At 55.7% G+C, this 57,671-nt stretch carries 51 protein-coding genes and 1 pseudogene (1 of these 52 only partly in view); 20 read left to right on the top strand and 32 right to left on the bottom strand.

Features of this window, described 5'->3' with window-relative positions:
- Positions 1 to 309 precede the first annotated feature (309 nt).
- The 10 genes from CKO_RS23380 to CKO_RS16370 form a co-directional block, all read right to left on the bottom strand.
- Complete coding sequence (locus tag CKO_RS23380) at positions 310 to 480, bottom strand: hypothetical protein (RefSeq protein WP_155116396.1); 171 nt, start codon at positions 478 to 480, stop codon at positions 310 to 312.
- 228 nt (positions 481 to 708) lie between these two features.
- Complete coding sequence (locus CKO_RS16410; protein WP_373886595.1) at positions 709 to 3,426, bottom strand: cation-transporting P-type ATPase; 2,718 nt, start codon at positions 3,424 to 3,426, stop codon at positions 709 to 711.
- A 455-nt stretch (positions 3,427 to 3,881) separates the two neighbouring features.
- A complete protein-coding gene (fecE, locus tag CKO_RS16405; protein WP_012134609.1) occupies positions 3,882 to 4,649 on the bottom strand; it encodes a Fe(3+) dicitrate ABC transporter ATP-binding protein FecE in 768 nt (255 codons plus the stop codon).
- Complete coding sequence (fecD, locus tag CKO_RS16400; RefSeq protein ID WP_012134608.1) at positions 4,650 to 5,606, bottom strand: Fe(3+) dicitrate ABC transporter permease subunit FecD; 957 nt, start codon at positions 5,604 to 5,606, stop codon at positions 4,650 to 4,652.
- On the bottom strand, positions 5,603 to 6,589 hold the full coding sequence (fecC, locus tag CKO_RS16395; RefSeq protein WP_012134607.1) for an iron-dicitrate ABC transporter permease FecC: 987 nt from the start codon (positions 6,587 to 6,589) through the stop codon (positions 5,603 to 5,605). The genes fecD and fecC overlap by 4 nt, the downstream gene beginning before the upstream one ends.
- Complete coding sequence (locus CKO_RS16390; protein ID WP_012134606.1) at positions 6,586 to 7,488, bottom strand: Fe(3+) dicitrate ABC transporter substrate-binding protein FecB; 903 nt, start codon at positions 7,486 to 7,488, stop codon at positions 6,586 to 6,588. The genes fecC and CKO_RS16390 overlap by 4 nt, the downstream gene beginning before the upstream one ends.
- Positions 7,489 to 7,588: 100 nt before the next feature.
- Positions 7,589 to 9,904: a TonB-dependent Fe(3+) dicitrate receptor FecA gene (fecA, locus tag CKO_RS16385; protein ID WP_012134604.1), complete on the bottom strand. Its 2,316-nt coding sequence runs from the start codon at positions 9,902 to 9,904 to the stop codon at positions 7,589 to 7,591.
- A 97-nt stretch (positions 9,905 to 10,001) separates the two neighbouring features.
- Entirely contained in the window at positions 10,002 to 10,958 is a 957-nt protein-coding gene (gene fecR, locus CKO_RS16380) for a ferric citrate uptake sigma factor regulator FecR (protein ID WP_012134603.1), read from the bottom strand.
- Positions 10,955 to 11,473 (bottom strand): ferric citrate uptake sigma factor FecI, encoded by a 519-nt coding sequence (gene fecI / locus CKO_RS16375; RefSeq protein WP_012134602.1) that lies wholly within the window; start codon positions 11,471 to 11,473, stop codon positions 10,955 to 10,957. The genes fecR and fecI overlap by 4 nt, the downstream gene beginning before the upstream one ends.
- A 156-nt stretch (positions 11,474 to 11,629) precedes the next feature.
- Positions 11,630 to 11,911 (bottom strand): YjcB family protein, encoded by a 282-nt coding sequence (locus CKO_RS16370; protein WP_012134601.1) that lies wholly within the window; start codon positions 11,909 to 11,911, stop codon positions 11,630 to 11,632.
- 576 nt (positions 11,912 to 12,487) lie between these two features.
- Here CKO_RS16370 and CKO_RS16365 point away from each other — a divergent pair.
- Positions 12,488 to 14,074 (top strand): EAL domain-containing protein, encoded by a 1,587-nt coding sequence (locus tag CKO_RS16365; RefSeq protein WP_012134600.1) that lies wholly within the window; start codon positions 12,488 to 12,490, stop codon positions 14,072 to 14,074.
- Between the two features lie 2 nt (positions 14,075 to 14,076).
- Here CKO_RS16365 and soxS read toward each other — a convergent pair whose 3' ends face one another.
- Positions 14,077 to 14,400: a superoxide response transcriptional regulator SoxS gene (gene soxS, locus CKO_RS16360; RefSeq protein ID WP_012134599.1), complete on the bottom strand. Its 324-nt coding sequence runs from the start codon at positions 14,398 to 14,400 to the stop codon at positions 14,077 to 14,079.
- 86 nt (positions 14,401 to 14,486) lie between these two features.
- Between soxS and soxR the strand changes: the two genes are divergently transcribed.
- The 5 genes from soxR (at position 14,487) to CKO_RS16335 (ending at position 20,055) form a co-directional block, all read left to right on the top strand.
- A complete protein-coding gene (soxR, locus tag CKO_RS16355; RefSeq protein WP_012134598.1) occupies positions 14,487 to 14,945 on the top strand; it encodes a redox-sensitive transcriptional activator SoxR in 459 nt (152 codons plus the stop codon).
- A gap of 318 nt (positions 14,946 to 15,263) precedes the next feature.
- Entirely contained in the window at positions 15,264 to 15,932 is a 669-nt protein-coding gene (locus CKO_RS16350; RefSeq protein WP_012134597.1) for a glutathione S-transferase family protein, read from the top strand.
- A 324-nt stretch (positions 15,933 to 16,256) separates the two neighbouring features.
- A complete protein-coding gene (gene ghxP, locus CKO_RS16345; RefSeq protein WP_024130830.1) occupies positions 16,257 to 17,606 on the top strand; it encodes a guanine/hypoxanthine transporter GhxP in 1,350 nt (449 codons plus the stop codon).
- Positions 17,607 to 17,758: 152 nt separating this feature from the next.
- Positions 17,759 to 19,405 (top strand): Na+/H+ antiporter, encoded by a 1,647-nt coding sequence (locus CKO_RS16340; protein WP_012134595.1) that lies wholly within the window; start codon positions 17,759 to 17,761, stop codon positions 19,403 to 19,405.
- 155 nt (positions 19,406 to 19,560) lie between these two features.
- Complete coding sequence (locus tag CKO_RS16335) at positions 19,561 to 20,055, top strand: REP-associated tyrosine transposase (protein WP_024130829.1); 495 nt, start codon at positions 19,561 to 19,563, stop codon at positions 20,053 to 20,055.
- 91 nt (positions 20,056 to 20,146) lie between these two features.
- Here the strand turns inward: CKO_RS16335 and CKO_RS16330 are convergent, their stop codons facing one another.
- On the bottom strand, positions 20,147 to 21,034 hold the full coding sequence (locus CKO_RS16330) for a LysR family transcriptional regulator (protein WP_012134592.1): 888 nt from the start codon (positions 21,032 to 21,034) through the stop codon (positions 20,147 to 20,149).
- Positions 21,035 to 21,137: 103 nt separating this feature from the next.
- Here CKO_RS16330 and CKO_RS16325 point away from each other — a divergent pair, with 103 nt between their 5' ends.
- Complete coding sequence (locus CKO_RS16325) at positions 21,138 to 21,548, top strand: CidA/LrgA family protein (protein ID WP_012134591.1); 411 nt, start codon at positions 21,138 to 21,140, stop codon at positions 21,546 to 21,548.
- Positions 21,541 to 22,230, top strand: a complete 690-nt coding sequence (locus tag CKO_RS16320; RefSeq protein WP_012134590.1) for an LrgB family protein — start codon at positions 21,541 to 21,543, stop codon at positions 22,228 to 22,230. Before CKO_RS16325 ends, CKO_RS16320 begins: the two co-directional genes overlap by 8 nt.
- A gap of 39 nt (positions 22,231 to 22,269) precedes the next feature.
- On the opposite strand, the gene actP is transcribed toward CKO_RS16320, so the two are convergent.
- The 3 genes from actP to acs all read right to left on the bottom strand — a co-directional run bounded on the left by actP (position 22,270) and on the right by acs (position 26,325).
- Entirely contained in the window at positions 22,270 to 23,919 is a 1,650-nt protein-coding gene (gene actP, locus CKO_RS16315) for a cation/acetate symporter ActP (protein ID WP_012134589.1), read from the bottom strand.
- The gene (locus tag CKO_RS16310) at positions 23,916 to 24,230 is read right to left on the bottom strand and encodes a DUF485 domain-containing protein (protein WP_024130828.1); all 315 of its coding nucleotides are present in this window, start codon (positions 24,228 to 24,230) and stop codon (positions 23,916 to 23,918) included. Before CKO_RS16310 ends, actP begins: the two co-directional genes overlap by 4 nt.
- A 136-nt stretch (positions 24,231 to 24,366) precedes the next feature.
- Positions 24,367 to 26,325, bottom strand: a complete 1,959-nt coding sequence (acs, locus tag CKO_RS16305; RefSeq protein ID WP_012134587.1) for an acetate--CoA ligase — start codon at positions 26,323 to 26,325, stop codon at positions 24,367 to 24,369.
- 435 nt (positions 26,326 to 26,760) lie between these two features.
- Here acs and nrfA point away from each other — a divergent pair, with 435 nt between their 5' ends.
- The 7 genes and pseudogenes from nrfA (at position 26,761) to gltP (ending at position 35,023) form a co-directional block, all read left to right on the top strand.
- Positions 26,761 to 28,197: an ammonia-forming nitrite reductase cytochrome c552 subunit gene (gene nrfA, locus CKO_RS16295; protein WP_012134584.1), complete on the top strand. Its 1,437-nt coding sequence runs from the start codon at positions 26,761 to 26,763 to the stop codon at positions 28,195 to 28,197.
- A 46-nt stretch (positions 28,198 to 28,243) separates the two neighbouring features.
- Positions 28,244 to 28,810 carry a cytochrome c nitrite reductase pentaheme subunit gene (gene nrfB / locus CKO_RS16290; RefSeq protein WP_024130827.1) on the top strand — a complete coding sequence of 189 codons (567 nt, stop codon included), beginning with the start codon at positions 28,244 to 28,246 and terminating at the stop codon, positions 28,808 to 28,810.
- On the top strand, positions 28,807 to 29,478 hold the full coding sequence (nrfC, locus tag CKO_RS16285; RefSeq protein ID WP_012134582.1) for a cytochrome c nitrite reductase Fe-S protein: 672 nt from the start codon (positions 28,807 to 28,809) through the stop codon (positions 29,476 to 29,478). Before nrfB ends, nrfC begins: the two co-directional genes overlap by 4 nt.
- A complete protein-coding gene (gene nrfD / locus CKO_RS16280) occupies positions 29,475 to 30,431 on the top strand; it encodes a cytochrome c nitrite reductase subunit NrfD (protein WP_012134581.1) in 957 nt (318 codons plus the stop codon). Before nrfC ends, nrfD begins: the two co-directional genes overlap by 4 nt.
- An 18-nt stretch (positions 30,432 to 30,449) precedes the next feature.
- A pseudogene (gene nrfF, locus CKO_RS16275) lies at positions 30,450 to 32,661 on the top strand (heme lyase NrfEFG subunit NrfF).
- Positions 32,662 to 33,363, top strand: a complete 702-nt coding sequence (gene nrfG / locus CKO_RS16265) for a heme lyase NrfEFG subunit NrfG (protein ID WP_012134578.1) — start codon at positions 32,662 to 32,664, stop codon at positions 33,361 to 33,363. It begins immediately after the preceding pseudogene.
- Positions 33,364 to 33,709: 346 nt separating this feature from the next.
- Positions 33,710 to 35,023: a glutamate/aspartate:proton symporter GltP gene (gene gltP / locus CKO_RS16260; protein ID WP_024130825.1), complete on the top strand. Its 1,314-nt coding sequence runs from the start codon at positions 33,710 to 33,712 to the stop codon at positions 35,021 to 35,023.
- A 103-nt stretch (positions 35,024 to 35,126) separates the two neighbouring features.
- Here gltP and yjcO read toward each other — a convergent pair whose 3' ends face one another.
- Positions 35,127 to 35,816: a Sel1 family TPR-like repeat protein YjcO gene (gene yjcO / locus CKO_RS16255; RefSeq protein WP_012134575.1), complete on the bottom strand. Its 690-nt coding sequence runs from the start codon at positions 35,814 to 35,816 to the stop codon at positions 35,127 to 35,129.
- 182 nt (positions 35,817 to 35,998) lie between these two features.
- Positions 35,999 to 38,146: a formate dehydrogenase subunit alpha gene (gene fdhF / locus CKO_RS16250; RefSeq protein ID WP_077956844.1), complete on the bottom strand. Its 2,148-nt coding sequence runs from the start codon at positions 38,144 to 38,146 to the stop codon at positions 35,999 to 36,001.
- Between the two features lie 289 nt (positions 38,147 to 38,435).
- On the opposite strand from fdhF, the gene CKO_RS16240 reads away from it, so the two are divergent.
- Positions 38,436 to 39,167, top strand: a complete 732-nt coding sequence (locus CKO_RS16240; RefSeq protein WP_012134571.1) for a response regulator transcription factor — start codon at positions 38,436 to 38,438, stop codon at positions 39,165 to 39,167.
- An 87-nt stretch (positions 39,168 to 39,254) separates the two neighbouring features.
- Here the strand turns inward: CKO_RS16240 and CKO_RS16235 are convergent, their stop codons facing one another.
- The 6 genes from CKO_RS16235 to CKO_RS16210 form a co-directional block, all read right to left on the bottom strand.
- On the bottom strand, positions 39,255 to 40,250 hold the full coding sequence (locus CKO_RS16235) for a carbohydrate kinase family protein (protein WP_096753815.1): 996 nt from the start codon (positions 40,248 to 40,250) through the stop codon (positions 39,255 to 39,257).
- Positions 40,247 to 41,107, bottom strand: coding sequence for a ketose 1,6-bisphosphate aldolase (locus CKO_RS16230; RefSeq protein WP_012134569.1), 861 nt, complete (start codon positions 41,105 to 41,107; stop codon positions 40,247 to 40,249). Before CKO_RS16230 ends, CKO_RS16235 begins: the two co-directional genes overlap by 4 nt.
- Before the next feature lie 14 nt (positions 41,108 to 41,121).
- On the bottom strand, positions 41,122 to 41,802 hold the full coding sequence (locus CKO_RS16225) for a D-lyxose/D-mannose isomerase (protein ID WP_024130824.1): 681 nt from the start codon (positions 41,800 to 41,802) through the stop codon (positions 41,122 to 41,124).
- Between the two features lie 125 nt (positions 41,803 to 41,927).
- Positions 41,928 to 42,869 carry an ABC transporter substrate-binding protein gene (locus CKO_RS16220; protein ID WP_012134567.1) on the bottom strand — a complete coding sequence of 314 codons (942 nt, stop codon included), beginning with the start codon at positions 42,867 to 42,869 and terminating at the stop codon, positions 41,928 to 41,930.
- Positions 42,870 to 42,970: 101 nt separating this feature from the next.
- Positions 42,971 to 43,966 (bottom strand): ABC transporter permease subunit, encoded by a 996-nt coding sequence (locus CKO_RS16215; protein WP_012134565.1) that lies wholly within the window; start codon positions 43,964 to 43,966, stop codon positions 42,971 to 42,973.
- Positions 43,963 to 45,483 carry a sugar ABC transporter ATP-binding protein gene (locus tag CKO_RS16210; RefSeq protein WP_012134564.1) on the bottom strand — a complete coding sequence of 507 codons (1,521 nt, stop codon included), beginning with the start codon at positions 45,481 to 45,483 and terminating at the stop codon, positions 43,963 to 43,965. The genes CKO_RS16215 and CKO_RS16210 overlap by 4 nt, the downstream gene beginning before the upstream one ends.
- 114 nt (positions 45,484 to 45,597) lie before the next feature.
- Between CKO_RS16210 and CKO_RS16205 the strand changes: the two genes are divergently transcribed.
- Complete coding sequence (locus tag CKO_RS16205; protein ID WP_024130823.1) at positions 45,598 to 47,868, top strand: hybrid sensor histidine kinase/response regulator; 2,271 nt, start codon at positions 45,598 to 45,600, stop codon at positions 47,866 to 47,868.
- 14 nt (positions 47,869 to 47,882) lie between these two features.
- Here CKO_RS16205 and alsK read toward each other — a convergent pair whose 3' ends face one another.
- From alsK to CKO_RS16175, 6 genes are all read right to left on the bottom strand, one after another.
- Entirely contained in the window at positions 47,883 to 48,797 is a 915-nt protein-coding gene (gene alsK / locus CKO_RS16200; protein ID WP_012134561.1) for an allose kinase, read from the bottom strand.
- The gene (gene alsE, locus CKO_RS16195; RefSeq protein WP_024130822.1) at positions 48,781 to 49,476 is read right to left on the bottom strand and encodes a D-allulose-6-phosphate 3-epimerase; all 696 of its coding nucleotides are present in this window, start codon (positions 49,474 to 49,476) and stop codon (positions 48,781 to 48,783) included. Before alsE ends, alsK begins: the two co-directional genes overlap by 17 nt.
- Before the next feature lie 10 nt (positions 49,477 to 49,486).
- Positions 49,487 to 50,467: a D-allose ABC transporter permease gene (alsC, locus tag CKO_RS16190; protein ID WP_012134559.1), complete on the bottom strand. Its 981-nt coding sequence runs from the start codon at positions 50,465 to 50,467 to the stop codon at positions 49,487 to 49,489.
- Positions 50,446 to 51,978: a D-allose ABC transporter ATP-binding protein AlsA gene (gene alsA / locus CKO_RS16185; RefSeq protein ID WP_012134558.1), complete on the bottom strand. Its 1,533-nt coding sequence runs from the start codon at positions 51,976 to 51,978 to the stop codon at positions 50,446 to 50,448. The genes alsC and alsA overlap by 22 nt, the downstream gene beginning before the upstream one ends.
- Before the next feature lie 250 nt (positions 51,979 to 52,228).
- Entirely contained in the window at positions 52,229 to 53,164 is a 936-nt protein-coding gene (alsB, locus tag CKO_RS16180; protein WP_012134557.1) for a D-allose transporter substrate-binding protein, read from the bottom strand.
- Positions 53,165 to 53,217: 53 nt separating this feature from the next.
- Positions 53,218 to 54,108 (bottom strand): MurR/RpiR family transcriptional regulator, encoded by an 891-nt coding sequence (locus CKO_RS16175; protein WP_012134556.1) that lies wholly within the window; start codon positions 54,106 to 54,108, stop codon positions 53,218 to 53,220.
- 359 nt (positions 54,109 to 54,467) lie between these two features.
- On the opposite strand from CKO_RS16175, the gene rpiB reads away from it, so the two are divergent.
- The 3 genes from rpiB (at position 54,468) to yjdP (ending at position 56,127) form a co-directional block, all read left to right on the top strand.
- Positions 54,468 to 54,917, top strand: a complete 450-nt coding sequence (gene rpiB / locus CKO_RS16170) for a bifunctional allose-6-phosphate isomerase/ribose-5-phosphate isomerase RpiB (protein WP_024130821.1) — start codon at positions 54,468 to 54,470, stop codon at positions 54,915 to 54,917.
- Between the two features lie 175 nt (positions 54,918 to 55,092).
- Positions 55,093 to 55,725: an N-acetyltransferase gene (locus tag CKO_RS16165; protein ID WP_048902409.1), complete on the top strand. Its 633-nt coding sequence runs from the start codon at positions 55,093 to 55,095 to the stop codon at positions 55,723 to 55,725.
- 69 nt (positions 55,726 to 55,794) lie between these two features.
- Entirely contained in the window at positions 55,795 to 56,127 is a 333-nt protein-coding gene (gene yjdP / locus CKO_RS16160; protein ID WP_012134552.1) for a DDRRRQL repeat protein YjdP, read from the top strand.
- Positions 56,128 to 56,182: 55 nt separating this feature from the next.
- Here the strand turns inward: yjdP and phnP are convergent, their stop codons facing one another.
- The 3 genes in view from phnP to phnN are tightly spaced (at most 8 nt apart) and all read right to left on the bottom strand, a layout consistent with a single transcriptional unit that may run on beyond the window.
- Complete coding sequence (gene phnP / locus CKO_RS16155) at positions 56,183 to 56,941, bottom strand: phosphonate metabolism protein PhnP (RefSeq protein WP_024130819.1); 759 nt, start codon at positions 56,939 to 56,941, stop codon at positions 56,183 to 56,185.
- Positions 56,942 to 56,949: 8 nt separating this feature from the next.
- Positions 56,950 to 57,384: an aminoalkylphosphonate N-acetyltransferase gene (phnO, locus tag CKO_RS16150; protein WP_012134549.1), complete on the bottom strand. Its 435-nt coding sequence runs from the start codon at positions 57,382 to 57,384 to the stop codon at positions 56,950 to 56,952.
- Positions 57,371 to 57,671, bottom strand: partial view of a ribose 1,5-bisphosphokinase gene (gene phnN / locus CKO_RS16145; RefSeq protein WP_012134548.1) — the 3' portion only. 254 nt of this gene lie beyond the right edge of the window; only the last 301 of its 555 coding nucleotides appear in the window; its start codon lies off the right edge, out of view — the gene reads right to left on this strand; its stop codon occupies positions 57,371 to 57,373. The genes phnO and phnN overlap by 14 nt, the downstream gene beginning before the upstream one ends.

The raw sequence follows: 57,671 nt of genomic DNA, 5'->3' as shown, positions 1-57,671 counted from the left end.
GCGCTTGCGCCGCCATCCGGCGTTATGCCGGTGGCGCTTCGCTTACCGGGCCTACAAAATTCACTCCCGTAGGCTGGATAAGGCACTTGCGCCGCCATCCGGCGTCATGCCCGGTGGCGCTTCGCTTACCGGGCCTACAAAATTCACTCCCGTAGGCCGGATAAGGCGCTTGCGCCGCCATCCGGCGTCATGCCTGGTGGCGCTTCGCTTACCGGGCCGACAAAACCTCTCTCCCGTAGGCCGGATAAGGCGCTTGCGCCGCCATCCGGCGCCATGCCGGTGGCGCTTCGCTTACCGGGCCTACAAGATTCACTCCCGTAGGCCGGATAAGGCGCTTGCGCCGCCATCCGGCGCCATGCCCGGTGGTGCTTCGCTTACCGGGCCGACAAAACCTCTCTCCCGTAGGCCGGATAAGGCACTTACGCCGCCATCCGTCGCCATGCCCGGTGGCGCTTCGCTTACCGGGCCGACAAAATTCACTCCCGTAGGCCGGATAAGGTGTTTGTGCCGCCATCCGGCGCTATGCCCGGTGGCGCTTCACTTACCGGGCCGACAAAATTCACTCCCGTAGGCCGGATAAGGCGCTTGCGCCGCCATCCGGCGCTATGCCCGGTGGCGCTTTGCTTACCGGGCCGACAAAATGCCTCCCCCATCGGCAAAAAAAAGCCTCCGCTACGGGAGGCTTTTTGCTTCGCGGTGAACCGCTGGCTATTTCCGGCGGAATTTACGGGTGAGCGGTTTCTCTATCTCCACAATGCAGAACAGCACTGCGCCGATAGCGAAGGTTATGCCCCAGTAACGCAGCGGCAGCGCTTCCGTGCCAAACAGCATCTGCATGAAAGGCATATAGATAATCGCCATTTGTAACAGCAACAGAATGCCGCTGACCATCCAGATGCCTTTATTCATCAGCAGCCCGCGTTCCAGCGAGAAACCATCCGAAACCCGGCAGTTGAGCATATATACCCACTGTGCGGTGACCAGCGTCTGCAACAGCACGGTACGGATAAACTCCGGGCTGTGGCCGCGAGGCTGCAACCAGGCTTCCAGCGCAAAGGCGCAGGCCGCAATTAATGTTCCGACAAAACCGACGCGCCAGATAGCAAAGGCATCCATGACGTTCTCATTACTCTGGCGTGGCGGGCGTCGCATGATGTTGCGCTCACCGGCTTCAAATGCCAGCCCGAACGACAGCGTGGCGGAGGTCGCCATGTTCATCCACAGAATCAGTACCGGCGTGAGCGGGATCAGGTTCCCAGCCAACAGGGCAATGATGATCAGCAGACCCTGTGCCAGGTTGGTGGGCATGATGAACAGAATCGTTTTCTTCAGGTTGTCGTAAACGCGACGCCCCTCCTGTACGGCGCTGGCGATGGTGGCGAAGTTGTCGTCCGTCAGTACCATGTCAGCGGCTTCTTTTGTCACTTCCGTGCCTTTGATGCCCATCGCGATACCGACGTCCGCCTGCTTCAGCGCGGGGGCGTCGTTGACTCCGTCGCCGGTCATACCGACAATCTCGCCTTTGTTTTGCAGCGCCTTCACCAGACGCAGTTTATGTTCGGGGCTGGTGCGGGCAAAGATGTCGTAGGTGACAGCGGCTTCAGCTAATGCCGCATCGTCCATCTGCTCCAGTTCGTAGCCCGTTACCGCGTGGGTGCTGTTATGAATCCCCAGCATGCCGCCGATACTCATGGCCGTTTGCGGGTGATCGCCGGTGATCATCTTCACGCGAATCCCCGCCTGCTGGCAGGCTTGGATTGCGTCAATGGCCTCTGGACGCGGCGGGTCCATCATGCCTGCGATGCCCAGGAAGATCAGGCCGTCATTCAGGCACTCATGGGTGAGAGAGGCGGCTTCTGCACGCCCTGGCTTCCAGGCTGCCGCAACCATGCGCAGACCTTCTTTCGCATAGCGCGCGATCTCCGCTTCCCAGTGATTTTGCGTAAAGGCTTCAGTACCGGTAGCGGTTTGCTGTAGCTGGCACAGTTTAAACAACACATCTGGCGCGCCGGTCACCAGTACGCGCTCTTCATTTCCAATGCGATGGTGCGTCGCCATGTATTTGTACTGCGAATCGAACGGGATTTTGCTGCGCAGTTCAGTTTCAATGGCGGGAAGGCGCGCTTTTGCCGCCAGCACTTTTAAGGCCCCTTCCGTTGGCCCGCCGGTGATGCCCCAGTGACCGTTTTCGTCCTGAATCAATTGGCTGTCATTACACAGGTCGATAGTGCGAAGGTAGTTCTCCAGCAGGCTGCCGGGCAGGATCTCTACCGCAGCGTCGCTCTCCTCAGTATGGATCTCGCCCATTGGCTCATAGCTGTTGCCCTGAACGCGATAATTTTTGTCCGCCGTAATAATGGCTTTTACCGTCATCTCATTCATGGTCAGGGTGCCCGTTTTATCGGAACAGATCACGGACATCGCACCCAGCGTTTCGACCGTCGGCAGCTTGCGGATAATGGCGCGTTTGCGGGCCATCGTCTGTACGCCGAGCGACAGAATAATCGAGATGATCGCGGGTAGCCCTTCCGGTACGGCCGCGACGGCAAGGCTAATCAGAGAAAGCAGCAGTTCGCCCATCGGCATATCGCGCAGCAGCAGGCTGAACACAAATAGTCCTGCCATCATGGCGACGATAATGGCGAAAATGGCTTTGCCGAGTTTATCCATCTGAACCAGCAGCGGGGTACGGTGCTTCTCAATGCCCGTCATCATCTGGTTGATGTGGCCGAGTTCAGTCTCTTCACCGGTGGCGATAACCACGCCCAGCCCGGCGCCTGCGCTGATGGTGGTGCCGGAGAACAGCTGATTTTTACGATCGCCTAACGGCAGTTCGCCGGTAAGGGTGTCGGCTGTTTTATCGACAACGGTGGACTCGCCCGTCAGGATGGCCTCTTCAACCCGCAGGTTATGGGCTTCCATAACGCGAAGATCTGCCGGGATGCGATCGCCTGCGCGCAGCACGACGATATCGCCCACCACCAGTTCGGTTGTGGGGACGGTTTCATGTTGACCGTTGCGGATAGCGACCGCTGAGTTCGACAGCATATTGCGGATGCTTTTCAGCGACTTTTCCGCGTTATTTTCCTGAATGTGGCCAATCAGCGCGTTGATAATGGCAACACCCAAAATGACGGCCGTATCCACCCAATGACCCATGACCGCAGTCAGCACCGCCGCAGCGATCAGGACATAAATCAGAACATCGTGGAAATGCGCCAGGAAACGTAGCCATGCCGGTTTGCCTGTTTTTTCTGGCAGCGCGTTAGGCCCATGCTGCGCGAGGCGCGCGCTGGCTTCATTTTGCGTCAGCCCGGAAGGCTGACTCTGCTTTTTTTCAAGTACCTCGTTAACAGATTGCTGGTACGGTTTTTTTTCAACGCATGGCGCAGAATGGAGACGATTTTTATTCGGCATTCTGGTCAATTTAAAATTCCTCGAAGTATAAAATGCATAATGTTTTGAATCGCGCTTATACTATTAAAATAAAGAGTCTGAATTATTGACATTAATCAATGGCGTTTCGTTAAAGATTATTTTATCTTGATGGTTAGATAACGCTTGTAGCGTATATTTTCAGTGTTTTGATGGAAGTGTAAATTTAGTAAAGGAGGTAATTATGTTAGGAATATATAGCGGTAGGCGATTGATGTTACTGGTTATTTTTGCAATCATCATCGCGGTAATTAGCGGGATTTCAACCTACGCCTTCGTTAAATACCTGGGTTGAAAAACACTAAATATAGTGTTCCTTACATAACTTTTAAATATTTAAAGTTAATGACAGAGAATAAAAATAAAGGGCATAAGAATATATTTTTGATGAGCAGTCTGACAGGATGAACAGACTGCTCTGGACAGGTAAAAATATGGCTAGCAGACTAACGAATAATACACATTGGTTTTCCTGTCAGCGGTTCAGGGTGAATTTCCGCATCAACCTGAAATACCTTGCGTAATAATTCTGGTTGCATCACATCAACAGGTTGCCCTTGCGCAATCACATTCCCCTGCGCCAGCACGACAAGATGATCGCAATAGCGACTTGCCTGATTCAGGTCGTGCAGTACCGTCACGACCGTTTTTCCCGCCTGTTTTAGCATCTGCATGAGCGCCATCAACTCCACCTGATGATTAATGTCGAGCCAGGTGGTGGGTTCATCCAGTAATACAATGGGCGTATCCTGCGCTAACACCATCGCCAGAAACACGCGCTGCCGCTGACCGCCGGACAGCTCCGTCAGCCGCCTTTCTGCCAGCGCGTCAGTGTGCGTCTGCGCCATTGCCCGGTTGACATGCTGATGGTCGTCGCGAGAAAGCCGCCCCCACAGCGGCAGCCACGGGCTGCGGCCATAGCTGACCAGTTCCCGCACGGTGATCCCTTCCGGCGTCATGTGCTGTTGCGGCAGTAGCGCCAGGTGACGCGAAAGCGCGCGGGGTGAGAATGCCGACAGCGGCTTACCCGCAATGTGCAAGGTGCCGGATTGCGGTATGAGCAGGCGGGCAAGGCATTTCAGCAGCGTCGATTTGCCGCAGCCATTAGGCCCCAGTAATGCGGTGATCTGCCCGGCGGGTAGCGTAACCGACAGGCCGTCAAGAATGCGTTTATCACCGTATCCGGCAGTCAGGTTTTCACATCTGATATCCATTTAGCGCATCCTCACAAGCAACCAGATAAACCACGGCGCGCCGATAATGGCGGTGAGCATGCCTGCCGGAAGCTCCGTGGGAGGGTTAATGATCCTTGCCAGCAAATCGGCCAGCGTTAAGACAAATGCGCCGATTAGCGCAGCGCCGGGCAGTAGCCAGTGATGGCGCCCTCCCAGCAGGCGTCGGGTCAGGTGGGGCACGACCAGGCTGACGAAAGCTATCGGCCCGCAAACTGCCACGCTGGTGGCTGCCAGCGCGACGGCGAGGAGCAATCCCAGGCGCTGTGCCCGCCTGACCGGGACGCCGAGCGTGCTGGCGCGATCATCGCCCAGCGCCAGCAGATCCAGATCGCGGCAAAACCAGGCGCTGAGTGGAATAAGCGCCAGCATTACCGGCAGCGCCACATACACAAACGACCAGCCGCGTCCCCATAAACTGCCGGTCAGCCACAGCAGCGCGTTGTTAACGTCCTGCGGGCGGGAGAGCATCAGGTAATCCGTCAGGCTGGCCCAGGTTGCCGACAACGCCACGCCGATTAACGCCAGGCGCAGGGGGGAGGAGCGACCCGCAATCGCACGCAGTAAGATCAGCGCACAAAGCCCGCCCACAAATGCCAGCAGCGGCAGCCAGACGACCGACAGCGATGGCAGCAGCATGAGTGCGCTTACCGTCGCCAGACTGGCGGCATGGTTCACCCCTAAAATATCCGGCGAGGCCAGCGGATTACGCACGATGCCCTGCACCAGTACGCCGGAAATCGCCAGGGCGGCGCCGACGAATATCGCCAGCAGCAGTCGCGGCAGGCGATACTGGGTCAGAACATAGTGGTGCTCGTGACCGGTATGCCAGCCATCGATCAGCGCGGACCAGGGCAGGGGAACCACGCCCAGACGCAATGACAGCAGCGCGGTGATACTCAGCAGGAGCAACGTGATGAGCAGAATAAAGGCTTTCATCCACGCCTCCTTGCCAGCCAGACAAAACACGGCGCGCCAATCAGCGCCAGCACTGCGCCTGCCGGAAGCTCGCCCGGCCAGGCCAGCACTCGCGCCAGAATATCCGCCAGCAGCATAAACGTTGCGCCCATCAGCAGGCTCATCGGCAGCAACTTACGCTGGTCGTGACCTGACCACGCCCTGGCCAGATGCGGCATTAACAGGCCGATAAACGCCACCGGCCCCGCCACGCTGACGCAGGCGCCGACCAGCACCAGCACGCCGATATTGACGGTAAGCCGCAGCCGAAACAGGTTTACGCCGAGCGTGTGTGCGGCGACATCGCTGACGTTGAGCAGATTAAGGGCGTTCGCCAGCAGCAGCATGACGGGAATAATCACCAGAACAAAAGGAAAGAGCTGCCAGAACTCGGCCCAGCGCACATGGGCAATACCGCCCGCCAGCCATGAAAAAATGCCGTAAGCGTGGTCTTCCGCCAATAGCAGCGTGATGCGGGTCAGCGCCATACACAGCGCGGAGAGCGCGATTCCGGCGAGAATCAGTTTGTTGCGGTCTGGCTCCTGTCGCCAGCCGCCGCCAGCCAGCATCACCAGAAGCCAGGCGAGGCCTCCGCCTGCGGCGGCGATAAACGCGATGGAATACCCGCTGAGCAGCATGGGGCTGAATGCGCTGGTTAACGCTATCGCCAGTGCCGCACCGCTGTTAATGCCGGTCAGAGAAGGGGAGGCCAGCGGGTTATGGGTCAGGGTTTGCAGCAATGTTCCCGCCAGGGCAAGGCTGGCGCCAATCAGCAATGCCACCAGGCTGCGCGGCAGACGTAAATTACGCACCAACGCCTCCGAAAGCGGAGGCGTTGAAGAAGGAAACAGGGCATGCAGAGCACTGACGGGTGAAATCGGGATCGCCGAGTAGCAGAACAGGCTCAGCCAGAACGCCGCCAGGAGCGCCAGTACGGGCGCTCCCCAAATGATCAATGTCCTCATTGCGTGGTATCAGGCATCTGGTGATGAAAGATTTTCACCGTATCGCCGGCAATGCGTTCCGCAGCGAAAATCCCGCGCATCCGCGCCCAGCTATTGCTATCGACGGCGGCAACCTGGTGGTGTTGCGACGCCTGGAGCATGGACCACAACGTATCCTGCTGCCAGCGTTTAACGATGCTCTCCTGGCGGTAGTGCGCGACAATCAGCCACTGCGGATCGAGCGCCAGTAGCCGCTCCAGATTAATCGTGGTCATTGGCGCAGAGTTGATTGCCTCCGGCACGCGCAGACCCAGCGCGGCGAGCACGCCGCCCGTATACGATTCGCGGCTGTGCAGATTAAACTGCTGTTCGCGTGAGGTGCCGAATACCACGCTGGCCCCTTTCGGCAAGTGGGCGGCAAACGCGCGCATACGTTCCCGATGCAACGTCAGCCGTTTTTGCATTTCAGCATCTTTACCTGATACTTTCCCGATGATCGCGGTGGATTGCAGATTTTCAGCGTACGTTTCATTACGGGATTTGAGCAACAACACGGGGGCGATCTCTTGCAGCGCGGCGTAAATCCCTGCGTGGCGGCTGCTGTCAGCGATAATCAGGTCAGGTTTTAGCGCGCCGATCGCCTCAAGACTCGGCTGAGCGCGGGTGCCGACGGACTGCCATTGCCCAATAATCTGGCGCACTTCCGGCAGCAGACGCGTGGGATCGTTGTCATCGGCGATCCCCACCGGACTGACGTTCACCGCCGCCAGCGCATCGGCAAACGACAGTTCCAGTACGACAATCCGTTGCGGCGTTTTATTCAGGGTAAAGGCGCCGTGTTCATCCTGCACCGTCACAGCAAAAACCGGCGCTGCCAGGACGATCAGGCTGAAAAAATAAACGCGAATAAAAGCAAACATAGTCAACTCCGGCTGCCGGATGGCGCTGCGCTTACCTGGCCTACGTCACTCTGTAGGCCGGGTAAGGCATTTACGCCGCCACCCGGCAACAAATGAACAATCAGAACTTCAGTGACCCTTGCAGGTACAGCGTTCGTGGCTGTCCGGCATAGATGCCTTTGTTGTTGTCGTCATACGAGCGGGTGTAATACTCGTGGTCGAAGATATTCTTCACGCCAAACGCGAGGTTCAGGTTGGCCATCTCGGGGCCGAAGTCATACGCCACGCGCGCGCCCCACAACATGTAACCCGGAATACGCCCGGTGCTGCCGTCCGCGCTCTCTTTCCCGGTATTGGCGTTGTCGGCAAACTGGCTGGACTGGAAATCGCTGTTCAGGTTGAACGTCCAGTTGCCGGGTTTGTAATCCACGCCCAGCGTCCCTTTATGCTTCGGTGAGAACGGCACCTGATTGCCGTAAGTGTCGCCTTTTTCGCGAATTTCGGCGTTAACGTACGCGTAGTTAGCGTAAACGGCGACATTTTCCAGCGTGGGCGTCATATCGCCGAGATCGTAACGTACCTGCGTTTCCAGCCCGGTATGACGGGTTTTGCCACGGGCGGTGACCGTATCGTTAGTCTGGTTGGAGTCGTACTGATTATTAAAGTTAATCAGGAACAGCCCCATTTCCGCCGTCAGCGCGCCGTTGTCGAATCGGGTTCCGACTTCCCAGGTTCGCGCTTTTTCCGGTTCCACATTGCCGCTTTGCACAGCCTTGCCAATTTGACTGTACTGTACGGTGCCGAACGAGCCTTCAGTGTTGGCATAAAGATTCCAGCTGTCAGTGAGGTGGTAGAGGACGTTAAGCGCCGGAAGCGGAGCGTTGTAGCTCACCTCTTCGTGCGTACCTTTAACGTTGTTGTCCTGGTAGGATTCAATGTGCTCAAAACGCATACCTGGCGTAATGGTCCAGTTGCCGATATCAATTTTGTCATCGAGATACCAGGCGTGAGCTTCGGTCCCTGAACGCGTATCACGGTCATAAGGGCTGGATGTTGACGGCAACTGACCGCTGGTGGTTGCGGTGTAGTAACGCATTTCATGCGTGGATTCATTGACATAGCGATAGCCTACGCCGACTTCATGCGCAGACGGGCCAATCATAAAGCTCTGGCTGTAGCGCGGTTCAATGCCGCGAACCCAGTAGTAGCGCGGTGAGAGCGTAATGCGTTTTCCTTGCTCTAAATAACCGCTGCGCAGGGTGCGGGTGTAGAAACCCTGAACATTGAATTTGTGCTGGCTGTCGGGTTGGTATTGATATCCCAGACTGGCAAGCTGGCGGCGGCCCCAGAAGCTGTCATACGGGCGCGTGGACTGCCAGCGATCGGCGTCGTAGTCGGCGCGGGACAGGCCGCCGGGCATATCGGCGTGACCGTCATAGTATTGCAGCAGGCTATTGAAGGTGTGTACCTCGTCAGGCGCATATTTGCTTTTCAGCATCACGTCGTCGATACGGGTGTTGCTGTGTTCGCGCCAGTCGCTGCCGCGCGTGCCGGAGTAGAGCAGGGCCGTGCCGAAACCGTTATCCGCCGTTCCGCCTACCATCAGGTTGTGCGTCTCTTTTGGATTGTTTTGCGACGAGGTGGGGCTGAGTTGCCCTTCAACGCCGGCTTCAATACCGAAATCCTGCGGAATCGCGCGGGTCACGAAGTTCACCACGCCGCCCACGCTTTGCGGCCCATAGCGCACCGCGCCGCCGCCGCGCACCACGTCAACGGCATCCATATTGCCCAGAGAGACCGGCGCGAGCGACAGCTGCGGCTGACCGTATGGCGCAAAAGGTACGGGGATGCCGTCCATCAATACCGTCGAGCGGCTGGCCAGGCGTGGATTAAGACCGCGAATACCGAAGTTCATTGCCAGGTCATGGCTGCCGGTGCCGTTGTTTTCCGGGGCGTTGACGCCGGGGATACGGTTCAGCGCTTCGCGCATGGTCGTCGCGCCGGTTTTGGTGAAATCATCCCGACGGATAACGTCACGCGCGCCGGCATGTTCGAACACGTCGTTTTCCCGGGCTTCACCCAGCCAGTCGCCGACTACGGTCAACGAGTCCTCGCTGGCAACCGGGGCGGCTTCCAGCGTCCAGGTGTTATCGCCTAACGATTTTTCCTGTAGGCCGCTCCCCTTTAGCAGCGTGCGCAGGCCATCTTCAAGCGCGTAGTCGCCGTGCAGTCCGTCGCTGTGTTTGCCCCGCGTGAGCGAAGCATCCACTGACATAATAATGCCGCTGCGGGCAGCGTATTGATTAAGTGCTTTGTCTAAGTCTCCGGCGGCAATATCGAACTGCGTGGCAAATGCAGGCAGTGAAGCCAGTCCGGCAAGCGGAAGCAGGCTTAAACGAATCGCCATCACCAGAGGTGCTGTGTTATGAAAGGCCATCACGTCTCCATCATCATTTCTTTATTTGTATTCAGTTATGAAGTCGAACGAGCGGGGCAAAAGGGACAATAAAAATGATAATTTTTTTCGTTATCGTTTAAATGGCGGGAGACAGCGTGACCCAGTAGCGCGTAACAAACTGAATTTTCACAGGAAGCGTTTTCGCGATCGCATTCAGTACGGCATCGGTGTTGCCGAGTGGGAACGTCCCTGTCAGGCGTAATCCGGCAACGGCCGGGTCGCAACGCAGTATGCCGTGTCGGTAGCGCGAGAGCGTGGCGATGACGTCGCCCAGAGGTTTGTCGCTGAAACTTAACACGCCTTGCGTCCAGCTTGCAGACTCGTCATTTAATGATGCGACGTCGCCAAACTGCGAGGCGCTGAAGCGCACCGTTTCACCTTGCTGAATAACCCGTTTTTGTTGCGGATCTCCGGCGAGAATCGCTTCGACGGCATGTTGTCGGACGCTAAGGACGGTTTCATCGCCGTCCTGGCGCACGGTAAATTCCGTACCCAATGCGGTGAGCTGGCCCTGGCGCGTCTGTACACGAAACGGGCGTTGCAGCGCGTCTTTTCCGGTGGTAATGGCGATCTCGCCGTACCAGAGCTGGATCTGGCGCTGGCTACCGTCAAATCGCACGTTAACCGCGCTGTCGGTATTCAGCGAAAGCAACGTGCCATCCTCCAGCGTCTGCTGGCGAGTCTGCCCCCGGGCGGTACGATAATCAGCACGCAGACCTTCGCCCAACTCCGATCGCCAGAGCTGCCAGCTGCCGCCCGCGCAGACCAGCAACAGCAACCCTTTCAGTACGTGGCGGCGCGTCAGGCGGCTGTCTTTCAGCGTGTGGCTGGCGAGTTTGCCGGGGACGCTGCTCATCTGGCAGCGCAGGTTTTCGACCTGCTGCCAGGCCCATTGATTATCCTGATCTTGTTCATACCACTGCTGCCAGCGCGCTTCCTGCTGGGGGCTTACGCGCTCCCCGCTTAAAACGGCATACCAGTGTGAGGCTGAACGTAGCGCCTGGCGGCGGGCATCGGTGAGGGAGGTTTTCACAGATCATGCTCCAGGCGGAACAGCAGGCAGTGTTCCGTGGCTTTCGCGACGTACTTTTTCACCGAACTGACGGAAACATTCAGACGTTGCGCGATGTCGCTGTAGGTCAGCCCGTCAAGCTGAGAAAGCAGGAAGGCCGTTCTCGCTTTGGCGCTCAACCCGTCCAGCATCCTGTCGACAAGTTGCAGCGTTTCGAGATGCGACTGCTTTTCTTCAGCGGAAGGTGCCAGCGTTTCGGGTAACTGCGCAAGCATCTCCAGATACGCTTTTTCCAGCGCATTGCGGCGGAAAAGGTCGATCATCACCCGTTTGGCGACGGTGCAGAGAAACGACTTTGGGTCGCGAATCGCCGTCAGAGATTCACCGTTAATAATACGCAGGAAGGTGTCCTGGGCGACGTCGTCGGCGTCGAACGCCGACTGTAACTTTCGCGCCAGCCAGTGCGTCAGCCAGCCGTGATGCGCGCGATACAGCGATTCAAACGTTAAAGGAGCGCACTGAACTGGAGTCGGCATAGAGGAAAAGTATCAAAAGTTAATCATCACGGCGGGGATGTTAATATGAGAATAGTTCTCATTACAATAAATGATACGGCGATTTTGGCGGGAGAAAGGTTAACTGGCTGTTTTTGAGAGAATAAAAAAGCCTCCGGGCGGAGGCTTATATCAGCATCAGGTCAACACCATCGGCCACTCTGGCGGGGTATGGCTCATGGCTTCCACCATCACGGCTTCTATATTGTTCCAGATTGCGGAGACATCCATCAGAGTGATGCCGAGTAACCCGGTTGCAAACCAGCAGGCCGATACGACGCCAAGGCCGCTACTGATCACCGCGAGTCCGATATAGTCGGATTTACGAAAGCGAATATTGAGCGTGCTGGCTAAAAACATGAGCACAGCGCTCAGCAGTTGCCAGCGGAGAAGAACCACGCCAGTGGTTATGGTAGCCATGAAACATTTCCTCTGAGAATAGCAGGTGCCCTGGACAGCGCGGCGTTGCTCACGGAAGGCGTGGTACACTCTGGCTATCGACGGGCATGACATCGACACTGAATGAAACAACGTTTCTGTTTCATCATTTTTGTGAACTATATCACAATAAATTGTTTGTTAGCCAGTGCAGGGCACCCTTTTTTGTGCGCTTTATAACCACAAATTAAATATGGGTATCTGAAGGGGGCTATACCGGAAGATTATGGGACTGGTTATTGAAGATGTATTTTTATTACCATTTTATTAGCGCCGGAAAATTAACCAGCCTGGAAATTTAACTTAATTTTTCTGCATTAATCGGAAAAAACCCTGGAAAATTCTTACTCCTTTTGGATTAGAATATTCCCTAATAAAAATAAGCATAACTTTAAGTTTGCCTTACGGGAAAATATTATCGTCATCCGTCAATATCAGACTTTTACCAGGAAAAGTCTGTTGCTAATGTCGCTTAATTCATGCAACGTAATCACCTGTTTGTTATAGCATCCGCCTTGATGATGACAGGCACAGACAATTCAGGGATACAGGGCCGAAATGAATCATAGCGCGCAACGAAAGTTGCTGAGATTCCTTGGAACAATCATGGTGGTATTACTCCCCGTGATGCTGGCGCTATGGTTTGCCCACATGCGGGCGGTGTCTGAAACCCGTAATCAACTGCACTCTTTTGCCGAGCTGGCATTAGAAAAAACGGAACTGGTTGTCCAGCAGGTGGAGCTGGCCCGCGACGCGATACAGCAGTATCAGGGAAAAGCCTGTACTCCTGCGCATCAAAAACGAATGCAGGATATTATTCGTGGTCGTCTGTATATCAGCGAGTTAATTTATGCGCAAGACGATCATTTTTTATGCTCTACGGTAATGGCGCCTGCCAGTCCTTATATTATCCCTGCCGCAGATTATAAACGAGAACCAGACGTTTCTATTTATTACTATCGTGATACGCCATTCTTTGCTGGCTACAAAATGACGTATATGCAAAGAGGGCACTATGTCGCGGTAATAAACCCGTTGTCTTACAGCGAGGTGATGTCAGACGATCCGACTCTGGCCTGGGGCGTATATGACACGGTGACGAACTCCTTTTTCTCCGTGAGCGAACAGGCAAACGTCGAGCAATTATTACCGTTACTGCACCGTGATGAATCTACCTTTCAGCAAAATAATCGCTTCTATACCATTGCCCATTCAGAAAAACGTCCGATCGCGATAATTGTTTCCACTGATAACGCGCGTTTCTATCAGAACCTGTACCATCAGGCGACGTTAACGCTGCCGTTAGGCATTATCTGTAGCATCATTGTGTTATTGATGTGGTCGCGTACGCGCGAGGAATATCATTCACCGCGCCGTTTGTTGCAGCGAGCGATCGATAAACGTCAACTGCGTCTTTATTATCAGCCCATTATTGATATTCAAAATGAAAAATGCGTGGGGGCGGAGGCGCTATTGCGCTGGCCTGGTTTTGAAGGGCAGGTGATGAGCCCGGCAGAGTTTATCCCGCTGGCTGAAAAAGAGGGGATGATTGCGCAGATTACCGATTACGTGGTGGAAGAAGTATTCAACGATCTGGGACATTTTCTCGCCTCGCAACCTCATCTTTATATCTCTATTAATCTCTCTGCTTCTGATTTCCACTCCTCCCGGCTTATCGCATTAATTGCGGAGAAAGCCCGTCAGCATTCCGTTCTTGCGCAACAAATTAAGGTGGAAGTGACGGAGCGCGGCTTTATTGACGTGCCGAAAACCACGCCGGTTATTCAGGCATTTCGTCAGGCGGGTTTTGAAGTGGCGATTGATGATTTTGGAACAGGGTACTCAAACCTGCACAACCTGTATTCATTGAATGTCGATATTCTGAAGATTGATAAATCCTTTATCGACACGCTGACCACCAATAGCACCAGCCATCTGATCGCGGAACATATCATCGAAATGGCGCAAAGTTTACACCTGAAGGCCATTGCCGAAGGCGTGGAAACGGCAGATCAGGTGAACTGGCTGTTCAAACGCGGCGTTCAGTATTGTCAGGGATGGTATTTTGCGAAGGCGATGCCGCCGCAGGCGTTTATTCAGTGGCTGCAACAGTCGCCCGCACTCCTGATGCAGCGCGGGCAGTAAAGTTACAGACGATGACGGTAGTCGCTGGGCGTGCGGTCAAACTCGCGGCGGAAGACGCGCGAAAATGTCTGTTGCGACACATATCCCAGATCCATCGCGATATCAAAAATGGGGCGCTCGGTCGTTCGTAGCTCTACGGCGGCCAGCAGGAGTCGGCGCTGACGAATATAGTCGCCCAGCGTCTGATGCATCACCGTGCGGAACATCCGCTGTAAATACCACTTCGAGTAACCTGATTTTTTTGCGACCACATCAATGTTCAGCGGTTGGTCGATATGTTCATCAATCCATTCAATAAGGGTCTGAATTATCTGCTGATGGGACATATTGCTGCCTCTTTCTCAGTGTTCGATTCGTCGTTTTGTTTGCGGGCGAGTATAATTCCTCAAGTTAACTTGAGGTAAAGCGATTTATGGAAAAGAAATTACCGCGTATAAAGTCCCTGCTTACGCCGGGTGAGGTGGCGAAACGTAGCGGTGTGGCGGTATCGGCGCTGCACTTTTATGAGAGCAAAGGGCTTATCAGCAGTGTCCGTAACAGCGGCAATCAGCGGCGATATAAGCGCGATGTGCTGCGCTATGTGGCGATCATCAAGATTGCTCAACGTATTGGCATTCCGCTGGCGACCATTGGCGAAGCGTTTGGCGTATTGCCTGAGGGGCATACGTTGAGCGCAAAGGAGTGGAAGCAGCTTTCTTCGCAATGGCGCGAGGAGCTGGACAGACGTATTCATACTCTGGTGGCGTTGCGTGATGAGCTGGACGGCTGTATCGGCTGCGGCTGTTTGTCGCGTAGCGATTGCCCGCTGCGCAACCCAGGCGATCAGCTCGGCACGCAGGGAACAGGGGCGCGATTGCTGGAAGATGATTAAATGTCGTTTCGCCGGGACGCGCGTAGGCCGGATAAGCGAGCACCATATCGCCGCGCATAAAACTAAAGCGCCGCAAGGGCGCTTTAGTTTGTTTCCGGTCTTTGTCTTTCGCTCTATCCCGTTGGTTCACGGGAGGGTTTCCCCCGACATCAACACCCCTCAGTCGAGCACGTGGTGGAGGTTCCGGTTTGTGTTGATACTGTAATTGTATGCCATGCCCGCCCGTTTGCCAGTGTATTGTCTGTTTTTTAGCCGAAATTTTTACGCCATCTCTCGCTCTTTTCTATAGTTAATTTGAATGAAAAACAGGAGACAGCCATGCTGACGGTGCATCATTTGAATCAATCTCGTTCCCAGCGCGTGCTCTGGGCGCTGGAGGAGCTGTCGCTGCCCTACCAGATTGTTCGCTACCAGCGTGAAAAAACCATGCTTGCGCCACCGGCGCTGAAAAAAATCCACCCGCTTGGAAAATCGCCCGTTATTGAGGATAACGGTGAGATCCTCGCCGAATCCGGCGCCATCCTGGAGTATTTGCAGGAAACCTATGACCACGCAGGGCAGTTTAAACCTGCCGATGCCCGGCAAAAACGGCAGTATCGGTTCTGGCTGCATTATGCGGAAGGCTCGTTAATGCCAATGCTGTTAATGAAACTGGTGTTTGTCAGCCTGGGTAAACCGCCGGTGCCATTTGGGTTACGCACGCTGGGCGGCATTCTGGGGCAGGGCGTGCAAAAAGCGTATCTCAACCCGCAACTGGAGACGCATGCGCGCTACATTGATGCGCATCTTGCCGCGCAGCCCTGGTTTGCCGGGGAACATATCAGCATGGCGGATATCCAGATGAGTTTTCCTCTGTTTGCGTTACTGAGCCGAGGCGGAATTAACGACCTGACGCACATTAGCGCCTGGAAGAAGCGCGTAGAGATGCGCCCGGCGTGGCAAAGGGCTATCCAGCAAGGCGGTCCTTTTGAGATCCCTGGCGGGTAGACGGATGTGTCAGTCGTCCGCCCGAGAAAAAATGTTATCAGATTGCGCATTGACGATAACGTTTGCGCATCGACTGGCGATTTATTGAGCGTGATGAAAAGAAATAAGCAAAAAGCCGCAAAGTTTAGTTGAAAAGCCCCGTATTATCGCTGGATAATCGTTTGCTTTTTTTACTACCCGTTTTGTATGCGCGGAGTTAAACGTTTGCTTTTTTGCGACACCCCTTATTGTTGCAAACGTAGCACAAGGAGATGACGTTTCGCTGGCAGTGGATTGTCCACCACGCATACTCGACGAAAAATAAACTCTCAGGGGATGTTTTCTATGTCTACGCCTTCAGCGCGTACCGGCGGTTCACTCGACGCCTGGTTTAAAATTTCACACCGTGGAAGCACCGTCCGTCAGGAAGTGGTTGCCGGATTAACGACTTTCCTGGCGATGGTCTACTCCGTTATCGTGGTTCCGGGGATGCTGGGTAAAGCCGGATTCCCGCCTGCCGCCGTATTTGTGGCGACCTGCCTGGTGGCTGGCGTCGGTTCTATTGTTATGGGTCTGTGGGCGAACCTGCCGTTGGCTATCGGTTGCGCCATCTCGCTGACCGCCTTCACCGCGTTTAGCCTGGTGCTGGGTCAGCACATTAGCGTTCCGGTTGCGCTGGGTGCGGTATTCCTGATGGGCGTGCTGTTTACCATCATCTCGGCGACCGGTATCCGTAGCTGGATCCTGCGCAATCTGCCGCATGGCGTGGCGCACGGCACCGGCATCGGTATCGGCCTGTTCCTGTTGCTGATCGCCGCGAATGGTGTGGGTCTGGTGATTAAGAACCCGCTGGACGGTCTGCCGGTCGCGCTGGGTAACTTTGATTCTTTCCCGGTTATCATGTCGCTGATTGGTCTGGCGGTCATTATCGGCCTGGAAAAACTGAAGGTGCCGGGCGGCATTCTGCTGACCATTATTGGTATTTCGGTTGTGGGTTTGATCTTCGATCCATCCGTCCATTTCTCCGGCTTTTTTGCTATGCCGTCTTTAAGTGATGAACACGGCAACTCGCTGATTGGCAGCCTGGATATTATGGGCGCGCTGAACCCGATCGTCCTGCCGAGCGTGCTGGCGCTGGTGATGACCGCTGTTTTCGACGCCACCGGCACGATTCGCGCGGTCGCTGGCCAGGCGAACCTGCTGGATAAAGACGGGCAGATTATCGATGGCGGCAAAGCGCTGACCACCGACTCCCTGAGCAGCGTGTTCTCTGGTCTGGTTGGCGCAGCGCCTGCGGCGGTATACATTGAATCGGCGGCGGGTACGGCGGCAGGCGGTAAAACGGGTCTGACGGCGATCACCGTCGGTGTCCTGTTCCTGCTGATCCTGTTCCTCTCTCCGCTCTCTTATCTGGTTCCGGTCTACGCGACCGCGCCCGCGCTGATGTACGTCGGCCTGCTGATGCTGAGCAACGTGGCGAAAATCGACTTCGCTGACTTTGTGGATGCGATGGCGGGTCTGATCACGGCGGTGTTTATCGTCCTGACCTGCAACATCGTAACCGGCATTATGATTGGTTTTGCTACGCTGGTGATCGGCCGCATTGTGTCGGGCGAATGGCGTAAGCTGAACGTCGGCACCGTGGTGATTGCCGTAGCGCTGGTCGCCTTCTATGCGGGCGGCTGGGCTATCTGATTCCTGGCGTCCTCTAAAAACGGGTGGCTTTTGCCGCCCGTTTTTATTTTCAGGACACATCCCGTTGTCTTTTGCGTTACTCTGAGGAAGATAGAATTGAGGCACGACGCCTCACGTTTTAAAACATAAGAAATATCGCAAACAGGGAACGCATGGAAATCTTCTTCACAATACTCATCATGACCCTTGTGGTCTCGCTGTCGGGGGTATTTACTCGTGTATTGCCCTTCCAGCTTCCTTTACCCCTCATGCAAATCGCCATTGGCGCGCTGCTGGCATGGCCGACGTTTGGTTTGCATGTGGAATTTGACCCTGAACTGTTCCTGGTGCTGTTTATTCCGCCGCTGTTGTTCGCAGACGGCTGGAAAACGCCGACCCGGGAGTTTCTCGAACATGGGCGAGAGATTTTCGGCCTGGCGCTGGCGCTGGTGCTGGTCACGGTGGTCGGAATTGGCTTTATGATTTACTGGCTGGTGCCGGGCATTCCGCTGATACCGGCCTTCGCGCTGGCTGCCGTACTGTCGCCGACCGATGCGGTTGCGCTTTCCGGCATTGTCGGCGAGGGGCGCATTCCGAAGAAAATTATGGGCATCCTGCAAGGCGAGGCGTTGATGAACGACGCGTCCGGCCTGGTGTCGTTGAAATTTGCCGTCGCAGTGGCGATGGGGACGATGGTGTTTACCGTCGGCGGGGCGACGGTGGAGTTCTTTAAAGTCGCAGTGGGCGGTATTCTGGCGGGCTTTGTCGTCAGTTGGTTATACGGTCGCTCCCTGCGTTTCCTGAGCCGTTGGGGCGGGGATGAGCCAGCGACGCAAATCGTCCTGCTGTTCCTGCTGCCGTTCGCCTCCTACCTGATTGCGGAACATATCGGCGTATCCGGCATTCTTGCCGCTGTGGCGGCCGGGATGACCATCACCCGCTCCGGCGTTATGCGTCGCGCGCCGCTGGCGATGCGTCTGCGCGCCAACAGCACCTGGGCGATGCTGGAGTTTGTCTTTAACGGCATGGTCTTTCTGCTGTTGGGTCTGCAACTGCCAGGGATTCTGGAGTCGTCGCTGGTGGCGGCGGAAGCCGATCCCAACGTTGAAACCTGGATGCTGTTCACCGATATCGTGCTGATTTATGCCGCGCTGATGCTGGTGCGCTTTGGCTGGCTGTGGACGATGAAGAACTTCAGTAATCGCTTCCTGAAGAAAAAGCCGATGGAGTTTGGCGCCTGGACGATGCGTGAAGTCCTCATCGCCTCCTTTGCGGGGGTACGCGGGGCGATTACGCTGGCCGGTGTGCTCTCTATCCCGCTATTGTTGCCGGATGGTAACGGCTTCCCGGCGCGCTATGAGCTGGTATTCCTTGCGGCGGGCGTGATTTTGTTCTCGCTGTTTGTGGGGGTCGTGATGCTGCCGATTCTGCTGCAACATCTGGAAGTGGGCGATCACTCACAGCAGCAGAAAGAGGAGCGAATCGCCCGCGCCGCCACGGCGGAAGTGGCGATTGTCGCGATTCAGAAGATGGAAGAACGTCTGGCGGCGGATACCGAAGAGAACATCGATAACCAGTTGCTCACCGAGGTCAGCTCCCGTGTGATTGGTAACCTGCGTCGCCGCGCCGATGGGCGTAACGATGTGGAAAGCTCGATGCAGGAAGAGAACCTCGAACGGCGCTTCCGCCTGGCGGCGCTACGCTCGGAACGTGCAGAATTGTACCACCTGCGCGCGACGCGTGAGATCAGTAACGAAACCCTGCAAAAACTGCTGCATGACCTGGATTTGCTGGAAGCATTGTTGATCGAAAATCAGTAAGCACCCGTATCGCCCGGTGGCGCTTCGCTTACCGGGCCTACAGGGGGCGATATTGCCTGGCGGCGCAACAATTTTGCGAGCCGTTTTCCTGAATTTACCTCTGCTCATTGTTGGCTTTCTCCTTTTCCCTCTACGCTCGGAGAAAAGGAGCCAACATGTCCAACTATCGTTGTTATTACATTAATGGTGGAACGTGGTTTTTCACCGTTAATCTTCAGGATCGTAAAAGCGGTCTTCTTACGTCCCATATCCATGCGCTTCGTCATGCCATCGCCAGCGTTAAACAGCGTAAACCTTTTCATATCAACGCCTGGGTTGTATTACCCGAACATATGCATTGTGTATGGACCCTCCCTGAAAACGAGCACGATTTCTCCTCTCGCTGGCGCGAAATTAAAAAACATTTCTCTAAATCGCTGGGTTTGCGTCAGGTCTGGCAACCTCGATTCTGGGAACACACGATTCGGGATGAATACGATTATCGCCAGCATGTTGATTATAGTTATATCAATCCGGTTAAACATGCCTGGGTTAAACAGGTAAAGGATTGGCCCTTTTCAACATTTCATCGCGATGTTCGCCACGGGATATACCCTGCGGATTGGGCGGGAGAGATTACCGGGCTTAATGTTGGTGAACGCGGTGATTAAATTGCCCGGTGGCGCTTTGCTTACCGGGCCTACAAAATGCACTCCCGTAGGCCGGATAAGGCGCTTGCGCCGCCATCCGGCGAGCGAGGCGTTATTCCTGCGTTAACCAGAACCCTTCGCAACACGTCAACCACGCTCTGGCGCTGTGGGACAAATAAACGCCTTCGCGCCAGATCATGCCCAACTGCCAGCGTAAATCACTCTCCAGCGGGAGCCAGCGCAGGGTTTGTTTATCCAGCCGTTGGCAAATCGGCTCCGGCAAAATCGCAATTCCGACGCCGGCCTGCACCATAGCGGCCAGGAAATCCCACTGACCGCTGCGTACCGCAATACGCGGCTTCACATCATGCTGCTTAAAAAGCCGCATCAACTGGCGATTCAACGCAAAATCTTCGTTGTAGATAAGCAGAGGATGCTCCGCCAGCGCTTCGGGGGAAATCGACTCGCACGCCATCCACTTACCGGAACGCGGCACCAGCACGCATAGCGGGTGGCTGAACAGCGGCAAGGTCGTCAGTCCGCTCTCTTCCTCCACCGGCAGCGCGGTCATCGCCACATCCAGCTCGCCGTTCATTACCGCCTGCTGTACCGTCAAACCGCCAAATTCTGCAATCTTCAGTTCCACACCCGGATAACGTTGGCGAAACAGGCTAATCGGCCCGGCCATCAGCATGCCGACCATCGGCGGGATGCCGAGCCGCAGCAGCCCTTTATTGAGATGGTTAATATCGCCCAGCTCTGCTTCCAGCTGGCGAAATTCAGCGAGGATCGCCAGGCCGCGCTCGAACACCACGCGCCCGGTATCCGTCAGCAGCAGACGTCGCCCATCGCGGATCAGTAGCGTGCAATTAAGCTCATCTTCCAGATTCTTCAGCATCTTGCTGATGGTGGGCTGAGTGACAAATAACTTCTCCGCTGCGCGGGTGAAACTCTGCTGGCGCACCACCTCGACAAAATAACGCAGCGTTCTGATATCCATGATTATTCCTTAAGACTATGCCTGCAATGAGTTTAATTCATTTCAGTAGCGGACGGGCGCTCTCTATACTGGCGTTCCGTTTTATTTTTCAGGACATTCCCTCATGGCTGTGGCGATAAGCCGCGTTACGCCTGCTGTTATGCAACGACTCCAGATACCGGTTCAGGTACTGCTGTATGCAGGTTTATTTGTTTTTGCTCAATATCTTGTTTCATGGCTGCATCTGCCGCTTCCCGCCAATCTGGTTGGGATGGCGCTGATGCTGGCGCTGATTGTCTGTCGGGTGATCCCGCTTAACTGGGTTCGTGCGGGCGCACGCTGGCTGTTGGCGGAGATGCTGCTGTTCTTTGTCCCCGCCGTAGTAGCGGTCGTTAATTATGCGCAACTGCTGTTGATGGACGGCTGGCGCATCTTCGCCGTGATTGCGATCAGCACGCTGATGGTGCTTGGCGCAACCGCATGGGTGGTGGATAACGTATACCGCTATGAGATGAGCAGGGTAAACCGTGAGTAATTTTCAGCTAAGCGTACTGTGCCTGGTCATCACGCTGGGGATCTATTTCGTCAATAAGCGGCTGTATCGTCGCTTTCGTAAGCTGCCGTTGATGCCGCTGGTGCTCACGCCCGCGCTGTTGGTATTGATACTGGTGTTTGGCCATATCTCCTGGCAGAACTACATTGGTGAATCGCACTGGTTGCTGTGGTTGTTAGGCCCGGCGACCATCGCGTTTGCCGTTCCGGTTTACGATAATCTCGCCATCATTAAACGCCACTGGATGTCGCTGACGGCGGGCGTGGTAACGGCAACCGTGGTGGCGGTCACCAGTTCCGTCTGGCTGGCGCGCCTGTTTACGCTGCCGGATGAGATTCAGCGCAGCCTGGCCGTGCGTTCCGTCACCACGCCATTTGCGCTGGCGGCGGCAGAGCCGCTGGGTGGTCAGCCGGATTTAGTGGCGCTCTTTGTGGTGGTGACCGGCGTGTTCGGGATGGCGGTTGGCGATGCGCTGTTTTTGCGCCTGTCTATTCGTGAAGGGATGGCGAAAGGCGCCGGGTTTGGCGCGGCATCACATGGGGCAGGTACGGCGCGTTCGTATGAACTGGGTCAGCAGGAGGGCGTCGTCGCCAGTCTGGTGATGATGCTGTCCGGTGTGATGATGGTGCTGGCGGCGCCGCTGGTCGCAAAAGTGATGTTCTGATGTTGTCCTCCGACCCGTAGGCCGGAGGAGTGCGCTGAATTAATGCGCGCGGCCTTGCTCAACGCCGTACCCGGTCTGGGAACGGATGAACTGGGCGCGGAACTGCTCACGCTCGCGATTACCTTCCGCAGAATTATCGGTAGCGGAGAAGAACCAGATCCCAATAAAGGCAACGCTGATGGAGAACAGCGCCGGATACTCATACGGGAAGATGGCTTTTTCGTGGCCGAGGATTTGCACCCAAATCGTTGGGCCGAGAACCATCAGCACGACAGCCGTCACCAGGCCTAACCAGCCGCCCATCATCGCGCCGCGCGTGGTCAGCTTCGACCAGTACATGGAGAGCAGGATGATTGGGAAGTTGCAGCTCGCCGCGATAGCAAACGCCAGGCCGACCATGAAGGCGATATTCTGGTTTTCAAACAGCACGCCCAGAATGATGGCAATCACGCCCAGCACCAGTACGGTAATTTTCGACACCCGCAATTCTTCACGTTCGGTCGCGCCTTTACGAAACACGTTCGCGTACAGGTCGTGAGATACCGCCGATGCGCCTGCCAGCGTCAGACCGGCCACGACCGCCAGGATCGTTGCGAAGGCTACCGCAGAGATAAAGCCGAGGAACAGGTTGCCGCCTACCGCGTTCGCCAGATGAACCGCCGCCATGTTGTTGCCGCCGATTAACGCGCCTGCGGCATCTTTATACTCCGGGTTAGCGCCGACCAGCATGATTGCGCCGAAGCCGATAATAAAGGTCAGGATGTAGAAATAGCCCATAAAGCCAGTGGCGTAGAACACGCTCTTACGCGCTTCGCGGGCATCGCTGACGGTAAAGAAACGCATCAGAATGTGCGGTAAGCCTGCCGTACCGAACATCAGGCCCAGGCCTAATGACAGCGCGGAGATCGGGTCGTTGACCAGACCGCCCGGGCTCATAATGGCTGAACCTTTCGGGTGTACCGCCATCGCTTCGGTGAACAGGTTGTTGAAGCTGAAGCCGACGTGCTTCATGACCATAAAGGCCATAAAGCTGGCGCCGAACAGCAGCAGTACGGCTTTGATAATCTGTACCCATGTCGTTGCCAGCATGCCGCCGAACAGGACGTACATCATCATCAGAACGCCCACCAGCACCACCGCAATGTGGTAGTTCAGACCGAACAACAGCTCGATCAGTTTACCTGCCCCCACCATCTGGGCGATGAGGTAAAGCGCCACCACCACCAGCGAACCACAGGCAGACAGAATGCGGATCGGCCCCTGTTTCAGTCGGTAAGAGGCGACGTCGGCAAAGGTATAGCGACCCAGGTTACGCAAGCGCTCGGCGATCAGGAACAGAATGATAGGCCAGCCCACCAGGAAGCCGAGTGAATAGATCAGCCCGTCGTAGCCGGAGGTGAACACCAGAGCGGAAATCCCGAGGAACGACGCGGCGGACATATAGTCGCCGGCGATCGCCAGCCCATTCTGGAAGCCGGTAATATTCCCGCCTGCCGTGTAATAGTCGCTGCGTGAACGGACGCGTTTAGAGGCCCAGTAGGTGATGCCGAGCGTAAACACCACGAAAATCAGGAACATGACGATTGCCTGCCAGTTGGTTGGCTGGCGTTCTACTGCACCGCTAATGGCATCCGCTGCGTTTGCAGCGAAGGGTAGTGTGGCGGCAAGCGCCGTCAGGACTCTCTTCATGATGCTTTAACCTCGTGCAGTACGGCGTTGTTAAGACGGTCGAATTCACCATTCGCCCGCCAGATGTAAATACCGGTCAGGATGAAGGAGATCAGAATGACGCCCACCCCAATTGGAATACCCCGGGTGACATTGGTGCCGGCGTGTAGCGGAGTGCCCAGCCAGCCCGGCGCGAAGGCAATCAGTAGAATAAAGCTGATATAAACCGCCAGCATGATGACCGACAGGATGGTGGCAAACCGTTGCCGTTTTTCGACTAACTCCCTGAAACGCGCACTGTCTTCTATCCGTTGATAAATATTGTCATTCATCACAGAGTCTCCAGAGATAAGGTAGGGGGATTTTTTTATTTTGCCGGATGGCGGCTGAAGCCTTATCCGGCCTACAAGCGATGTTGAACCTGTAGGCCCGATAAGCAGCGCGCCATCGGGCATTTCACGGTTAGGGTTATGAAGGCATTGCGATGGCCTGCTTCTCTTCGAGCAGTTTCTCGACCACGCCAGGATCGGCGAGGGTTGAGGTATCGCCCAGATTGCTGGTATCGCCCGCTGCGATTTTGCGCAAAATACGGCGCATGATTTTGCCGGAACGCGTTTTCGGCAGTGAGTCTGTCCAGTGCAGCACGTCCGGTGTTGCCAGCGGGCCAATTTCTTTACGTACCCAGTTGCGTACTTCGGTATACAGCTCCGGCGACGGATCTTCGCCGTGATTCAGCGTGACATAGGCGTAGATGGCCTGGCCTTTGATGTTGTGCGGAATACCGACCACTGCGGCTTCGGCAATCTTCGGATGCGACACCAGCGCGGATTCAATCTCCGCCGTGCCCAGACGATGGCCGGAAACGTTCAGTACGTCATCGACGCGCCCGGTGATCCAGTAGTAACCATCTTCGTCACGACGCGCGCCGTCGCCGCTGAAATACATGTTTTTGAAGGTAGAGAAGTAGGTCTGCTCAAAACGCTCGTGATCGCCGAACAGGGTACGCGCCTGACCCGGCCAGGAGTCGGTAATCACCAGATTGCCTTCGGTCGCCCCTTCCTGCGGGTGGCCTTCGTTATCCACCAGCGCGGGCTGCACGCCAAAGAACGGACGCGTGGCGGAACCGGCTTTCAGTTCAGTCGCGCCGGGCAGCGGCGTGATCATGAATCCGCCGGTTTCGGTCTGCCACCAGGTGTCCACTACCGGGCATTTTTCGTTACCGATCTTCTTCCAGTACCATTCCCACGCTTCCGGGTTGATTGGTTCGCCGACGGAACCGAGGATGCGCAGCGAAGAGCGATCGGTGCCTTCAATCGCCTTATCGCCTTCCGCCATCAGAGCGCGAATAGCGGTTGGGGCGGTGTAGAGAATAGTAACCTGGTGCTTATCCACCACCTGCGCCATCCGCGCAGGCGTCGGCCAGTTTGGCACGCCTTCAAACATCAGGGTGGTTGCGCCGCAGGCCAGCGGCCCATACAGCAGGTAGCTGTGCCCGGTCACCCAACCTACGTCTGCGGTGCACCAGTAGATATCGTCCGGGTGATAGTCAAAGACATACTTAAAGGTGGTGGCGGCATAGACCAGATAGCCGCCGGTGGTATGCAGCACGCCTTTTGGCTTGCCGGTTGAACCGGAGGTGTAGAGGATAAACAGTGGGTCTTCCGCATTCATCTCTTCCGGCTGATGGTCAGCGCTGGATTTCTCAATCACGTCGCTCCACCACAGATCGCGGCCTTCATGCCAGTCGACTTTCCCGCCAGTACGTTTTAAAACCACCACATGTTCAACGCTGTTCACATTCGGGTTTTTCAGCGCATCATCGACGTTCTTTTTCAGCGGGATGCCGCGTCCGGCACGCACGCCTTCATCGGCGGTGATCACCAGACGTGAGCTGGAGTCGATGATTCGCCCGGCAACCGCTTCCGGCGAGAAGCCGCCGAAGATCACCGAATGCACCGCGCCAATGCGCGCGCAGGCCAGCATCGCCACCGCCGCCTCCGGCACCATCGGCATATAAATAGCCACGACGTCGCCTTTCTTAATGCCCAGCTCCAGCAGCGTATTGGCGAAACGACAAACATCGCGATGCAATTCGCGATATGAAATGTGTTTGCTCTGGGTGGCGTCATCGCCTTCCCAGATGATGGCGGTACGGTCGCCGTTTTCTTGCAGATGGCGGTCAAGGCAGTTTGCCGCCAGGTTCAGCGTGCCATCCTCATACCATTTAATCGACACGTTGCCGGGCGCAAAGGAGGTGTTCTTCACTTTTTTATACGGTGTAATCCAGTCGAGAATCTTTCCCTGTTCACCCCAAAAGGTATCTGGCTCGTTAATAGATTGTTGATATTTCGCCTCATACTGCTCCGGGTTTATCAGGCAACGATCCGCAATGTTTGCGGGAATAGCGTGTTTATGTATTTGGCTCATGGCTTTTGTTCTCCTTGTAAGATGTTAATAATATGTCTCGCAAAAGTTAAATGTAGGGGCTTTGGCAGTTTTGTTTAGTATTTGCGCGGCAGATCACGCAATAACGGAACTGTGCAAATAAACGGCAAAGTGATTTTTGAAGGAATCTCGCAAAAATGGATTAATACCCGCGATAACATGCAGTTACAGGCGAGTTGTTGAAAAAGTGATCCGCGTCGAATGCTAACGAAAGGAGTAGGTTTAAGGAGGGTGGTATAACTCTAAAGTGGTATTTTACATGCACTTACAATTGATTAAAGACAACATTTTTAATGTGGTTTTTTGTTACACATAGAGGGGAGCAATGTCATGACAGTATTCGTGCGGTTGCTGTTGTGGAAAAACAAAATAAAGAACCGCCATTGAAGGCAATGGCGCAATCTGGATGAGACCTCTATGGCAAGGACAATATTACGCGCACGCCGTTTCTTCAGCCTGATATTACCGTTTTTTTTCATTTCCTCTGTATACGCTGAACAAACGTCCGTTCCCGCAAAGACCGTCACCGTTGAAGCGAAGAATGAAACCTTCGCCCCTCAGCATCCCGATCAATATCTCTCATGGAAAGCGACGTCAGAACAGTCAACGCGTGAAGATGCGCTGGCAGAAGACCCACGTCTGGTGATCCTGTGGGCGGGATACCCCTTCTCGCGTGACTACAATAAGCCGCGCGGGCACGCTTATGCGGTTACCGATGTGCGTGAAACTCTGCGTACCGGCGCACCGAAAAATGCCGAAGATGGCCCATTGCCGATGGCCTGCTGGAGCTGTAAAAGCCCGGATGTGGCGCGTCTGATCCAGAAAGATGGCGAAGACGGCTACTTCCACGGTAAATGGGCGCGCGGCGGCCCGGAAATCGTCAATGCCCTGGGCTGCGCCGACTGCCATAACACCGCCTCAGACGATTTCGCCAAAGGCAAACCGGCGTTAACGCTCTCCCGTCCTTATGCCGAGCGCGCGATGGAAACCATCGGCAAACCGTTTGATAAAGCCAGCCGTTTTGACCAGCAATCTATGGTGTGCGGGCAGTGCCATGTGGAGTACTACTTTGACGGTAAAAACAAAGCCGTCAAATTCCCGTGGGATGAGGGAACAAAAGTCGAGGATATGGAGAAATATTATGACGCCATCGCCTTCTCTGACTGGACAAACCCGCTGTCGAAAACGCCAATGCTGAAAGCGCAGCACCCGGAATATGAAACCTGGAGCGTGGGCATTCACGGCAAGAACAACGTGACCTGTATTGATTGTCACATGCCGAAAGTGCAGAACGCCGAAGGCAAACTTTACACCGACCATAAGATTGGCAACCCGTTTGATAACTTCGCCCAGACCTGCGCCAACTGCCACACCCAGGATAAAGCCTCCCTGCAAAAAGTGGTTGCTGAGCGTAAACAGGCGATTCATGACCTGAAAATCAAGGTTGAAGATCAGTTAGTACACGCGCATTTCGAAGCGAAAGCGGCGTGGGATGCGGGCGCGACAGAAGCGGAAATGAAACCGATTCTGGACGATATCCGTCATGCGCAGTGGCGCTGGGATCTGGCGATTGCCTCGCACGGCATCCATATGCATGCCCCGGATGAAGGTCTGCGTATGCTGGGCGGCGCGATGGATAAAGCGGCGGATGCCCGTACCAAACTGGTGCGTCTGCTGGGCAGTAAAGGCATCACTCATGAAATCCCGCTGCCGGATATCTCCACCAAAGAGAAAGCCCAGAAAGCGATTGGTTTGAACATGCAGCAAATCAACGCCGAGAAGCAGGACTTCATCAAGACGGTGATTCCGCAATGGGAAGATCAGGCGCGTAAAAACGGTCTGTTAAGCCAATAACCCCACATTCCGCCTCGTAAGAGGCGGATAACTCAACGGAGTGAATATGAGCGTATTACGTTCGTTATTAACTGCTGGGGTGCTGGCGTCAGGTCTGTTCTGGAGCCTGTGTGGGATAACCGCTACCCCAACGCCGCAGGACTCAGAGCAACGCTGGACGGTCACCCAGCAGCGTAATCCAGATGCTGCTTGTCTGGATTGCCACAAGCCGGATACCGAGGGTATGCACGGTAAGCACGCTTCTGTCGTTAACCCGAACAACAAGCTGCCGGTTACGTGCACCAACTGTCACGGTCAGCCATCGCCTAAACACCGCGAAGGGGTGAAAGATGTGATGCGCTTTAACGACCCGATGTATACGGTAGAGCAGCAGAACAGCGTCTGTATGTCCTGCCACCTGCCTGAGCAGCTGCAAAAAGCGTTCTGGCCGCATGATGTCCATGTGACCAAAGTGGCGTGCGCCAGCTGTCACTCGCTGCATCCACAGCAAGATACGATGCAGACGCTCAATGAGAAAGGACGGATTAAGATTTGCGTCGATTGCCACAGCGATCAGCGTACCAATCCGCACTTTAACCCGGCGTCCGTTCCCTTGCTTAAGGAGCATCCATGAGTTGCTCTCGTCGCCAGTTTATCACCCGCGTCGGCGCGCTGGTGGCGGTCAGCGGAACAGCAGGACGCGTGGTGGCGAAAACGTTGAATATCAACGGCGTGCGTTACGGCATGGTGCATGATGAGTCATTATGCATCGGCTGTACCGCCTGTATGGATGCCTGTCGGGAAGTGAACCAGGTGCCGGAGGGCGTGTCGCGTCTGACGATTATCCGCAGCGAGCCGCAGGGGACGTTTCCTGACGTGAAGTATCAATTCTTCCGTCATTCGTGCCAGCACTGCGATCATGCGCCCTGCGTCGATGTTTGCCCGACCGGGGCCTCATTCCGCGATGCCGCCAGCGGTATCGTCGATGTGAACCCGGATCTGTGCGTCGGCTGCCAGTATTGCATTGCGGCGTGTCCTTATCGCGTACGCTTTATCCATCCGGTCAGCAAGACGGCGGATAAGTGCGATTTCTGCCGGAAAACCAACCTGAAAGCGGGTAAGTTGCCCGCCTGCGTCGAGTCCTGCCCGACAAAGGCGCTGACGTTTGGCAACCTGGACGATCCCAACAGCGATATCTCTCGTCTGCTGCGGCAGAAAACCACCTACCGCTACAAGCTGGCGCTGGGTACGAAACCGAAGGTCTACCGCGTTCCCTTTAAATTTGGGGAGGTGAGCCAATGACGCACGCTTCTGCTTTCCATTTTGAATCGCTGGTGTGGGACTGGCCCATCGCCATCTATCTGTTTCTGATTGGTATTTCTGCCGGGTTAGTGACGCTGGCTATTTTGCTGCGCCGCATTCACCCGGAAGCGGGCGGGGCGGACAGCACGCTGCTGCGTACGACGCTGGTGGTGGGGCCGGGGGCAATTATTCTTGGCCTGCTGATCCTGATCTTTCACCTGACGCGCCCGTGGACCTTCTGGAAACTGATGTTCCACTACAGCTTCACGTCGGTGATGTCGATGGGCGTCATGCTGTTCCAGCTCTATATGGTGGTGCTGGTTCTGTGGCTGGCGAAAATCTTTGAAAAAGAGGTGCTTGCCCTGCAACAGCGCTGGTTGCCGCGTCTGGGGATGGTGCAAAAAGCATTGACGCTGCTGACGCCGTTCCATCGCCTGCTTGAGACGGTAATGCTGGTGCTGGCGGTACTGCTGGGGGCGTATACCGGCTTCCTGCTGTCGGCGCTGAAGTCCTATCCGTTCCTTAATAACCCGATCCTGCCGGTGCTGTTCCTGTTCTCGGGGATCTCTTCCGGGGCGGCGGTGGCGCTGATTGCGATGGCCTTGCGTCATCGCAGCAATCCGCACAGCACTGAAGCGCATTTTGTGCATCGCATGGAAACGCCGGTCGTCTGGCTGGAAATCTTCCTGCTGGCGGCGTTCTTTGTTGGGCTGGCGTTGGGCGATGACGGCAAAATGCGCGCGCTGACTGCGGCGCTGGGTGGTGGATTCTGGACATGGTGGTTCTGGCTTGGCGTCGCGGGGCTGGGGCTGATTGTGCCAATGCTGCTGAAGCCCTGGGCGAATCGCGGTTCGACGTTTCACGGCGTGCTGGCGGTATGTGGCGCCAGCCTGACCGGTGTCCTGCTGCTGCGCTTTTTCATTCTTTATGCGGGACAGCTAACGGTCGCGTGAGCTTAGGCAGGGTGATCTCTGGACGTATTCCTTCCTGAAGCCGGTTTTCTGGCATTACTGCTGAGTCTTGGGGTCAACGTGTTGACCCCACTTGCCACGCTGGTGGGGTTGCGCCAGCGCTGGCAGGGCATCAGACGTCTGGCGATAATCGGCGTCCTGGCGCAATTCGCGCTGTTATCACTGGCGTTCGCTATTCTGGTTTTCTGCTTTCTTACCAGCGATTTTTCGGTTGTCTACGTTGCACAGCATAGCTACAGCCAGCTGCCGTGGGGATTAAAACTGGCGGCGGTGTGGGGCGGTCATGAAGGATCGCTGCTGCTGTGGGTGCTGTTCCTTTCCGGCTGGAGCGCGCTGTTCGCCTGGCGGTGCAAAGGCGAGCGCGATGCGCTCTTTCCGCTAACGCTCTGTATTCTGTCGATGATGACCGCCCTGCTGCTGCTGTTTGTCGTGGTCTGGTCGGACCCGTTTGTGCGTATCTTTCCGCCCGCGATTGAGGGGCGCGATCTCAATCCGATGCTGCAACACCTGGGGCTGATTCTCCATCCACCGCTGCTTTATCTGGGCTATGGCGGCCTGATGGTCGCAGCGGGCGTTGCGCTGGCGTCATTGCTGCGTGGCGGCTTTAGCGCGGCCACCGCCTGGGTCTGCTGGCGCTGGGCGCTCCCCGGCTGGTGCGCGCTGACGCTGGGCATCATTCTCGGGTCGTGGTGGGCGTACTGCGAACTGGGCTGGGGCGGCTGGTGGTTCTGGGACCCGGTGGAAAACGCTTCTTTATTACCCTGGCTTTCCGCCAGCGCGCTACTGCACAGCCTGTTCGTTTCCCGCCAGCGCGGCATCTTCCGCCACTGGTCTTTGCTGCTGGCGATTCTGACGCTGATTTTATCCCTGCTGGGCACGCTGATTGTGCGCTCCGGCATTCTGGTCTCTGTCCATGCCTTTGCGCTGGACAACGTGCGTGCGGTGCCGCTGTTCGCGCTGTTTACCGTGTTGAGCCTGGCGTCGCTCGGGTTGTACGCGTGGCGAGGCCAGCAAGTCCGCCAGAATGCGCGTTTTGGCAGTTGGTCGCGTGAGATGATGATTCTGGCCGCGCTGCTGCTTTTTAGCGCCGTGCTGCTGATTGTGCTTATCGGGACGCTCTATCCGATGATTTACGGCCTGTTCGGCTGGGGGCGACTCTCCGTCGGCGCACCCTATTTTAATCGCGCCACGCTGCCGTTTGGGCTGCTGATGCTGTTAGTTATCGTACTGGCGACAATCAGAAGCCGGAAAGTGTCTGTACGTTGTCAGCTTCCGGCGCTGCTGGCGCACACCGGCGTATTGGTTGTCGCCGCCGGGATTATTTTCTCCAGCGGCAGTCGGCACGAAATCAGCCTTAATCTGCGCCCCGGAGAGCAGGTGGAACTGGCAGGCTACACGTTTCGTTTTGAACGTCTCGATCTGGAGGCGAAAGGCAATTACACCACCGAGAAAGCGCAGATCGCCATTGAGCAGGATAAACGGCACATCGGGCGCGTCACGCCAGAGCGGCGTTTTTACGCGGCGCGCCGTCAGCAGATGATGGAGCCGGGGATTCGCTGGAATCTGCTGCATGACTGGTATGCGGTAATGGGCGAAAAAACCGGGCAGGATCGCTATGCCATGCGCCTGTATGTCCAGACCGGCGTGCGCTGGATCTGGGGCGGAGGGCTGTTGATGATTGCAGGCGCGGCGCTCAGCGGCTGGCGTGGGAGGAAGCGTGATGAGTAAATTAATCAACGCGTTGCCGGATGGCGGCGTACGGGGTGCGCAACACATTGTAGGCCAGATAAGCGCAGCGCCATCCGGCAGAATAGGTTTACTCTTGGCTATCATTTTGTTTTTCATCACCTTTGCAGCGCATGCCCAGGTTGTGGACACCTGGCGCTTTGAAAACGCGCAACAGCAGGAAAAATCACTATTTATTGCCAGCCAGCTGCGCTGCCCGCAGTGCCAGAATCAAAACTTGCTGGAATCCAACGCGCCGGTAGCGGTCAGTATGCGCCATCAGGTCTATACCATGGTGGCGGAAGGTAAAAGCGAAGAGGAAATCACCGCCTGGATGACCGAACGCTACGGTGAGTTCGTCCTCTACAACCCGGCGCTAACCGGGCAAACGTTGCTGCTATGGGCGCTGCCTTTCCTGCTGTTGCTGCTGGTGGGCGTGGCGCTGTGGCGAGTGATAGCGCGTCAGCGTAAAGAGGAGGGGGAGTGAATGAGTCTGCATCAGGTGAGCGTACTGCTGCTGCGTCACAGCCAGCGCCAGGCGCAGCTACAACAGGAATTGCATCATGATTTGACGGAGCCTGTGGCTTCGGACGCGCCGTCGCGCCCGCTGCCGGTGAAAGCGCTGCTGGCCGTTGCGATCGTCATGGTGATGGCTTGCGTCGGCGGCTATCTGGCGTCGTCAAAATGGCAGGCCGTTCGCCAGGAACAGCAGCGTCTGGCCGATCCGCTGCGGGCGTTTACCGATGAACCGACGGCGGAAAAGCAGTTGCTGACGTTGCAGGCGGCGATTCGCGCAAACCCGCAGGACAGCGCGCAGTGGGCGACGCTGGGCGAGTACTACCTCTGGCGTAATGCCTATGACAATGCTCTGCTGGCGTATCAGCAGGCGCTGCGCCTGCGGGGAGAGAACGCGGAGATCTATTCGGCGCTGGCGACGGTGCGCTATTACCAGTCCGGGCAGCATATGACGCCGGAAACGCGTGAAATGATCGATAAAGCGCTGGCGCTTGATGCTTCGGAAGTCACCGCGTTAATGCTGCTGGCCGCTGATGCGTTTATGCAGGCTGATTATGTGCAGGCCATCGCATTCTGGCAAAAATTACTGGATTTGAACTCGCCAAGGGTTAATCGCGTGCAACTCATTGACGCTATTAATATGGCGAAGTTGTTGCAGAATCGTCAGAAATAATTTTGTTTTTTTGTGATTTGTGTCGTTTTTGCTGTTTAAAAAGTAAGCGAATGAACGGTGGCGTTAAAATAATTCCAGAAAGGTATTATTCGTTTTTGAGGAAATAAAAATCTTTCCATAACAAATAGTTATTCATGATGATCGCGATAAACTCGCGTTATTATGCATAAAATCAGTTAGATGCCCTGTTCTGAAAGGGTTGCGCAGTATGCCATGCAAATGGTACTGATTATGCGCGTTAAAAAACTCCACAAACGAACGCAACACAATTCATACCCTTTCAGTATGTACTGTTCTCATCCTTTTTTGAATGCAGAACGGCGCTTCATTGAGGAAGTCTGTTGTTATGAAAAACTTGAAAATCAGCCTGGCCTGGCAGATTTTGCTGGCCATGGTGCTGGGTATTCTTCTGGGCAGTTATCTGCATTATCACAGCGACAGCCGCGAATGGCTGGTTGCCAACCTGCTGTCACCGGCGGGCGATATCTTTATCCATCTGATCAAAATGATCGTCGTTCCGATTGTTATTTCCACCCTGATTGTCGGTATTGCCGGTGTCGGCGATGCGAAACAGTTAGGGCGTATCGGTGCCAAAACCATTATCTATTTCGAAGTGATCACGACCGTCGCCATTATCCTCGGTATTACACTGGCGAACGTGTTTCAACCCGGTTCCGGGATTGATATGTCGCAACTGGCGACCGTGGATATTTCGAAATACCAAAGCACGACGGCGGAAGTACAAAGCCATGCGCACGGTTTGATGGGCACGATTTTGTCACTGGTTCCGACCAACATTGTCGCGTCGATGGCGAAGGGCGACATGCTGCCGATTATCTTCTTCTCGGTGCTGTTTGGCCTGGGTCTGTCTTCCCTGCCTGCGACTCACCGTGAACCGCTGGTCACCGTGTTCCGCTCCATCTCAGAAACCATGTTTAAAGTGACCCACATGGTGATGCGTTACGCGCCGGTCGGGGTGTTTGCGCTGATCGCTGTTACCGTGGCGAACTTTGGTTTTGCGTCGCTGTGGCCGCTGGCGAAACTGGTGCTGCTGGTACACTTCGCGATTCTGTTCTTCGCGCTGGTGGTGTTGGGCATCGTGGCGCGTCTGTGCGGTCTGAGCGTCTGGATTCTGATTCGTATCCTGAAAGATGAACTGATTCTGGCTTACTCCACGGCCAGCTCTGAGAGCGTGCTGCCGCGTATTATTGAGAAGATGGAGGCCTATGGCGCTCCGGCGTCGATCACCAGCTTTGTGGTGCCGACCGGGTACTCCTTCAACCTTGATGGCTCAACGCTGTACCAGAGTATTGCGGCGATCTTTATCGCGCAGTTGTACGGTATCGACCTGTCGCTGTGGCAGGAAATCATACTGGTGCTGACGCTGATGGTCACCTCGAAAGGGATTGCGGGCGTGCCGGGCGTTTCCTTCGTGGTGCTGCTGGCGACGCTGGGTAGCGTAGGCATTCCGCTGGAAGGGCTGGCGTTTATCGCCGGTGTTGACCGTATCCTCGATATGGCGCGTACCGCGCTGAACGTGGTGGGTAATGCGCTGGCGGTGCTGGTTATCGCCAAGTGGGAACACAAGTTTGACCGTAAGAAAGCGCTGGCGTATGAGCGCGAGGTATTGGGCAAATTTGATAAGACCGCGAATCAGTAATTCATGACAGATTGCCGGATGGCGCTACGCTTATCCGGCCTACGGGAAGCTGTGGTCTGTAGGCCGGATAAGGCGCTTGCGCCGCCATCCGGCAATATTACATTCACCCGTTGGTTAACTTATCAAACTCTTCGCAGCCGGTATCAAACCCTTCCGTACAGCTCAGATTCAACCAGTGCAGCGCCTTCTGTTTATTCTTCTCAATAAAGCCCTGTTCGCCGTTTAAGAACAACATTCCGGCCCAGTATTCGGAGTAGCCGGTACGGGAAATGGCGGAACTGCGTTTGAAATACCAGGTCGCCTTATCGTCATCGGCAGGAATGCCCACGCCGTTGGCATAAATCAGCCCGAGCAGCATCTGCGCATCGGCGGCAGAATCGCTCTCCAGGTTTTCTGAGGCGTTTTGCAGCAGTGAAATGGCTTTTGGATAATCAGGCGTCCCCGCCTGGGTGTTGACCAGAATGCGCGCCAGAGTGATTTCTCCGGCTTTGCTGCCCGCTTGTGCTGCCTTTTCGGCCAGCGTTTTAGCCTGCGGATAATCCAGACTGACGGGGTTGGTGATTTTGATTTGCGCCAGCAATGCGCAGGCATCCGCATCACCGTTGTCTGCGGCTTTTTGCGCCCAGTATTCCGCTTTGCTGAGATCGCCGGAACTGAACCAGGTATCGGCAAGGAAATACTGTGCGCGTCGGTCTCCGCCCTCCGCCGCCTTCAGATACTGGCTGCCAGGCTCAGTATCGGTGGCATGGGCAAAGAATGTCATTAAGAACATCAATGCAAGAAGTGGTTTCATTTTGAGTTTTATTTAGGGTACGGAGTAGACAGTATAAAGAGATCGTATGGATAAAAAAACAGCCTCCGGCGGAGGCTGTTGCAAGGAAAATGTCTGATGGCGATGCTCACGCATCTTATCAGGCCGACGGTGGAAACAGGTCGTAGGCCGGATAAGGCATTCTCATGCCGCCATCCGGCAGATTACCCCATTGCGCTTTCGCGCAGACGGGTTTTCAGCTTGCTGTACTCATCAATCACATACTGCTCGGCGGCGCGCTGATCGGCGATCGGCTCGACGCGCACGGCGCAGTACTTGTACTCCGGCGTTTTGGTAATCGGGCTTAAGTTCTCCGTCACCAGCTCGTTACAGGCGCCAATCCACCACTGGTAGGTCATGTAAATCGCCCCTTTGTTCGGACGATCGCTGACCTGCGCACGGGTGATAATTTTGCCTTTACGTGAATGAACCCAGACCAGCGCTTCATCTTCAATGCCCAGACGCGCGGCGTCGGCCGTGTTGATTTGCGCATAGCCTGGCTCATCCGCCAGCGCCGCCAGCGCGGCACAGTTCCCGGTCATCGAGCGACACGAGTAGTGGCCGACTTCACGCACCGTAGACAGCACCATTGGGTACTCTTCGGTGAGTTTGTCGATCGGCGCGACCCAGTCGCAGGTGAAGAACTGCGCCAGGCCGTTCGGGGTGTCGAACTTCTCTTTGAAGAGATAAGACGTCCCCTGATCGGCATCCGACGTGTCGCGGCAAGGCCACTGAATGAAGCCCAGTTCGCCCATCTTCTCGTAAGTCGCCCCATAGAAATCCGGGCACAGATGACGCAACTCATCCCAGATCTCCTGGGTGTTGTTGTAGTGCATCGGGTAGCCCATACGGGTGGCGATTTCACTGATGATTTGCCAGTCCGTTTTCAGATCCCACTTCGGTTCAACGGCTTTAAAGAAGCGCTGGAAACCACGGTCAGCAGCGGTAAACACCCCTTCATGCTCGCCCCACGACGTAGACGGTAAAATAACATCCGCCGCCGACGCGGTTTTGGTCATAAAGATGTCCTGCACGATGACCAGTTCCAGGTCTTCAAACCCTTTGCGCACCGCAGAGAGTTCCGCATCGGTTTGCAGCGGATCTTCACCCATAATGTACGCCGCGCGAACTTCGCCATGCGCAGCACGGTGTGGCAGTTCGCTGATGCGATAGCCGGTATGCGCTGGCAGGCTTTCCACGCCCCAGGCTTTGGCGAATTTTTCGCGGTTAGCCGGGTCTTTCACGTACTGATAGCCCGGATAGGTATCCGGCAGCGCGCCCATGTCACATGCGCCCTGAACGTTGTTCTGGCCGCGAACCGGGTTCACGCCCACGCTTGGCTTACCGAGGTTGCCGGTCAGCATGGCGAGACTGGTCAGCGAACGCACGGTTTCCACGCCCTGATAGAATTGGGTCACGCCCATGCCCCACAGGATTGCGGCGCTTTTCGCTTCGGCGTACATACGCGCCGCTTTGCGAATATCGTGCGCGCTCACGCCGGTGATATCCTCAACGGATTCCGGCGTGTAGCCTTCGACAATCTTACGGTACTCTTCAAAGCCTTCAGTACGGGAGGCGACGAACGCCTGGTCGTACAGATTTTCTTCAATAATGACATGACCCATAGCGTTGAGCAGCGCGATATTCGAGCCGTTTCTCAACGCGATGTGGATGTCGGCAATGCGCGCGGTTTCAATTTTTCGCGGATCGCAGACGATAATTTTCGCGCCGTTGCGTTTAGCGTTAATCACATGATTCGCCACGATAGGGTGGGAATCCGCCGGGTTGTAGCCGAAGATAAACACTAAATCGGTGTTATCAATTTCGTTAATCGCATTACTCATTGCGCCGTTACCGACCGACTGGTGCAGACCTGCAACCGATGGGCCGTGTCAGACGCGAGCGCAGCAGTCAACGTTATTGGTACCAATAACGGCGCGCGCGAATTTTTGCATTACATAGTTGGTTTCGTTACCTGTGCCGCGAGACGAACCGGTCGTCTGGATGGCGTCCGGGCCATACTTCGCTTTGATGGCGCTCAGGCGATCGGCGACGTAGTTCAGCGCTTCATCCCAGGAAACGGATTCCAGTTTGCCGCCACGCTGGCGACGGATCATAGGGGTTTTCAGGCGCGGGGTCAGGATCTGGGTATCGTTAATAAAATCCCAGCCATAGTAGCCCTTCAGACACAGAGTACCCTGATTGGTTTTCCCCTGCGCCGCCTCTGCCCGGACGATTTTGCCGTTATCGACCACCAGGTTGATTTTGCAACCTGATGCGCAATACGGGCAAACCGTGACGACTTTTTTCATCGGTCTCGCTCCAGTTAATCAAATCGCGCATACGCGCTGTCGGCCTCATTATGCATCTTTTATGCCATGTTTTTATTGGGGTCTTTCCCTGATATTACGGGTAAAATTTGGTCAAAACCCTGACGAAAAACAGGCTGTCGTCAGTTTTGACGTGACGAACAGGAAAAGCGGTGACGGCCCGGCAGTGTGACCAGGGTTATGTTTCCTGCATCTCCTGCTGCGCAATATCTGTCACTCCGGGCAGAATCAATCACACTCATCTGTAGGGGATGTGAAATGGGGAAGGGTGATGAAACCAGCCATACTGGTCGTGGATGATGACGCGGCGGTCTGCGCATTGTTGCAGGATGTCCTGAACGAGCACGTTTTTGCGGTGACGGTCTGCCATACCGGGCAGGCTGCGCTGGCGTGCGTCGAAACCCAGCCGGAGATTGCGCTGGTGTTGCTGGATATGATGCTGCCCGACACGAACGGTTTGATGGTGTTGCAGCAGGTACAGAAGATCAGGCCTACGCTGCCGGTGGTGATGCTCACGGGGCTGGGGAGCGAGTCGGATGTGGTGGTCGGGCTGGAGATGGGCGCTGATGACTACATCAGCAAACCGTTTAACCCGCGCGTGGTGGTGGCGCGGATGAAAGCCGTACTCCGTCGGGTTGGCGTGCTGATCGCCGAAGGCGGAAGCGTGCAGACGTCTGGCCTCTCTTTCAATGGCTGGCATCTGGATACCGCGCGCTGTCAGTTGCACAATCCGCAGCAGCAGGCGGTGGATCTCACCCAGGGGGAATACAGTTTGCTGCTGGCGCTGGCGCAAAACGCCCGTCGGGTGCTCAGCCGTGAGCAGTTGCTGGAATTAACGCACAGCGACAGCGTTGAGGTGTTTGATCGCACCATTGACGTGTTGATTATGCGTCTGCGCCGCAAAATTGAAATCAATCCGCATCAGCCGACGTTGATCAAAACCCTGCGCGGCCTTGGGTATGTTTTTGCCGCCGATGTGCAGCACCACGATAAAGCCGCGTAATCAGGCGCGCAGTTGCCGGATGGCGGCGTAAACGCCTTATCCGGCCTACTGTAGGCCTGATAAGCGTAGCGCCATCAGGCTAACTGGCTACAAAAGCGTTCGCAACTCCTCAAGCGTTTTCGCGCCATCAATCGCATTGGCGCACAGCAGGCTGACCCGCGCGCAGGCGTGCGCCAGCTTAATGCTCTCGGCCAGCGGCCATACTTCGTGGCAGCCATACAAAAAACCGGCGCAGAACGCATCTCCCGCGCCAACGCTACCGACAATCTCCCTCTGCTCCAGCTTTTGCGACGGTATCCAGACGCCAGGCTGATCCGGCGTTTCGCCCCAGGCGCCTTCCGGGCAATGAATCACCACCCTCTGGCGGACGCCTGCATCCAGCAATTCGCGGGCGGCTGCGGCGATGTGCGGAATATGCGGTTCGCCGTTGGGCTGGCGGATCTCCAGGCCGCTGAACTCCCCGGCCTCCAGCTCGTTGATCACCAGATAATCCAGATGGCGTAGCGCGGGCAAAACCAGCGGCTGATAGCGCGGATCGCCTTTGCGGGACACCAGATCCAGCGAAGTCTCAAAGCCCTCCTCATGCATCTGCGCCATCAGCCGTGCGCTGCGGGTGCCGTAGTCATCATCCGGCATATCCAGACTGTCGAGCAGCAGCAGATAGCCTAGGTGGAAAATCTTCATCGAGGCATCAAGCTCATCGAACGCAGGCAGATCCAACAGACGGTTAGCGCCGGGGGAGTGGAAAAAGGTGCGCTGCCCGCTGGGATCGGTCATCACCTGCGACATCGACGTGGGGGCAAACGTGGTGCGCTGGACATGCTGGCGATTGACGTGATACTGCTCCAGCATCGCCATAATGTAGTCTCCGTCGGCGTCCTGGCCGATTAATCCCACAGCCTGTAACGGCAGCCCGGTGTGCATCTTTGCCAGCGTCAGCAGGACATTAAGCGGCGCGCCGCCCGTCGAACGTTCGCTATGGGTGATTTCCGCCAGCCAGCCGCGCTCCGGCCACTGTACGATTTGGTGCACATGGTCGACCAGCATATTGCCCGCCGCGATAATGCCTTTACGTTCCATCAGATCTGCCCCGCGCTGCCAAAAATGCGCATCTGTTCCGATACCGTATCGGTGATCGCTTCTTCAATGCCCAGCAGCAGTTCGGCGAACTCATCATACAGCGGCTGGCGGTTAGTCATCCGTGATTCCACCGCCGCCAGCGCAGCCTGCGACATACCGGTGTAGAAATTGATTTTGTGAATGCCCAGCGTAATGGCGCGACGAAAATCCTCATCGCTGATGCCGGAACCGCCGTGCAGTACCAGCGGCAGCGCCGTTTGCTGGCGAATGGCGTCCAGACGCGGGAAATCGAGTTTGGGCTCGCCTTTATATTTGCCGTGAGCGTTGCCGATGGCGACGGCCAGGGCATCAATACCGGTGCGGTCAACAAAATCGCGCGCCAGTTGCGGATCGGTAAACAGCGATTCGTCGGCATGACCATACAGCGCGCCGCCCTCATCGCCGCCAACCGCGCCAAGTTCCGCCTCTACCGACACGCCAACGGCGTGGCACATCTTCACCACTTCCCGGGTCTGGCGGATGTTTTCCTCATACTCCAGCGTGGAACCATCAAACATTACCGAGCTGAAGCCCAGACGTAACGCCCGCACCACGGATTCAAAATGCAGCCCGTGGTCGAGGTTAAGCACCACCGGAATATCGTGTCGGGCGGCTTCGAATTTTACCGCTTCGACCAGCGAGTCCAGCGAAACATACTTAAAATGGACTTCGGCAATGTTAATGATAAACGGCGAGCGTTCCTGCCTGGCGGCGGCGAACAGCGCGCGTAAAAAGTGGGAATCCAGAACGTTAAACGCCCCCAGCGCATAGCGATGCTTGCGGGCATGGTCGAGTCCATCGGCAAGAGAAATCAACGGCATAATGTGCTCCTTGTTCAGCAGAACAGGCGGTACTCGTTACACAACACCAGTTGCGCCGGTTCATCTTCTTCAATGTCGTTATAGCGGGCGATCGGCTGGAGAAAATGGTTGTCATGGTCATCGTCATTGACGGAAGAAACTTCGCCGACCAGCACGTCGCCAAACCCTTTTTCCGCCCAGAAGCTGTGATACAGGCCCGGCGTCAGGCAAATGCTTTCTCCTGGCGAAAGGCGCAGCTGGCTGCCTGCCGCATGGGTCTGTCGACAGCCGTCTATCACAATGGTGACGTCGGTATTGTCGGTCTGGTCCCGGGAGTCGGCGTTCCACAGCTCAACGATTAAATTACCGCCGCCGCGATTGATAATGTCTTCACGTTTGCGCCAGTGGAAATGCATCGGCGTAACCTGCGCGTCGCGCACATGCATGATTTTTTCCGCATAGCATTTCTCATAAGGCATGCCTTTGGGCGAGCCGTTGCGCAGGGTAAACAGCGTCAGTCCCTGAGCGGCAAAATCCGTCCCGCCGAACGCGGTAACATCCCAGCCGAGCCTGAGATCGAATACTTCGCTCCAGGCGGCATCAAGCTGACGCCATTGCGATGGGGCAAAGCTGGCGAAAGGCGGCAGGTGGACGTCATGCATGGAAAAGAATTGCCGCGTGTGGCCGAGAATCTCGTTTATTTCGGAGCGTTTCATTGAAAGAATTCTCCTTATTGTGATGTAGCCTTGTAGGCCGGATAAGGCATTTTTGCCGCCATCCGGCATGAGTTTACTGCCTGATGGCGCTGCGCTTATCGGGCCTACGCAGAGGCCGCTTTCCGTTATTTCACCGTCCAGCCCTTGTAGCTGCCGATGTTGTTTTTATCGATCATCGTCACCGGAATCAGTACAGGTTCACCAGGCGCCGGTTTGCCCTGTAGAATGTCATAGCCGATCTCCACCGCTTTTGCCGCCATCACCTGCGGATCTTGTGCGGGGGTCGCCACAAACAGGGAATTTTCACGCTTCAGCGCCTCTTCGCCATCGGGCGAACCATCCACACCGACGATAAAGAACTCATTGCGCTGTGCCTGCTTCGCCGCCAGATCGGCGCCGATCGCCGTCGGATCGTTGATCGCAAATACGCCGTCGATCTTCGGATTCGCAGCCAGCAGGGCGGTCATCACTTCCAGCCCGCCTTCGCGACTGCCTTTGGCGTTCTGGTTCCAGGAGAGCACCTTGATATCCGGGTGGCGTTTGAACTCGGTCTGGCAGCCCTCGACACGGTTCTGCACGGCGGAAACCGGCGGCCCGTTGATGATCACCACATTGCCTTTGCCTTTCAGACGATCGGTAATGTATTTACAGGCCATTTCGCCCGCCTGGGTGTTATCAGAGGTGATGGTGGCGTCTGCGCCTTCGGCAGCCACGTCAACCGCGACCACCACGATCCCGGCATCTTTCGCCCGTTTCACCGCCGGGCCGATCCCTTTTGAATCTGCGGCGTTAAGGATGATCATATCCACCTTCGCGGCAATAAAGTTGTCGATCTGCGAAACCTGCTGACCCAGATCGTAGCCGCTGGAGACCAGCGTCACTTTTACGCCATCACCGGCCAGTTTGCGCGCTTCCAGCTCCGCTCCTTTTGTTATCTGCACGAAGAACGGGTTGGCAAGATCGCCCACCGTCACGCCGATGGATTTCAGTTCTTTGGCCTGTACAAACGGCGATGCGGCCAGTAACGCGCCAGCACAGAGCGCGGTCACTAATGGTTTCAAACGCATACTCTTTTCCTCACGTAGGGTATTGTTGTTATAAGCCTGATGGCGCTGCGCTTATCCGGCCTGCGAACGGGTAGGCCTGCGCCGCCATCCGGCAAGTTTGTCTATGCACTTTGATTGTGTCGGGTACGGTATTTGTCGATCAGCACCGCTATGATGATCACCGCCCCTTTGATCACCAGTTGCCAGAAGTAAGAGACGCCCATCAGCGTCATGCCGTTATTCAGGGTGGCGATGATCAGCGCGCCTACCAGCGTGCCGGTGATCGTGCCGATCCCGCCGACAAAACTGGTGCCGCCGAGGATCACCGCCGCGATGGCGTCCAGCTCATACCCCATGCCTAAGTTGCCGTTGGCGCTGTAGAGACGCGAGGCGCTCATTACTCCGCCCAGCCCCGACAGCAGGCCGCTCATGCCGTACACAAACAGCAGCACCAGCCACACTTTGATGCCGGTTAAACGCGCCGCCTGCATGTTGCCGCCCACGGCATAAATATGTACGCCCAGCGTGGTGCGGCGCAGAATGAACCAGCACAGTACGATCACCGCGAGGGCGATAACCACCAGCCACGGAATCGGGCCAAGATAGTTATTGCCAATCCACTCGAAGCTGATATTGGAGTTGATCACCGTGGTACCGTCCGCCAGCAGGTAGGCCGCGCCGCGCAGCGCCGTATAGGTGCCGAGCGTGACAATAAAGGGCGGCAGCCCGGCGAAGGCCACCAGCGCGCCGTTAATCAGCCCCAGCCCCAGGCCGAGCATCAGCGCCGCCGGAATCGACAGCATGGCGAACTCCGGTATCAGAGAGACCACCATCGCCGCCACGGCGGTGGTGCCGAGAATCGACCCCACGGAGAGGTCGATGCCGCCGGTCAGAATGATGAACGTCATCCCCGCCGCCAGCACGATGTTGATCGACGCCTGGCGGGTGATGTTCAGCAGGTTGCTTTCAGTGAAAAAGTTAGGTGCGATAAAGCCAAATACCGCCACGATCAGCACTAAAATCGGTAAAATACCGACCGTTTGCATCAGATCGCTCATCAACATCTTTTTTGCGGAGGCGGACTTCGCCACCTGCTGGGGAGTGGTTGGGTTATTCATGATTTCACCGCCTCAAGGTGGGAGTCGTTTACGCCGGTCGCCAGCCGCATGATGTTTTCCTGTGTGATGTCCTGGCTGTGCAATTCCCCGGCAATGCTGCCTTCATGCATGACGTAGACGCGATCGCTCATGCCGACGATTTCCGGCAATTCACTGGAGATCATCAGGATCGCCACGCCCTTACGCGCCATTTCGTTCATGATGCGATAGATCTCGCTTTTCGCGCCGACATCCACGCCGCGCGTCGGTTCGTCCAGAATCAGAATGCGCGGGCCGATGGCGACCCAGCGTGAGATCAGGAGCTTTTGCTGGTTGCCGCCGGACAAACCTCCGGCGCGAACCTGGGCATGCGGCACGCGAATGTTGAGTAACTGAATGGCGTCATCGGAGATGCTTTGGGCTTTTTTACGGTTCAGCATCCCCCAGTTGGCGTCGCGCTCCAGCGTCGCCATCGTAATGTTCTCCGCCGCCGCCAGTTCTAAAAACAACCCTTGTTCTTTGCGGTTTTCGGTGAGGTAGCCAATACCGTGCTCAATGGCCTCACGCGGGGAGTGGATCACCACCGGCTCGCCATCCACCTCGATCATCCCGCCGGTGGCTTTACGCACGCCGAAAATCAGGTGCGCCAGTTCGGAACGCCCGGCGCCGACCAGCCCGGCCAGGCCGACGATTTCGCCGGAACGTACCAGCAGGCTGCACGGCTGCACTTTACCGCCGTCGGTAAGGTGATGAACGTTCAGGCGCGGTTTACCGAGCGGGATGTCGCGTTCTTTGTTGAACAGGTCGCTTAACGGACGCCCGACCATCATGCGCACCAGTTCGGACGCGTTGAGTTTGTCGCGGGTGAGGCTGCCGACGTACTGTCCGTCGCGCAGGACGCTGACGCGATCGGACAGCTCATACACCTCCGCCATACGGTGGCTGATATAGATAACCGCCATCCCTTCATCGCGAAGGCGCATGATCAGCTCAAACAGACGGTGGGTTTCACGAGATGAGAGGGCGGCGGTAGGTTCATCCATCACCAGAATACGGCTGTTGCGATGCAGGGCGCGGGCGATCTCCACCTGCTGCTGTTCGGCGATGGTCAGCCGCATTACCCGATCGCTGGCTTTAAACTGCGCGCCGAGCCGGTCGATGACCTTTTGCGCCTGCAACACCATCTCTTTACGCTGCACGATGCCGCCGCGCGACAGTTCGCTGCCGAGGAAAATATTTTCGGCGACGGTAAGGTTAGGCGCAAGCTGCATCTCCTGATAAATCAGAGTAATGCCTGCGCTCAGGGCATCTTTCGGCCCACGAATATGAAAGGGCTGACCGTCGATCAGAATCTCGCCGCTGGTGGCGGTATATGCACCGGCGAGAATCTTCATCAGGGTGCTTTTACCGGCGCCGTTTTCGCCCATCAGCGCGTGGATTTCACCGGGGTATACCGTCAGATCGACCCCTTTCAGCGCGTAAAATTTGCCAAACGCTTTGGCAATATTGCGCATCTCCAGAACCGGTGTCCTGCTCATGGCGGATCTCCTGCGGGGTTAGCGATATCAGCACTCCATCACAGGAAAGTAAATGCAAAATGTCAGAAGCCGTTCATATTTGTCATATTGCGATTTTTCTTCATGGAGCGTGATATGCCGCAGCACAGACGTCACTTTTTCGCCAGTGCGCGCGGGCGACTGCTGTTTTTTAATCTGCTGGTAGTGGCGGTGACGCTGATGGTGAGCGGCGTGGCGGTGCTGGGTTTTCAGCATGCGAGTCAAATACAGGAGCAGGTGCAGCAGCAAACCGTCGATGACATGACCGGCAGTATGAACCTGGCGCGCGATACGGCGAACGTGGCGACGGCGGCGGTGCGGCTGTCGCAGGTGGTCGGCGCGCTGGAGTACAAGGGCGAAGCGGAGCGGTTGCAGGAGACTCAGCGGGCGCTCAGGCATTCACTCGAACAGCTGGCGACCGCCCCGCTGGCGCAGCAGGAACCGGGGCTGGTGGCCCGCATTATTCAACGCAGCAACGAGTTGCAGACCAGCGTGGCGGGCATGTTGCAGCGCGGGCAGCGGCGGCATCTGGAACGTAATACGCTGCTGAGTTCGCTGTATCAGAATCAGAGTTACCTGCGGCATCTGCAACAGCTTGATGCGGCGCAGGATGCGGCGTTGTTCAGTCAAATGGATCGCCTGATTCGCGCCGCCATCGAAACGCCGACGCCGCGCGCCGTCATTAAACAGCTGGATGGCGTGATGCGCGCTCTGCCTGAGCAACATGCCGATCCGCTGGTGAACGTGATTCTGTCTGACTTTAACCAGGAGTTACGCAAACTTGAACCGCTCTCGGCGGCGCTGGAGCAAAGCGATCTGGCCATCAGCTGGTACATGTTCCACATCAAAGCGCTGGTGGCGATTTTAAACAGCGACATCAATCAGTATGCGGCGCAGGTGGCGATCATCTCAGAACAGCGGGTGGCGCAAAGCCATCAGGAATTGCGCTCCGGCGCGTTGTTTATCATGACCTTCGCCCTGCTGGCGGTGGTGATTACCGGTTTTGCCGGGTGGTATATCTACCGCAACCTCGGTTCTAACCTGACGGCGATTTCGCGCGCCATGACCCGGCTGGCGCACGGCGAATCGGATGTCAGCGTCCCTGCCTTGCAGCGGCGGGACGAGCTGGGGGAACTGGCGCGCGCGTTTAACGTTTTTGCCCGCAATACGGCGTCGCTGGAGCGCACCTCCCGCCTGCTGAAAGAAAAGACCTCCCAGATGGAGATCGACCGAACGGAGCGTCAGGGGCTGGAAGAGGCGCTGCTGCACAGCCAGAAACTGAAAGCGGTAGGGCAACTGACGGGCGGGCTGGCGCATGATTTTAACAATCTGCTGGCGGTGATTATCGGCAGTCTGGAGCTGGTCAGCCCCGACTCGCCGGATGCGCCGCGCATTACCCGCGCGCTGAAGGCCGCCGAGCGCGGGGCGCTGCTGACGCAACGCCTGCTGGCATTCTCCCGTAAACAGTCGCTGCACCCGCACTCGGTGGAACTGAAAACGCTGCTGGAAAACCTGAGCGAACTGATGCGTCACTCGCTACCGGCCACGCTGACGCTGGAGATAGAAGCCCAGTCGCCCGCCTGGGCCGCGTGGATAGACGTCAGTCAACTGGAGAACGCGATCATCAACCTGGTGATGAACGCCCGCGATGCGATGGAAGGACAAACAGGGACGATCAAAATCCGCACCTGGAATCAGCGGGTTACGCGCAGTGACGGACGTCGTCAGGATATGGTGGCGCTGGAGGTGATCGATCACGGTTGCGGTATGTCGCAGGAGGTGAAAGCGCAGGTGTTCGAGCCGTTCTTCACCACCAAACAGACTGGCAGCGGCAGCGGGCTTGGGTTATCGATGGTTTACGGCTTTGTGCGCCAGTCAGGCGGCCGTGTCGAAATTGAGAGCGCGCCGGGGCAGGGGACGACGGTCAGATTGCAGCTTCCCCGCGCCATCGCGCCTGCGGTGGCAAACCTGGAGCCGGTTGCGGTGCAAAGTACCGCCAGCGACGAGAAACTGGTGCTGGTACTGGAAGATGAGGCGGATGTTCGTCAGACGTTGTGCGAGCAACTGCATCTGCTGGGGTATCTGACGCTGGAGGCCGCCAACGGCGAGCAGGCGATGCAGATGCTGGCGTCATCCGGCGAGATTGATGTGCTTATCAGCGACTTAATGCTGCCAGGCAGTCTGAGCGGCGTGGAGGTGATCAACCATGCCCGCAAGCATTATCCCCGCCTGACGCTGCTGCTTATCAGCGGGCAGGATTTACGCCCGGCGCATAACCCCGCGCTGCCGGATGTGGCGCTGCTGCGTAAACCATTTACCCGGGTGCAGCTCGCGCAGGCGCTGCGGGCGGCGCATGTGCAGGCCTGATAAGCGTCGCGATATCACCGCGACGACAGAAAACGGCAGCGTGCCAGCGTTGCTGCGCCCTGCGCGCCGTTAAACGCGGAGGACGAGGCGGCAATAAAACGTACGGCCTGATACGGCAACGGTCGGCGCAGGTATTTTTGGATCAGGGTAATTAATTGTTCGCGCGGGAAAGCCTGCATATCCATCACGCCGCCGCCCAAAATCACCGCATCGGGATCGAACAGATTTATGCTGGTGGCAATCGCGCGGGCGGCGCTTTCCAGCAGCGCCTGGACGAATGGCGCTTCTCCGGCGTGGATAAACAGTGCGTCCAGCGCGAAATCCCGTGGCTGTTGTTCGTACCAGCGTTTCAGCGCCAGCCCGGAACAGACCGTTTCGAGGCAACCTGGATTGCCGCAGGCACAGGTCTGCGTCATGTCGCCCTGGGGAATGTGCCCCAGTTCGCCCGCCACGCCATGCGCTCCGGTCCAGGGCGCGCCATTCATCCACACTGCAAAGCCCATTCCCGTGCCGAGGTAGGCGGCCAGCACCTGCTGCTGTGTGAGATGGTTTTCCACGACGTCATACGACAGCTGTAAGTTCACGTCGCGGGAAAACGCGACCGGGCAGCCCAGCGCATCCTCCAGTTTTCCCGCGAGGTCATGCACTTCTTCAGGTTGCAACGGCAAATTGGGTGTCGAAATGATGGTGCGGTTGTCTTTGCCGACCAGCGCCGGAAATCCCATCACCAGACCACGGCAGCGCGCCTCGTAGCGTGCGATCTGTTCGCTAATCATCTGCGCAATACCGGCCACCACGCCGGGCGCGATCACCTCCGCCGTACGCTGTTTCTCACAGTGCAGAGTCTCACCGGTTGCCGTTTGCAGGCAAAAACGGATATGGGTTGCCCCCATATCCACACCCGCCACAACGCTATGCTGTTTTTGCATGAGGCAGTACCTCGTTTTTCGCCGTCAGGATCTGCGCCGTCATCACTTGCCATGCGTCGTCGATATTCTCCGCGTGGTTAAACAGCCCGGAGGTGCCGACGATAAAGACATCCGCGCCTGCCGCCATTAATTTTTTGTAGGTGGCCTGATTGCAGGAACCATCCACTTCAATTTCGTAATGCAGCCCTTCACGCTCGCGCCAGGCTTTCAGCTCGGCGATTTTATCCAGCATTTCCGGGATGAACGGCTGCCCGGCAAAGCCGGGATCGACGGTCATCACCGTCACTTTATCAGCCTTATGGATATAGTATTTCATCGCCTCAACCGGTGTTTCCGGGTTGAGAATCAGGCCCACTTTCATACCGTGGCGGCGGATTTCGTCAATCAGACGGAATGCCTGACCGTTGATGGTTTCCGGGTGCAGCGTGATGAAATCCGCACCGGCGCGCGCCAGTTGGCCAATATAATCCTGCGGACGCGTCACCATCAGATGACAATCAAGAGGTTTGCTCGCCAGTTTCTTGACCTGGCTGACGAAGAAGGGGGACAGCGTCAGATTCGGCACAAAGTGGCCGTCCATAATATCAATATGAAAATAGTCTGCATGGCTGTCGATAAATTCGATCTGTTCTTTAAACTTCAGCAGATCCATACACATTAAAGAGGGAGAGATTTTCATGATCCATTCCTTACTTACTGATAAGACGGTCAAGGGCGACAGCCGCGATAATTAATCCGCCCATCACCACCAGCTGGTAATAGGTTTGTACCTGCAAAATATTCAGACCGTTGTTGATGGTGCCGATGATTAAGCCGCCAATCACCACCGAGAAGATGCGCCCCTTGCCGCCGAAGAAGCTGGTGCCGCCAATGATGGCGCTGGCGATGGCGTAGGTTTCAAAACCCATTCCGGCTAAGGGTTCTGCGGCGCCGAGTCGCGCAGTAGAAACCACGCCCGCCAGTCCCGCGCAAATGCCGGAGATGATAAACACCACCAGGATGTGAAACTTCACGTCAATCCCGGAATAGAACGCCGAGTTTTTGTTGCCGCCGAGCGCGTAGATGTTGCGCCCAAGCCGCATGCGGGTAGTGAGGAACCAGAGGATCACCGCGACAATCAGCGAGAAGATGACCGGCACGGGGACACCTAACACGCTGGCGGCGAAGAAGTTCACGAAGTCGAATGAGAAGCCGTATACCGAGTTGGCGTCAGAAATCACCAGCGTGATACCACGGAAAATCGCGTTAGTGCCAAGGGTGATAATGAACGGATGCAGGCCGGTCCAGTTCACCAGGCAGCCGTTAATCGCCCCCAGCGCACCGCCGACCAGCACGCCGCCAATCAGCGCCGCAAAGAACGGATCGACGCCTGCCAGCATCAGTTTGGCCGTCACCATCCCGGACAGCGCCAGAATCGCCCCGACGGAGAGGTCGATACCGGCGACCAGGATGGCGAAGAATTCACCCATGCCGATCAGCACCGTTACCGAACTCTGGACAAAAATCTGGGTGATGTTGTTGGTGGTCAGAAAATATTCTGACGACAGCGAACCGAAGATGGCGACGATAATCGCCAGGATGAAGAAGGTGCCGTATTTATCCCAGAACAGCGCAAAGTTGAACGGTTTCTTCCCGTTCACGTCACCTTTTACTCTTGTGGTAATGCCCATGCCATAATCTCCTCTTCGCTCATGTCATCGCGATTGGTCAGGATTTGCGTCAGTCGTCCTTCGCAGAACACGGCGATGCGGTCGCAGACGGCGATAATTTCAGGAAGTTCCGATGACACCATCAGGATGACTTTTCCGTCGTCCGCCAACTGGCGCATCACTTTATAAATTTCGGCTTTCGCACCGACGTCGATACCACGGGTCGGCTCGTCGAAAATGATCACCTCCGGGCTACAGCACAACCATTTGGAAATCAGCACCTTCTGCTGGTTTCCGCCGGAGAGTTCGGTGATGTTCTGGTTAACGGAATGACACTTCAGCGCCAGCAGTTCGCGCTGCGCTTCGGCGGTACGCTGCTCGTCGCCTTCGTGGAACAGGCCCATCGCCCCCTTAAAGCCGCCGCTTTTCAGGCTGCGGCCGATCGCCATGTTCTGGGCGATAGAGAAATTGGGGAAGAAGCCGTTATCCCGGCGGCTTTCGGTGATGTAAGCCATCCCTTTTTTCACCGCGTCTAATGGTGAGCGCGGGGAGATGGTTTTCCCGTTCAGACGGATCTCGCCACTTGCGCGTTTATCGACGCCGAACAGGCAATCCATCAGCTCGGTGCGCCCGGAGCCGACCAGTCCGGCGAAGCCTAAAATTTCGCCCCGGCTGACGCTAAAGGAGATATCGCGAACCTTTTTCTTGTCGCGGCTGGTGACGTTTTTCACCTCGAATACCGTATCGCGCTCGATGTTGCCGGTGCTCTCTTTCATGGCGTTAAAGCGGTTTTGCAGTTCGCGGCCAACCATCAGGCGGACGATATCGTCGTTGCTGACGTCGCTCACCATCCCGCTGCAAACGCTGCTGCCGTCTTTCATCACCGTATAGCGATCGCAGATGCGGCGAATTTCCGCCAGCTTATGCGAGATGTAGACGATGGCGGTGCCCTCTTTGCGTAGCTGGTTCATGATCAGAAACAGGTAGTCCACCTCTTTATTGGTGAGCGAGGAGGTGGGTTCGTCCATGATGATCACTTTGGCGTTGAGCATCAGCGTTTTGGCGATTTCCAGCATTTGCTTATGGCTGATGGATAAGTTCGCCACCTTTTCGTCTAAATCGACTTTTAAACCGACGCGCAGCAACATCATGGCGGCCCGTACGCGCATCTCTTTCCAGTCAATCATATTGACGCCACAGACTTTTTTCGTCAGATGGCGACCAATATATAAATTCTCCAGCACGGTTAATTCATCAATCACGCTGAGTTCCTGATAAATAATGCCGATGCCGAGTTGTGCCGCTAATTTATGATCCAGCTTGTCGTAATTAACGTTATTAATCGTAATGGTGCCTTTGGTCGGTTCATGTATTCCCGACAGAACCTTCATCAACGTTGATTTACCGGCGCCATTTTCTCCTAATAATGCGTGTATTTCATAAGGATAAACCGTTAAATCAACCGATTTTAATGCGTGAACCGGACCAAAGGATTTGCCGATCCCCGCCATCGAGATATATGGCGTGACCATAATTAACCTCTTTTACACTTCATCCTTCAAGCTGCCTCTTTGTTGGCTGCCTTCGCTCACCCCAGTCACTTACTTATGTAAGCTCCTGGGGATTTACTCAGTTGCCGCCTCGATGCATCTCGAATGATTTTGTGTAAGAAAAATATTGACTAAATCAGTGCCATTGCCTGATGGCGCTACGCTTATCAGGCCTACGTTCGGGTCGGCCGGATAAGAGGCTTTCGCGTCGCCATCCGGCAGATTTACGGACTTACTTTGCGACCAGGATGGAATCGACCAGCTTAAATTCCGGCGCTTTATCCAGCGGGATCACGTTGCCTGATTTCGCGGCATCAACCATCAGCCTGAGCCCTGTCGCGCCGATATCCGCAGGGTTCTGAGCGATGGTCGCCGTCATCTGTCCGGCCTCCACCATTTTGCGGGCTTCCGGGATACCGTCTGTACCCACTACCAGCACTTTTCCGCTTTTCCCGGCGTTAGCCACGGCCTGGGCGACGCCCATCGCCATGGTGTCGTTAGCGCAATAAATCGCTTTGATATTCGGGTTGCGTTGCAGCACGTTGGTGGCAACGTCTAACGCTTTGATTCGGTCCCAGTCTGCGGGTTGGCTGGCGACCAGCTTGATTTGGCTTGCCTTTTTGAAAGCCTCGGTTGCGCCATTGCGGCGCGCCTCGCCGGAGGCGTTACCGGCTTTACCTTCAATAATGGCGACTTCACCGCCCTCGGCGCCCAGTTTTTCAATAATGAACTCCGCGCCTTTGGCGCCCACGGCGACGTTATCGGTGGTGACAAACCCTTCGACGTTACCGCCCGCTTTTTTCAGGTTATCCATATCGATTTTTTCATCGAGATTGACCAGATAAATCCCTTTCTTCCACGCGCGGGCGACGGGCATCACCAGGTTTACTGAGGATAATGGCGCAAAGGCGATACCTTTGTAATTTTTATTGCTGAGATCTTCGAATAGCTGCAACTGAGACTGAAAGTCGCCTTCCGAAGGCGAGGCAAAAATATCGACGCTGACACCCAGCGTTTTTGCTTCATCTTCAATACCTTTTTTCATATCCACCCAGAATGGATTGGATAATGTTTTTAATACTACGGCATATTCGGCGGCGGCAAATGCGCTGGTGGACAACATTAAGCCCATAGCCGCACCGCTGAAATATTTCAGATATTTATTCATAGCAGTATTCTCAGTGTAGGGTGTTGCTCCCGAAAATGAGAGCAACGAGCATTTTATTTCAGCGCGCCTGGTGAAAAGAAATCAACAATTGCGCCAGTTTTTTGCATATTAATGGTTGCCTGTTCGATATTCAGTTGGGCGACGGAAACAAAAAATGCATCCAGTAGAGTGAGTTGTAATATGCGTGCGGAAGCATTACGCCCTAATAACGGTGTTTCTGGTGCTGGCGAACAAATAATATAGTCAGCCAATTTGGCGATAGGTGAATGGTAGCTGTGGGTGATACAGATAATTTTGGCACCATTCTTTTTCGCCAGTTCAACTGCGGCTTTTACATCACTGGTGCGCCCGGAATGGGTCACCACCAACACGACATCGCCTTCTTTTAATAGCGATGCGGACATCATCATGATGTGCGCGTCCGGGTAAGTCTGGCAGCGCACGCCGATGCGTAAGAACTTATGCTGTACGTCCGCGCAGATGGCATTCGACCCGCCAGCGCCATACAAATCACGCTGCTTCGCCTGATAAAAGAAGCGTGCGGCGCGATGAATCTCATCCACGTTGACGATTGACTGACCTTCCATAATGGTGCGCAAGGTAATGTTGAATACCTTATTCACCACATCCTGCGGCGCTTCATCAAAGGCCAGTTCGGCAGGCAATACCTGCTCAGACTGAGAAAAATAGTCTTCCAGCGCGCTGCGTAAGTTGCGAAACCCGCTGAATCCCAGCAGTTTCGATACCTTAACAATCATGGCTTCAGATACCGCCAGCGCCTCTGCGACATCTTTAATGGCTGGCGCGCTACTGAGATTACCCGGCTTGAGTAACCACTCGACGATACGGCTCTCGTTCTCCGTCATGCCTTCCTGCTTCATGCGCAGGTAAGGCGCAAGCCCGATGCCGTTTGGAAGCCCTGAATCAAATTCTGACTGACTCATTACGTTCTCTTGTCCTTGAAATGAAGACGCCACTATATCACCACAGCAGGAACAGAAAAGATGCTGACAACTTCACAAAATAGTTAAATTTATAAAGTTTGTCATTTTGTGAATTTAATAACGTTGATAAAAATACGGAATGAAAATAAGTCAATATAAAACAATGAATTATAGTTTTAGCTTGTCCAGGCGCAGCCTGTGTAAGCATCAAGATCGGGTATTTGTCGCTCTTGCTTTGCCGAACGGAGGTGTGTAGAACAGGCCCATACAGCGTCTTTCTGTCGATTTATTGTTCTTTTAAATTCATTTAAATCACAAATATTTTTTATTCGTAAAGTTTGACCGGGGCGAGAATGAGTATGAAAAAGATAGCATTTGGCTGTGATCACGTTGGTTTTATCCTGAAACAGGATATTTTGACGCACTTAACCCAGCGCGGTATTACGGTGATTGATAAGGGAACCTGGTCGCCGGAGCGCACGGATTACCCGCATTATGCCAGCGAGGTGGCACAAGCCGTTGTCTCTGGCGAGGTTGATGGCGGTATTCTGGTGTGTGGCACTGGTGTGGGGATTTCGATAACGGCAAACAAGTTTGCCGGAGTCCGCGCCGTCGTTTGCAGCGAACCCTATTCGGCACAGCTTTCGCGCCAGCATAATGATACCAACGTGCTGGCTTTTGGCTCGCGGGTTGTTGGGCTGGAGCTGGCAAAAATGATCGTGGATGCCTGGCTGGATGCGGGGTTTGAAGGGGGGCGCCATCAAAAGCGCGTGGAGGCGATTATGGCGATAGAACAGCAGGGCAAATGAGATTTTTCATGTTCTTTCATTTGATTTGCGAGCGAGTATCAGAAAATCAACACCCCTGAAGAGTTTAGGAATTCATCAAGAGCGAAGGCAAAACCGGTGATGCTAATCTGCGCAAATACTGCCTGATTAGGATATAAAGGGAATTATGCCGGTACTGACAAGAGGTGACTCACAGATGATTGTGATGCCGACAACTTACAGCCCAATGACCGTTGCCCGCGCTTTTAATGTCGTGGAAGAATTTGCGCTTTCAGGGCGCGTTTTGCATGTTATTTATGATAGACAGACTCCGCGAGCAGCGATTATTGAAGCGGATGTTGAGATGTTTGAAGGCGTGCCTCGCCATCGCGTTATTGCTGCGCTTGATTTGCAGTATAAATCCGCTTTAGGCAGAGATATCGTTGCCGTAGAACGATGCTGGGAAGATACACATGTTCTTCAGGCTGAAGGGGTATGTGTTGATCCGGCTGAGCGTGATAAGGGATTAGCCACGCGCTTGTACGAAGCGCTGATCCTGAAGTGTGGCATCACCTTGATCAGTGATTTTGAACAGTATGACGGTGGAAAAATGCTCTGGCAGAAGATCGCTCGCGAGTCCGATCAGATCGCGGTTTTCGTATTAGATACGGAACTGGGCGCATTCTGGCCATATGACGGTACAAAGGTAATTTATGATGGCGGTTGTATCCCTGAGGAGCGTATCTGGAGCATCTCGCCGGATCAAAAATGTCATGGCGTTGTTTTGGTTGCAGAGGACAAACAGCGCGCAAACCAGCTAATGGAAACAACCGCGCCTTACCGGGTTTGAGATTCCTCCGCTACACGTCGAACAGGCCATTCGCTACCGTGAGGGGAAGATCTCTGCGAGGCTGGTTTTATGAAACGCTATTCTACGCTCATTGCTCTGGGCCTGTTGTCGCTGACGACGCTTCCTGCGCATGCCGATATTGTTGATGACACCATCGGTAATATTCAGCAGGCGATCAATGACGCGTATAAATCTGACAACGGGCGGGATTATGAGGATGACCGCCGTGATGAAGAGTGGCAGCGCCAGATGAGCGACGATCGCCGCAGACAATATGATGACAGACGCCGTCAGTTTGAAGATCGGCGTCGCCAGTTGGACGATCGCCAACGCCAGCTCGATCAAGAACGTCGTCAACTGGAAGATGAAGAGCGCAGAATGGAAGACGAGTACGATCGTTAACCGCGCGACAATCGTAGGCCGGATAAGGCGCAATGCGCCGCCATCCGGCGTAAGGCTACTCCAGTACAATCTCCATCCCGTCATATCCGGCTTCAATACCGCCCGGCAGGGAGTTATCCATCAGCCATACGTCGAACGAGTGGCTGATGTGGGTGAGAATGACCCGTGGGCAGTGAATCACCTCATTGAGTGCGATAACCGTGTTTACATCGCAGTGATTACGCGGTGCTTCCGCGCGTGGCGCGTGACTACAGTCGATGACGATCGTCTGCGGCTGGTTATTCAGCAGAAATTTTACTGTCTTGTCCGGCAGCGCTGCGGTGTCCGACAGCCACGCGACGCGGCTGTGCGCAGATTCCAGCAGATAGCCAAACGTCAGTTTTGAATGGTTAAGCGGCAGCGGCGTTACCTGTAATCCCTGGAGATCGAAGACCACAAACGGTTCGACGGTATGGCTGAAATCAAGGATGCCGGGATGTTTAAACAGATCGTCGCAGCCCTGTTCATCCGGCGGACCATAAACCGGAATCGCGGCGCCCACGCCCCAGCGCAGGGGGAACAGCCCCTGAACATGATCCATATGATAATGCGTGAGCAGAAACTGCTGAAAAGATCCGGCGGGCCAGCGATCGGTAAGATCGTGCAGGCCCGCATCAAGCAGCGTTATCGCGTCATTGAATTTGACGACGCCGCTACAGGGGCGGCGGCGATACTGCTCCTGTAAGCGTGCCCGACGGCAGGCGAGACAATCGCAGCCGTATGCTGGCACGCCCTGTGCGCCGCCGGTACCTGTTAGCGTAATCGTCAGGCTCATTAGTCACCTCAAAGCGCTTTGGTAAAACGAAAATGGCTTTGCGCATACCCTTCACGCAGATAAAACCGGTGCGCATCATGGCGTTTCACGCTGGTGGACAGCTCCGTCATCTCCGCGCCGGCCTGGCGGGCTTCTTCTTCCGCCCATGCCAGCAACCGGCTGCCGACTTTCAGACCTCGCGCCTGCGGCATCACCACCAGTTCCTGGATCTCCCCGATCCAGTTAGCGTGATGCAGGTGGTACTGCATATGCAGGCCGATCATCCCGACAACCTGCCCGTCGCGCAGCGCCAGCTGGTAGCGTATCGTGCGATCCTGCAAATTTGAGGCAAACCCGGCGCGAAAGGCCTGGCGATCGAACTCCGCTTGTTTCAGTTCGCAGATCAGTTGATACACCGCGTCGGTATCGTCCGGCGTGGCCCGGCGTAGTTCACAGACAGGCATGGCTTTTCTCCTGGCGGCCCATTAACGTTAACAAGGTATCGACTGACTGTAGCAAACTTCCGTCATTATTGAGGATATGACAGTTAAAAGGGGCGTAACGGGCCGCACGCGCCAGGCGAGCGGCAATCTCGGTTTCGCTTTCACGCCCGCGCGCCTGTAGACGCTGGCGCAAAATATCGGGAGAGACCTGTAAACAGATGGGCAGCAGCGCTTTGCCGTAGCGGGCCTGCGCCTGCGGCAGATGGGCGCGTGAGCCGTTAACCACCACGTCAAAACCGGCGTGCAGC

The organism is Citrobacter koseri ATCC BAA-895 (genome assembly GCF_000018045.1).
GTDB classification, from domain to species: domain Bacteria; phylum Pseudomonadota; class Gammaproteobacteria; order Enterobacterales; family Enterobacteriaceae; genus Citrobacter_B; species Citrobacter_B koseri.
The sequence above is the reverse complement of the archived record's forward strand: the minus strand, read 5'-3'. Positions and strand labels throughout refer to the sequence as shown.

Coding starts and splice junctions, on each gene's coding strand:
- CKO_RS16215 (WP_012134565.1), bottom strand. CDS start 43,966: ATGAATAACCCAACCACTCCCCAGCAGGTGGCGAAGTCCGCCTCCGCA.
- fecA (WP_012134604.1), bottom strand. CDS start 9,904: ATGGCCTTTCATAACACAGCACCTCTGGTGATGGCGATTCGTTTAAGC.
- phnO (WP_012134549.1), bottom strand. CDS start 57,384: ATGCCTGTCTGTGAACTACGCCGGGCCACGCCGGACGATACCGACGCG.
- alsA (WP_012134558.1), bottom strand. CDS start 51,978: ATGGTCACGCCATATATCTCGATGGCGGGGATCGGCAAATCCTTTGGT.
- soxS (WP_012134599.1), bottom strand. CDS start 14,400: ATGTCCCATCAGCAGATAATTCAGACCCTTATTGAATGGATTGATGAA.
- CKO_RS16340 (WP_012134595.1), top strand. CDS start 17,759: ATGGAAATCTTCTTCACAATACTCATCATGACCCTTGTGGTCTCGCTG.
- CKO_RS16350 (WP_012134597.1), top strand. CDS start 15,264: ATGCTGACGGTGCATCATTTGAATCAATCTCGTTCCCAGCGCGTGCTC.
- nrfG (WP_012134578.1), top strand. CDS start 32,662: ATGAGTCTGCATCAGGTGAGCGTACTGCTGCTGCGTCACAGCCAGCGC.
- ghxP (WP_024130830.1), top strand. CDS start 16,257: ATGTCTACGCCTTCAGCGCGTACCGGCGGTTCACTCGACGCCTGGTTT.
- CKO_RS16325 (WP_012134591.1), top strand. CDS start 21,138: ATGGCTGTGGCGATAAGCCGCGTTACGCCTGCTGTTATGCAACGACTC.
- CKO_RS16165 (WP_048902409.1), top strand. CDS start 55,093: ATGATTGTGATGCCGACAACTTACAGCCCAATGACCGTTGCCCGCGCT.
- CKO_RS16240 (WP_012134571.1), top strand. CDS start 38,436: ATGAAACCAGCCATACTGGTCGTGGATGATGACGCGGCGGTCTGCGCA.
- acs (WP_012134587.1), bottom strand. CDS start 26,325: ATGAGCCAAATACATAAACACGCTATTCCCGCAAACATTGCGGATCGT.
- CKO_RS16335 (WP_024130829.1), top strand. CDS start 19,561: ATGTCCAACTATCGTTGTTATTACATTAATGGTGGAACGTGGTTTTTC.
- fecI (WP_012134602.1), bottom strand. CDS start 11,473: ATGCCGACTCCAGTTCAGTGCGCTCCTTTAACGTTTGAATCGCTGTAT.
- CKO_RS16225 (WP_024130824.1), bottom strand. CDS start 41,802: ATGAAACGCTCCGAAATAAACGAGATTCTCGGCCACACGCGGCAATTC.
- rpiB (WP_024130821.1), top strand. CDS start 54,468: ATGAAAAAGATAGCATTTGGCTGTGATCACGTTGGTTTTATCCTGAAA.
- alsB (WP_012134557.1), bottom strand. CDS start 53,164: ATGAATAAATATCTGAAATATTTCAGCGGTGCGGCTATGGGCTTAATG.
- soxR (WP_012134598.1), top strand. CDS start 14,487: ATGGAAAAGAAATTACCGCGTATAAAGTCCCTGCTTACGCCGGGTGAG.
- CKO_RS16370 (WP_012134601.1), bottom strand. CDS start 11,911: ATGGCTACCATAACCACTGGCGTGGTTCTTCTCCGCTGGCAACTGCTG.
- alsE (WP_024130822.1), bottom strand. CDS start 49,476: ATGAAAATCTCTCCCTCTTTAATGTGTATGGATCTGCTGAAGTTTAAA.
- nrfA (WP_012134584.1), top strand. CDS start 26,761: ATGGCAAGGACAATATTACGCGCACGCCGTTTCTTCAGCCTGATATTA.
- CKO_RS16390 (WP_012134606.1), bottom strand. CDS start 7,488: ATGTTTGCTTTTATTCGCGTTTATTTTTTCAGCCTGATCGTCCTGGCA.
- fecD (WP_012134608.1), bottom strand. CDS start 5,606: ATGAAAGCCTTTATTCTGCTCATCACGTTGCTCCTGCTGAGTATCACC.
- CKO_RS16310 (WP_024130828.1), bottom strand. CDS start 24,230: ATGAATGACAATATTTATCAACGGATAGAAGACAGTGCGCGTTTCAGG.
- gltP (WP_024130825.1), top strand. CDS start 33,710: ATGAAAAACTTGAAAATCAGCCTGGCCTGGCAGATTTTGCTGGCCATG.
- yjcO (WP_012134575.1), bottom strand. CDS start 35,816: ATGAAACCACTTCTTGCATTGATGTTCTTAATGACATTCTTTGCCCAT.
- yjdP (WP_012134552.1), top strand. CDS start 55,795: ATGAAACGCTATTCTACGCTCATTGCTCTGGGCCTGTTGTCGCTGACG.
- fecC (WP_012134607.1), bottom strand. CDS start 6,589: ATGAGGACATTGATCATTTGGGGAGCGCCCGTACTGGCGCTCCTGGCG.
- nrfC (WP_012134582.1), top strand. CDS start 28,807: ATGAGTTGCTCTCGTCGCCAGTTTATCACCCGCGTCGGCGCGCTGGTG.
- CKO_RS16365 (WP_012134600.1), top strand. CDS start 12,488: ATGAATCATAGCGCGCAACGAAAGTTGCTGAGATTCCTTGGAACAATC.
- CKO_RS16205 (WP_024130823.1), top strand. CDS start 45,598: ATGCCGCAGCACAGACGTCACTTTTTCGCCAGTGCGCGCGGGCGACTG.
- nrfD (WP_012134581.1), top strand. CDS start 29,475: ATGACGCACGCTTCTGCTTTCCATTTTGAATCGCTGGTGTGGGACTGG.
- CKO_RS16230 (WP_012134569.1), bottom strand. CDS start 41,107: ATGCCGTTGATTTCTCTTGCCGATGGACTCGACCATGCCCGCAAGCAT.
- alsK (WP_012134561.1), bottom strand. CDS start 48,797: ATGCAAAAACAGCATAGCGTTGTGGCGGGTGTGGATATGGGGGCAACC.
- fecE (WP_012134609.1), bottom strand. CDS start 4,649: ATGGATATCAGATGTGAAAACCTGACTGCCGGATACGGTGATAAACGC.
- phnP (WP_024130819.1), bottom strand. CDS start 56,941: ATGAGCCTGACGATTACGCTAACAGGTACCGGCGGCGCACAGGGCGTG.
- nrfB (WP_024130827.1), top strand. CDS start 28,244: ATGAGCGTATTACGTTCGTTATTAACTGCTGGGGTGCTGGCGTCAGGT.
- CKO_RS16210 (WP_012134564.1), bottom strand. CDS start 45,483: ATGAGCAGGACACCGGTTCTGGAGATGCGCAATATTGCCAAAGCGTTT.
- CKO_RS16175 (WP_012134556.1), bottom strand. CDS start 54,108: ATGAGTCAGTCAGAATTTGATTCAGGGCTTCCAAACGGCATCGGGCTT.
- alsC (WP_012134559.1), bottom strand. CDS start 50,467: ATGGGCATTACCACAAGAGTAAAAGGTGACGTGAACGGGAAGAAACCG.
- CKO_RS16330 (WP_012134592.1), bottom strand. CDS start 21,034: ATGGATATCAGAACGCTGCGTTATTTTGTCGAGGTGGTGCGCCAGCAG.
- CKO_RS16220 (WP_012134567.1), bottom strand. CDS start 42,869: ATGCGTTTGAAACCATTAGTGACCGCGCTCTGTGCTGGCGCGTTACTG.
- actP (WP_012134589.1), bottom strand. CDS start 23,919: ATGAAGAGAGTCCTGACGGCGCTTGCCGCCACACTACCCTTCGCTGCA.